We start from the raw sequence: 57,671 nt of genomic DNA on the forward strand, positions 1-57,671 counted from the left end.
ATTTTTTGGGCAATGGCCTGAGCGACACGGCCGGAAACACCAGTATCCACCTCATCAAAGACAATGGCTGTTTTCTCTTCCTTGCGGGCAAAGGCTGATTTAACAGCCAGCATAAGACGGGACAGCTCACCGCCGGAAGCAATTCTGACTAAGGGTTTAAAGTCAGAACCCGGATTGGTCGAAATATAAAATTCCACTGTTTCATTGCCTTCACGGTTAAATTTCCCTTTAGCAAACTGAACACGGAAATCTGCCTTTTCCATATACAGATCCTGCAGTTCCTGCTTAATCTCTTTTTCAAGTTCTGCAGCCAGCTGACGGCGTCTCTGACTGAGCTCTGCGGCTGCCTGAATCAGTTCCTTCTCCAGTACCTTCAGCTCTCTTTCCATGCTGTCAGAAGACTGGCTGCTGCCGGTTAAAAGACTGTACTCCTGACTGATTGCAGCAAAATAGGCCAGAACATCAGCGACACTGCCGCCATATTTACGTGTGATGGTATTGATAACATCCAGCCTAGCTTCGATTCGCTGCAGGAGGCCCGCATCAAAATCGAGATCCGCTAGCAGATCTTCCAAGTGCTTGCTGACTTCTTCCAAGATGTAATAAGCCTCAGAAATACTGCTGGATACGGCCTTATAGTCCGAATCAAATTCTTCTAAGCTTTGTAGGTTGTTCATAGCTGAACGGATATTGGACAGACTGGAAAACTCATCACTATCCAGCATAAGAGAAGCATTCGTTAAGGTATCAGCAATCTGTTTATGGTTTAACAGCTTGTCACGCTCTTTTAAGAGCTCTTGGTCTTCATCAGGCTGCAGAGCAGCCGCTTCAATCTCAGCCAGCTGAAATTCCAGCATCTCAATTCGAGCCTTGTTGTCCCGCTCACTGCGCTGTTTTTCAAGAACTTGCTTGCGCAGCTGCCGGTAGCCTTCAAAAAGCTTCTGATAACGCTGCTTCAGCGAAAAGAAATCCTGACTGCCAAAACTATCCAGCATGCTGATATGAAGGGCCGAATGCATAAGCTCTTCTTGATCGTGCTGACCGTGAATATCAACTAAATAGCGGCCGACAAGACGCAGAATCCCCAGATTAACCATCTTTCCATTAATGCGGCTGACAGAACGGCCATTGGCTAAAATCTCCCTGCGGATAATCAATTCATCTGAAATATCCAAACCATTTTCTGCTAAGACCTGGTTTAAAGCCGGATTGTCCGAAACGGCAAAAAAACCCTCAATTTCAGCTTTTTGAGCTCCCTGCCTAATGACTTCCACATTAGCGCGGCTGCCCAGCATCATATTCATAGCATCGATGATAATTGATTTTCCCGCACCGGTTTCACCAGTTAAAACAGTCATACCATTTTCAAAATTCAAGGAAATTTCTTCAATAATGGCGAAGTTTTTAATGGAAATTTCTAGAAGCATGCGTCTTCCTCTCAATCTTGCTCTGTCATCCAGTTTTCGACTTTTTGGCGGACGGTATCGGCAGCAGCAGTATCCTTAGCGATTAAAAGCAGGCTGTCATCATCGGCCAGTACACTGAAAATCAGCTCAGAAAAATCTTCCAGTAAAAAACGTTTAATCAGGCGGCTGTTCCCCGGAACAACAGTAAGGTAAAGCATATGCTCCAAACCCGATGTATGCTGAGAAACCGACAGGATAGTACTTTTTATCGGTTTAGGGGGCGGGCTGACACTCTGATGGCTATCCTGAGATATACCGTAAATGTAGGGGCCTTTTGACGAAGGAATTTTGATAATTCCAATCTCATTCATATCGCGGGAAATCGTCGCCTGAGTGAGGCGCAGACCTTCAGCAGCCAAGAGTTCCAGCAGGTCGTGCTGGGTTTCGATTTCATTGGTTAAAACAATTTTTTTAATCAGTTCTAGACGTTCACTTTTCTTCATGTTTGCTAAATTCCTTATGTGCCTGCTCTGTTACTTTTGGTATCGCTCCTGTCACCCGATTGACCGGATTTGCAGCCTTCTGCAAATAGGCTAAAAACTCGATATTCCCCTGTCCGCCCTGAATAGGAGAAAAGTCAAGGCCGGATACAGTAAAGCCGGCGGTTAAGGCAAAATCTGTGATTGTGCTTAAGACAGCACTATGCACAGCCTTGTCCTTTACGATTCCCTTTTTGCCTACTTGGCTGCGGCCGGCTTCAAACTGAGGTTTAACCAAAGCTACAACTTGGCCCCCATCTGCTAAAATGGTATGCAAGGCCGGTAAAATCAGCTTTAAGGAAATAAAACTGACATCAATAACGGCAAGACCCGGCTCTCCTTCTGTAAAATCGTCCGGCAGGGCATAGCGAAAATTATACTGTTCCATACTGCGCACGCGCGGATCCTGACGGAGCTGCCAAACCAGCTGATTGCGGCCGACATCAACAGCATAGACCAGCTGTGCACCGTTTTGCAGCAGAACATCGGTAAAGCCGCCGGTAGAGGCACCAATATCCAGAGCTATTTTATCCTTGACATCAATTGCGAAAACCTGCAGGGCTTTGGCCAATTTCAGACCGCCTCGACTGACATAAGGCATTTTTTCACCTTTACGTATTAACTGTATGTCGACCTCTATTTTTTCACCCGGTTTGTCAAAACGCTGACCGTTGTCAGCAGCCAGGACTAAACCAGCCATCACAGCACGTCTGGCCTGTTCGCGTGTATCAAACAAGCCCTGCCTATAGGCCAGAACATCCACTCTTTCTTTAGCCATCAAGCTTTAACCTCTCTATGGTTTTTAAGACTTGGCTGGCAGCAAAGCCATTCTTCTCCTCCAGATTGGAAAAAATAGTCTGTACTTCTGCCAACGTTTCCTCCAAAATTCTGTAGGACTGATCCAGCCCTAATAGACTGGGATAAGTTGCTTTTTCGGCGGCCAGATCCTTTTGGGGAGTCTTTCCGATTTCCGCAAAATCAGCCGTCACATCTAAAATATCATCACGGACTTGAAAAGCTAAGCCTGTTAGGGAACCAGCCTTGGCCAGTTTTGCCTGTACATCATTTTCCGCATCTACTATCAGACCAGCAGCGACAAAAGGAAAAGCTAGGAGCTTCCCAGTTTTATTGGCATGAACAGCTTGCAGTTCTGACAGCTTGAGCTGTCTTTTTTCACCTTTTAAATCCAGCATCTGCCCGCCGACCATACCGCAGCTTCCAGCAGCAGCTGACAGTTCATAAATCAGAGAAAGCTTGGTTTTTTCCGGTAAATCTGCGGCAGCCAGTAAACCAAAAGCATCCAGAAAAAGACTGTCACCGACCAAAATAGCTGTCGCTTCATCAAACCTCTTATGGCTGGTCAGCTGACCGCGCCGGTAATCATCATCATCCATTGCAGGTAAATCATCGTGCACCAAGCTGCCGGTATGAATCAGCTCCACACTGGCAGCAACTTGGTAGTGACTGACAGTCAAAGACAGCCCGAAGCCCTCAAGTATCTGCAGCAGTAAGATAGGCCTAATCCTCTTACCGCCGGCTTCCAGAGAATAAAGAAGAGCCTGAGATAAGTCCGGGGATACAGCCCCCTCTTGATAATAGGATTGGATAGTCTGATTGATTTTAAGAATTTTATCCATTAGGCATCCATCTCTTTTTCTGTTCCGTCAGCCTGCATGACTTTGACCAATGTTTTTTCTGCATCCTGCAGCGTTTTTTCCAGCTGTTTTGACAAACGCATACCTTCCTGAAATTCAGCAATGGCAGTTTCTAAGGGGACATCCCCATTTTCCAGTCTGCTGACAATGGATTCTAAATCCTTAAGATTTTCCTCGAAGGTTTTTTCATTTGTTTTCTCTTTATTTGACATCTCTTACCTCAACTTCTAAAAGGCCGTCCTTCAGTTCAACCTGCAGCTGATCCCCTTTTTTGACAGTTTGTACACTGACCACAAGCTGTTTATCTTTTTGAACAAGGGCATAGCCGCGTGCAATAATTCGTTTGGTGTCCAAGGACAGAAGAGCAGCCTGAGCTTTTTCAAATTTAGCTGTCTGAGCTTCATAAAGTGCGGTTGTCTTACTCATAAGCAGGCGGTTAAGCTGCACCAGCTTTTCTTGATAGCGGCTGATTTTTTCACTTAAGCCCGCAGACTGCAAGCGCTGCCTGAGCAGACGCTCTGTCTGCAAAGTTTCTTTGTATTGCTGCTGCACAGCAGCCAACATAGCAGCAGTCAGTCTGTCCAGCTGCTGCATTTGGCGGTCATAAAGACGTTCCGGCTGCCGAAAAACGACTGAATGGGCCAGTGCTGCCAATCTATCCCTCTTTTGCCCTATCTGCCTGCTGACAGCCTGATAAGCCCTCTGCCTGTTCTCCGTCAGCCAAGAAATAAGATCGGCCTTTGTGACAGGCGTTGCCAATTCAGCTGCAGCTGTCGGTGTTGCTGCCCGCTGATCCGCTGCAAAATCCGCCAAAGTCGTATCGGTTTCGTGACCGACACTGGAGATAACCGGCAGGCGGGAAGCAAAAATCGCTTCAACAACAATTTCTTCATTAAAAGCCCAAAGATCCTCAATCGATCCGCCCCCGCGGCCGACAATGAGCAAGTCTAGGTCAGAACGCTCATTAGCTGACCGGATATTAGCTGCAATCTCCTGGCTGGCTCCTTCTCCTTGCACCTTGGTAGGAAAAAGGAGAAGCTCTACGCCAGGAAAACGTCTGGACAGGGTTGTGATGATATCCCGGATAACCGCTCCGCTCGGACTGGTTACCACACCAATCTTTTTGACAAAATGCGGAAGCGGCTGTTTATGTTCTGCAGCAAAATAACCGGCCGCTGTCAGTTTTTTTCGAAGCTGCTCAAACTGGACAGCAAGAGCTCCCAGTCCATCCGGCTCTGCTTTTTCAATAATAATAGAGTAAGAACCGCCGGGTTCATAAAGCTGAACCCGTCCGATGACATTGAGCTGCATGCCTTCTTCTAAGTCAAAACCCAGCTTTTTAAACTGACTGGCCCACATAGTAGCCTGAATAACAGCCTTGTCGTCTTTTAAGGAAAAATACTGATGGACCGGCCGCTTTCGAAAATTAGAAACCTGACCGGTCAGATAAACCCGCTCTAAATAAGGATCCCTCTCAAATTTCAGCTTCAAATACTTAGTTAAAGACGATACTGATAAGTAATCTGCCATAAGTTCTTCCGGCACGGCAAAAGCAAAACACGTCATGGAAAAACAGAAACACTGATTCGACCATCCCACATCATAAACCGCTTTTTGCTGTGCCCAAAGCCTTTCTTTACATTTATAAATAGGTAAAACCATTATAGCATTTTTACAGAAAAATAGCAGAAAAGGCAGTAAGCAGCCGGCAGACAGCTCAAGATCTGCTTTATATTTTTACTGTAAGTCCTGAATTCTTAATATAAAAGCCTGATTGTCTTGTGAATGGCAATCAGGCTGAGCAGTAAAATCAAATCATTTTAGAGCCGACAAATCCGGTATTACTAATTTTTCATCGACAGCCTTTTCATAGCCTCCGGCAGTTCCTGACTGATACGGGTCGGCAGAACAACATAAGCAGTTTGACTGAGCTGATCAGCAATGGCAGAGTGCAGATATGCCGCAGCAGCTGCTGCAGCAAAGGAAGAAACAGAAAACTGAGCCGCAAAGCCGGCAATCATACCGGCCAAGGTGTCTCCCATACCTCCTGTTGCCTGATAAGGACCGCCGACAGGCAGCTCGCCGATTTGGCTGTCCGGGCCGTAAATCACTGTATGATGAGACTTAGCGACCAGTACCGTCTGAGAAGGAAAATGAGTCAGTGCTGCCCGATTTTTATCGGGGGTCTGTTTTTCAACTGCAAGACCGGACAGGCGTTCCCATTCTTTCTGATGGGGAGTCAGAATGAGCTTTTGCGGTAGGAGCTTATAATCTTCTTTTTCAGCCAGCAGATTCAGTGCCGACCCGTCAATAATTAACGTCTGCTGCGGACCAATTCCATTTAAAACCTTCTCAAGACTGCGCCGAGCCAAATAATCTTCTCCCAAACCGGGACCAATCAAGACCACATCTGCACGCAGCAGCTCCTGTTGGAACTGTTCTTCGTCTGCCGCAGCAAAGGCCATTGCCTCTGGGAGCTGACTGTGCAAGGCTGAAATCGTATTCTGATCCGTCGCAACAGAGACTAAACCAGCGCCGCTATTAACACAGGCACAGGCTGCCATGATGACAGCTCCGTTGTATGGAGGGTTTCCTCCCACCAAAAAAACACGGCCAAAAGTCCCCTTATGGCTTTTAAGGGGGCGAGGCTGAACCACTTCTTCAGCAAAAGTCCGATCAATAATCATATGACATCACACTTCTAAGCGCCGCCTGATAGGTTTGTTCCAGCAGCATGGTAATCGTCATAGGACCCACTCCCCCAGGGACAGGCGTAATCAGGCTGGCCGCTTCTGCAGCCTGTTCAAACTGAACATCACCGATAAGCTTGCCGTTTTCGCTGCGATTCATACCGACATCAATCACTACCGCTCCTTCTTTGATAAAATCCTTGGTCACAAAGTGGCCGCTACCGATGGCAACAATCAAAATATCAGCCTGCCTAGCTATGTCAGGGAGCTGTCTGGTTCTTGAATGGGTCAGCGTCACTGTTGCATTTTTATCCAAAAGGAGCTGGGCCATAGGTTTGCCGACGATGTTTGAACGGCCGACAATCACAGCGTGTTTGCCTTCCAGTTCAACCTCATACTCATGCAGCAGCTCCATAATGCCAGCCGGTGTACAAGGTACCATGCCCGGACGGCCGCTCCACAGATGACCGGTATTCATCGGGTGAAAGCCATCAACATCTTTATGCGGGTCAATAGCCAGTATAATTTTTTTATCATTAATATGCTGCGGCAGAGGAAGCTGAACCAGAATACCATGAAAAGCCGGGTCGGCATTGTAGAGATTAATTATTTCAATCAGCTCCTCTTCGCTGACTCCCTCGGACAAGCGGACTGTCTCACTGCGGAAACCTGCTTTAAGAGCAGCTTGTTCTTTATTTCGCACATAAATCTGACTGGCAGAATTGTCCCCAACCAAAATGACAACTAAACCCGGAACTAAATCGTACCTGCTTTTCATTTGTTTCACTTTTTCAGCCAAAGCAGACTGCATTTTCAAGGCTAAAGCCTTACCATCAATAATGTTTGCCATATAAACTCCATCTCATTTTTTTCTATTATATCAAAAAACAGCATCTGAAACACTCGCTTTCTGAAAAAGTATTTTAAAGCGCTCTTATCCCGTAACATTAGGCAGTTATTTCGATCTTTGTCCGGCTGCTTTTTGCATTTCCTCCTTCACCGGGCAGGAACAGTCACACTCCCCGCAAGACCCTTTCTGCTTAATATAATGCCGCAAACTCATCCATACGGCCCAAATAATCAGACCTGCAATAATCACTGTTGACATCTTTTTTCCTTTCTAAGCTACTTCTGTACCATTCCCAAATTATCAATGCTGATTATCTTTTCTTTAAACTGCCGAGGTTTTCTGCCGACAAAATACAGCAGCAAGCACAGTAAAACGAGGGCTGCCATACTCCATGCTGATAAGGGCTGGCCGTAAAAGAGAACAAGTCCAAACTGATAGATCATCAAGCTGACCGCATAAGCCAGCCCTGTTTGAAAACCGATGGCTGCAAGTGTCCATTTCAAAGCCCCCATTTCCCGTTTAATAGCCCCAATCGCAGCAAAACAAGGGGCACACAGAAGGTTAAAAGCCAAAAAGGAATAAGCGGCCAGAGAACTGTAATCGCCCTGCAGACTGTGCCAAAGCTGACGGCTCCCCTCTTCTGCTCCGGGATTATGATAGAGCACCCCAAAAGTTGCGACGACTGTTTCTTTAGCTGCAAGACCGGTTAGCGCAGCAACTGTTGCCTTCCAATTTCCAAAGCCAAGCGGGGCAAAAACCCAGGACAGAGTGTGACCCAGACCGGCTAAAATACTCTTCTCAGCAGATACAGCCTGCAGAGAAAAATTATAGGAAGAGGCAAACCATATGAAAACAGTCAGAGTGAAAATAATCGTTCCTGCACGTTTAATAAAACTTAAGGCCTTACCAAAAGCATAGTGAAAGACGGCCGTGATTTTAGGCAGATGATAAGCTGGCAGTTCCATAATAAAAGGACTGGCGTAACCGCCTAAAAGGCGTGTTTTCTTAAGGGCAATTCCCGATAAAATAATAGCTCCGAAACCCAAAAAATAGGCACTTGGTGCAATCCAAGGATTGTCTGGGAAAAAAGCACCGGCAATGAGAGCAATAATTGAGAGTTTGGCCGAACAGGGCATAAAAGTTGCTGTCATAATTGTAATGCGGCGGTCGCGTTCATTTTCAATTGTCCGGCTGGCCATAATCCCCGGAACTCCGCAGCCTGTCGCAATCAGCATAGGAATAAAAGATTTTCCGGACAGCCCGAAACGCCTGAAAATCCGATCCATAACAAAAGCAATCCGGCTCATGTAACCGATATCTTCTAAAACTCCCAGACAAATAAACAGCACAAAAATTTGGGGTAAAAAACCGAGAACGGTTCCTACACCGGCGATAATCCCATCAACAATCAAATCAGTCAGCCAAGCCTCTACATGCAAATAATCAAGAAAAGATGCTGCAGCAGCTGGAATATAGTCTCCAAATAGGACATCATTGACCCAATCCGTGCCAATTGTCCCTACTGTTTGAATAGATAAATAGTAGACCGCAAACATGGCTAACGCAAAAAGAGGCAAAGCCAGCAGACGGTTGGTCACGATTTTATCAATTCTATCAGACAGGGTCATTTTAAAATGGCTGTCCTGACTTTGAGCCATCTTGCTGACACGTTCAATAAAAGCGTAACGCTCATTAATAACAATGGTTTCTGCGTCTTCAGTAAAAATATCTTCTGTTATCCTGATAATATCGGCAATTTCGCTCTTTTGAAAGTCAGATAAGTCCAGCTCTGCCATAACCAGCTGATCACGTTCAAAAAGTTTAATAGCATAAAAACGCTGAGAAGTTTCCGGTACAGTGTTGCCCAGCACCTCAATAATTTGTGCGACAGCCGCCTCAAATTTACTATCATAGAGCGGATACTGAATTGTTTCAACACTTTCTTTAGTAGTTTGACAGGCTGTATTCAGAGCCTTAGCTGTGCCAGTATTTTTTAAAGCACTGGTAGCTACAACCGGAACTCCCATTTGATAAGACAGTTTTTCCAGATTAATCGTTTTTTTCTGCTTCTTCAGAACATCGCTCATATTAAGAGCAATAGTGACTGGGATACCCGTTTCAATCAGCTGAGTGGTCAGGTAAAGATTTCTCTCCAGATTTGTTGCGTCCACGACATTTAAAATACTGTCTGCTTGGCGGCTCAGCAGATAATCTCTGGCTACCTTTTCCTCAGGGCTGTAAGGTGACATAGAATAAATACCGGGCAAATCCTGCACACTTACCCCTTTATCGCCTTTCGCCCTGCCGCTCTTGCGCTCGACAGTAACACCCGGCCAATTTCCCACACGCTGATTTGTCCCTGTCAGCAGGTTAAACAAGCTGGTCTTACCGCTGTTGGGATTGCCAATTAACGCAATTTCAGTCATCTTGTCTCCTTATCATTTAATTTAACCACACTAATCATCTGTGCTTCTGATTTTCTCAGTGTCAGTTCATAACCTCGCAGATTAAGTTCAAGCGGATCGCCAAGCGGGGCCCGCTTTCTTAAATAAACTTTTGTATGGCGGGTCAGCCCCATATCCATCAAACGGCGTTTGGCTTCACCGATTGTATGTATATCAGCTATATAGGCAGATTCCCCAGGCTTTAACTGTGATAAGGGAAGCTCTGACTGCTTATTCTCTATTTCGGCTACATTAATTTTACTTAAAATAGAGGCATCAAAAGCAAGGCGGCTGGACTTTAACATCACTATTGCACTTGTTTTTGTTTTAGAAACCAGCTCCAGTCTGCACCCTACCTTTACCCCTAAGTTAGACAGATATCTGACACTTTTTTCAGGCAGATCAATACTAATAATTTGATAAGGAACCCTGACAGTCCCGTTTTTCAAAATCAATTGACTCATCCCCCTCCTGCAGTTTTAAAACTCAAAAAACGCCAGAAACATCAAGCGTTTTTTATTAGTCATCATAAAACTTTGCTTAAAAAGTCCCGCGTTCTCTCTTCCTGAGCTGCTTCAAAAATCGCTTCCGGTTTCCCTTCTTCAACAATGACTCCCTCGTCCATAAAGAGGACACGATCCGCAACTTCTCTGGCAAAGCCCATTTCATGGGTCACAATAGCCATTGTCATCCCCGATTTGGCTAAATCCTGCATAACAGACAGAACCTCTCCTACCATTTCCGGATCAAGAGCTGATGTGGGCTCGTCAAAAAGCAGGACATCAGGATCCATTGCTAAACTCCGCGCTATAGCAATCCGCTGCTGCTGGCCGCCGGACAAACTGGCCGGGTAGGCCCCCGCCTTATCCTGCAAACCAACTCTTGCCAGCAGTTCAAAAGCTTTTTTCTTGGCTTTGTCTCCAGCCAAGCCTTTCGTTTTAACAGGAGATAGGGTAATATTCTCAAGCACTGTCATATTTGGAAAAAGATTGAACTGCTGAAAAACCATCCCCATCTTTTCCCGCATCTTAAAAATATCATTTTTCTTATCCGTAATATCTACCCCCTCAAAGCTGATAGTCCCCTTAGTCGGCACTTCAAGAAGGTTCATAGTACGCAAAAAGGTGGATTTTCCAGATCCGGAGGGCCCGATAATCACAACGACTTCTCCCTGTTTGATATCCAGATCGATCCCTTTCAGCACTTCATTTTTGCCAAAATATTTATGAAGATTCTTAATTGAAATAAGTGTTTCTGCCATCAGTCCTTACCTCCCTTGTCCCATCCGGTTCTCCAGTCTTTTAACCAGAGCTGACATAACTGTTGTCACCATTAAATAATAAAAAGCAGCAAACAAAAGCGGACTGACAGGCAAATAGGTTGCCGTTACAACCGACTGAGCACCGTTCCATAATTCCATAACGCCGATAGTCTGTAAAAGCGAGCTATCTTTAATAATTGTAATAAACTCATTCCCCAAAGCCGGAAGGATATTTTTAAAAGCCTGCGGCAAAATAACATAGCGCATAGCATTCACCGGACGAATACCCAGCGAATAAGCGGCTTCAAGCTGACCTTTAGGCACAGCCTCAATTCCTGCCCGAACGATTTCAGAAATATAAGCTCCGCTGTTAAGAGACAGGATAATAATCCCTGGAAGCAGACGGGAGAAATCCAAATCCAGAACACCAAAGCCGATTGTCGGCACATGACTGAAATGCATCCAGGCAAAGGCAATCATAATCTGTACAACCATCGGCGTACCGCGAAAAACCCAAACATAGAAGCTGACCAGCCAATCAAATACCTTTATATTAGTGCGTTTAAGCAGGGAAACTAAGATACCGATAATTGTCCCAAAAAATACCACACAGGCCGAAATCATAACGGTCACTAAAACACCGTAATTAAAATAAGCCCAGTAGGTCGGCAAAAACGAAAAATCCATTATCTTCTCCTCTATACTGTCATTTTGTTTTATTATACCATTAATTGAATAAACATACAATCCACCAAATAATGACGGAATAAGAACTGTCCAGTTTCCAAAAAGCATTTTCTCAGATAAATGAGCAAGCAGCGCCTTATATTGACAGACTTTTTCAAACCAGAAAACCTGCTCAGACTGGTACCTTAAGAGCTGACTGCCCCCTTCTAGTCGTCTTGGCAGAGGGCGTCTGCGAAATCACAGATTTCTGGCTTACCGTCTTTTGGCTGTGAGCTTGAACGGCCTTTGTATCTTATTGAACTGAACACGCCCTAAGAGCTGTGCAAAAAAGATAAAATCTCCTAGAGTCTTAGGGACTCTTCGTCAATTTTCCTATTTTTGCTTTGCTCTTTTAACGGCCTTTGTATCTTATTGAATTGAACACGGCCTAAACGCTGCGGGAAAAAGATGTCCTGACTTAGAATCTGGCGATTCGTCAGTCAGTCCCCTATTTTCCTTTTGCGTTTTTCACGTCCTTTGTATCTTGATGAATTGAACATGGTCTAAACGCTGCGGGAAAAAGATGTCCTGACTTAGAATCTGGCGATTCGTCAGTCAGTCCCCTATTTTCCTTTTGCGTTTTTCACGTCCTTTGTATCTTGATGAATTGAACATGGTCTAAAATCCCAGTGAAAAAGGGCCGGAACAAATGCTCCGACCCTTGTTTATGGTTTAATACAATAAGTCATAAATTTCCATTGCAATAAGATCAATACTATCAAACGAGTAGGTCTCATGCGCTTCAACATCACGTAAGGTAAAAACCGGACCAGCCTCCGGCTCATTGCTGAAAGAGACTTCTGCGACAACAACACCATCGCGTTCAAAATTACGTTTAAGATTGGCACCATCAGTCGCCATTAAATCAAGACGATTGATAATTCTCACTAAATGTGATTCCATGGCTATTCTCCTATAAGTTTATTATCTATCCTTTATTATTTTAACACAAATAAGTCTAAACTCACAAGAAAAGATGTTCCTCTTTATCCTTCTTTTAAAGAATAGTACATGATAGCTTTGATTGAGTGCAGACGATTCTCTGCCTCCTGAAAAATAATGGGACTGTGCTTTTGAAAAATGTCGTCTGTAATTTCCAACTCAGCAAGGCCGTATTTTTCATAAAGACTCAAGCCAATCTCTGTTTTACGGTCGTGAAAAGCTGGCAGACAGTGCATTACAACAGTATTAGTTTTACCTGTTTTTGCAAGAAGTTCTGCATTGATCTGATAGGGCAGCAGCAAGTCAATCCGCTCCTTGAAATCAATCTCTTCTCCCATGGATACCCAAACATCTGTATAGAGCATGTCGGCTCCCTCAACAGCTTCAAGCTCATCTGTAATCTTGATGAGAGCCCCGTTATTATGCTGCTCAGCAAGCGCAACAATTTCCTTTTCCGGCTGCAGTGAAGCGGGGGCAATAATCGTAATATTGACTCCTAAAATAGCTGCTGTAACTAAAAGCGAGTGTGCTACATTGTTGCGGCCATCGCCTACATAAGCGATATGCAGACCCTCTAAAGAACCAAAGACTTCTTTTAAAGTCATAAAATCAGCAATCATCTGGGTCGGATGCCATGTATCAGTCAGACCGTTCCAAACAGGCACTCCGGCATAGCGGGCTAAAGTTTCCACATCTTCCTGCTTAAAACCACGGTACTCAATGCCATCAAACATTGAACCCAAAACCTTAGCCGTATCAGCAACAGATTCCTTACGGCCAAGCTGGATTTCATCCGAACCAAGATAAGTAACCTGCATACCTAAATCTTGTCCGGCAACAGTAAAGGCTGATCGTGTCCGTGTGCTGGTTTTCTCAAAAATAAGAGCAATATTGAGGCCTTCTAAATAATGGTGAGGGGTTTTCTCTTTTTTTAGCTGTTTGAAATGAAGGCTTAAATCAATCAGCTCCAAGAGTTCTTCTTTACTGAAATCAACCTCTTTTAAAAAAGATAGGGGGGCATTCATTGCTTTTCTCCTGTATTTTTATACATTTAATTTTACATTATTATACATTTTTTGGCAAGTTTTTTTCTGAAAAAAATTTTTTATCACTCTCATGGATAAAGTGCTAAATTTTTAAACTTTTTACTTGAATTCTTTTTATGGGGTGTTATAATATGAATATAAAGTTTGACCATCTTTGACTAAATAAGGTCAAATGAATTGAAAATGACAAGGGAGGTTATTTTATGCTCTGTCAAAATTGTAATCTAAATGAAGCAACCATTCACTTATATACAAATGTTAATGGTAAGCAAAGACAAATAGATCTTTGTCAGAACTGCTACCAAATCATGAAAACTGACCCTAATAATACGATTTTAGGCGGTCTCAGTAAACAGCCTCAGGATCAAAGCAACACTGGGAACCCATTCTTTGATGATTTCTTTGGCGATTTAAACAATTTCCGGGCCTTTAACGGCCAGCTCCCTAACACACCTCCTACACAGGCCGGGGGCGGCCGAGGCGGGGGTGGCAGTAACGGACGGCCTAACGGTCCGCAAGTTCAGCAGCCAAACGGCCTGTTAGAAGAATATGGCATCAATGTCACTGAAATTGCCCGCCGAGGCGACATTGACCCTGTTATCGGACGCGATGAAGAGATTGTCCGGCTCATTGAAATCCTCAACCGCCGCACTAAAAACAATCCTGTGCTTATCGGTGAGCCCGGGGTCGGTAAAACAGCTGTTGTTGAGGGTCTGGCTCAAAAGATTGTTGATGGTAATGTTCCGCAAAAACTAAAAAACAAGCAGGTTATCCGACTTGATGTGGTCAGCCTTGTTCAAGGAACCGGTATTCGCGGCCAATTTGAAGAACGCATGCAAAAACTTATGGAAGAGATTCGCAAGCGTCAGGATGTTATCCTCTTCATTGATGAAATTCATGAAATTGTCGGTGCCGGCTCTGCGGGTGACGGCAATATGGATGCCGGCAATATTCTCAAACCGGCTTTGGCTAGAGGAGAGCTGCAGTTAGTCGGAGCCACCACACTTAAGGAATACCGTATTATTGAAAAAGATGCTGCTCTGGAACGCCGGATGCAGCCAGTTAAGGTTGACGAACCTTCTGTTGCTGAAACCATTACTATTCTTAAGGGGATTCAGAAGAAATACGAAGACTATCACCATGTTAAGTACAGCGATGATGCTATCGAAGCAGCTGCTCTTCTTTCAAACCGTTACATCCAAGACCGCTTCTTACCGGATAAGGCCATCGACCTGCTTGATGAATCCGGGTCTAAGATGAACTTAACCTTGAATTTTGTTGATCCTAAAGAAATCGATCAGCGCCTGACTGAAGCAGAAAACCTGAAAGCACAGGCTACTCGTGATGAAGACTATGAACGGGCTGCTTATTTCCGCGATCAGATTGCCAAATATAAGGAAATGCAAAAACAAAAGGTTGATGAACAGGATGTCCCTGTTATCACTGAAAAGACGATTGAAGCCATCGTTGAACAAAAAACGAATATTCCGGTCGGGGATTTAAAAGAAAAAGAACAGTCACAGCTTATCAGTCTTGCTGATGATTTAAAAGCCCACGTTATCGGTCAGGATGATGCTGTTGAGCGAATTGCCAAGGCTATCCGCCGAAACCGGGTCGGTTTAGGAACACCTAACCGCCCTATCGGTTCTTTCCTCTTTGTTGGTCCTACCGGTGTAGGTAAGACAGAGCTCTCCAAACAGCTGGCAATAGAACTGTTTGGATCGGCAGACAGCATGATTCGTTTTGATATGTCGGAATATATGGAAAAGCATTCTGTCGCTAAACTGGTCGGAGCTCCTCCAGGCTATGTCGGCTATGAAGAAGCCGGACAGCTGACAGAACAGGTCCGCCGAAACCCTTATTCACTGATTCTGCTTGATGAAGTTGAAAAAGCGCATCCGGATGTGCTGCATACATTCCTGCAAGTCCTTGACGACGGACGCTTAACGGACGGCCAGGGCCGGACAGTCAGCTTTAAAGATACTATCATTATCATGACTTCAAATGCAGGTACCGGCCGCACTGAGGCCAATGTTGGTTTCGGAGCAGCCCGCGAAGGACGTACTAATTCTGTTTTGGGAGAGCTCAGCAATTTCTTCAGCCCTGAATTTATGAACCGTTTCGATGGTATCATTGAATTTAGAGCACTTGACAAGGATAACCTACTGCATATTGTTGATTTGATGCTCGATGATGTTAATGCTCGGCTCAGCCACAGCGGAATTCACCTTGATGTCACCGATAAAGTAAAAGAAAAGCTGGTTGATTTGGGCTATGATCCAAAAATGGGTGCTCGTCCGCTTCGCCGCACCATTCAGGAAAACATCGAAGATGCGATTACAGATTATTATTTGGAAAATCCAACCGAAAAAAATCTTAAGGCAGTTATGTCCAGCAGCGGCAAAATCGTGATTAAATCTGCCAAAAAAGTGGAAACACCAAGTGAAACTGTCTCTGCTGAATAAAAATCATTCAGTCTGACAAACGGAAAAACCCGCCCCGGATTGGGAAAAATTCTCAATCCGGGGCGGTTTTTTTCTTATATTAGCTAATGCTGACAGTAATCTAAAGAATAAGCAGTTTGAAAGGTTATAAGTCTTGCCGCACCCTTCTAGCCGTCCTAGCAGGAGACAAAATCAGACTATTTTTGCTTTGCTCTTTAAACGGGCTTTGTATCTTGGTAATTGAACACGCCCTAAGAGCTGTGCAGTGAAATCATCCAGTGGATGATTTCAGCCCGAACCTAGAAAAGGGAAGTGAGGGGACTGGAAATCTGTATCGTTACCTAGTTACCGCTAGCCGTAAACGACTGAAAGCTTTGTCGCCTTAACAGTCGACCGCACCTTTCTAGTCGTTCTGGCAGAGGTGCGTCTGCGAAATCAGAGATTTCGGACTTACCGTCATTTTTGCTTTGCTCTTTAAACGGGCTTTGTATCTTGGTGTTATTTTGTTTTTTCCAAAATCAGGACGTCTTTTGTTGATGCCGCTGTTTCTGAATAGCCTTTTTCCATATAAAGTTTAACAATAGTAGCTTCTGTTGTCGTTTCCTGATTTTCTACAGTTGAGCGCGGGGTGACAACTAAATCGACGGAAGAATCGAACTCTTGATTGTTATGATAAAAAATATCATAAAGTTCTCGGGTTCTGCGCAAATCAACGGTATAAGAGTAATGCGCCAGTATTTTCTTCTCTTCAGGCAGTGCAGCCAAAGTCTGGTGGATAGCAGTAAATTTATCCCGATTTTGCTGGTAATATAGGATATCTTTGTACCAGTTGCCTGTGTAACTGTAAAGGATTGCTGAGGAAAACAGCAAAGCTGTCAGAATAAAGGATAAAATTCGTTTGGAAACTGTGAAATGTGTCTGCTCCTTCTCCTGCCAATCAATAAAGAGACCTTCCAAAGCCAATAAAGCCATGAAGAAGACTAAAACAGTACTGCCGTAACTGTACTGAAAACCAAAATCGGTTTGATAATCATAATTTGACAGCAGGTTAATGGCTACTAGAGGCAAAAGCAGAAAATAATTCTCCCATCTCTTTTGCATTAAAGGCAAAAAGGCCAAGCCGCTAAATAAGAGGAAAAGATACTGTAATTTATGCTGGGTAAAAAAACTTGCAAAAATATAGGTAGGATTCAGAAAAATGGTTTTAAAAGCCCCCCACAGCCCGTCTTGTCCATCCAGCAGATCGAACCGACTGATTAAAACTCCGTCTCCATAATGCGTTAAAATAAAAACACAAGTTCCAAAATAAAACAAAGGAAAGAGGAGCTGCCAGAAAACAAGAAAAGGTTTGGATCCAGAAGATTGAGAAAAACGGTTCTGCCAAAGAAAATACAGGCCGACTGCAAAAACATAAATGAAGGCATCTTCTTTAATCATCAGTGTCAGCAAAACCACCAGCAGCAGCCGCCAGCGCCACTGCTTAATATTCGCATAAAGCAGCCAAAGCAGACAGGGAACCAAGAAGCAATTTTCATGCAGATGATAGGAACCGGCTGTTGTCATTGCTGGAGTCAGCACAAACAAAAGCAGAAGCAAAGGTCGGGCAAAAGCAGGTAACTGTAAATGTTTTAACAAAAAATGCAGCGGAATAACTCCTGAAAACACAACCAAGACCTGTAAAATTTCCAAAGTTTCAAGATAAGGAAACAAACTGTAAACAGGCAGCATAAGGTAATAAATGGGGGAAATATGGACAGCAAAATGTGACAGAAGTCTGTCTCTCTCCAAGGTTGTCATGGGTGTCAGGCTGCGCCGCATACTCTCAAACATCTGAGAGAAGATACCGATATCGAAGGTTGATACCGACAGGGTTTTTGCTTTATAAGCAACAACCAAACACAGATAAAAGACATAAGCCAAACCGATAAAACCGACTAAGCGGTAGAGCTGCTTTTCTTTATTGGCCAACGAAAAGAGTCCCTTTTTCAGCTTTTCTCCAGCGCTATTCAGCAAAAAATAGACACACAGGGCGTAAACACCCGCCAAAAACAGAAGCCAAAGCTGGTTGCTGTCCCATTTCTCCGCCTCAATAACAAATTGTTTAAGATCTACTGACAAGGGATGATAGAGACGGTAAAGCATCAGAGGAAAAGTCAGCAAAAGACTGGCAGGAATAATATAAGAGAGACTTTCTTTAGTTAAAAACAGCTTGAAATAGGCTGCCAGCCCCAAGAGAAAGAAGGCGCAGAAAAGCAAGGGAGAAGGGCTCTTATAAATACCTAGAACAAGATAGGCAGACATAAGTCCCGTAAAAACAAGATTGGGGTTAAATGAAGTAAAACGCATACTCAGATAGCCCTGCCCCAGACTGAAGGCTAAGATAAGCAGAAATGCTTCTGCTACAGAAAGAACCGGCAGGGGCTGCAAAAAAAGGGCATCTGCAGAAAGTAAAAACATACCGCAAACAGCATACAGCAAATAGGCATTTACCAGATACATAAGCCAAGTCATCAGCGTCTTTCTTTCAGTAAAATAATTAAACATCTAGTCTCTTCTCCATAACAATCAGCTTATTCTCAAGTCCCTTGTCGGTAAAATACCGCTTCTTCATAAAGACAAAGGGCGAAAACCCAAGCGATATTTTTCAAATCCGAAAATACTGCTTAAATAACAAGCAGATTGACCGTTTATAAAAATATTTTCTCTTTATTTTACCATTTTTCTTAGAAGTTAGCTCGTTTTCTGACATTAAATGCAGACTGTCAAAAATAGGATAAGGTCTGCAGCTGTCTAGCCAAATTTCTAACTTGTTTCAAGTCTTTCTTCCATATGAGGAGCATTTTCCTCAAATTTTTAGTATAATAAACCAAAGGGAGGAAGGCATGATGACAATTCCAATTTTTGGCGATAAAACAGAACAAGCAGATTATAAAACGCGTTATGGCGTTTATGCAGTTATCCCCAACGCAAACAAAGATGCTATCGTACTTGTTCAGGCTCCCAATGGCGCTTGGTTTTTACCGGGCGGCGAAATTGAAGCCGGTGAAAATCACAAAGAAGCTTTGGAGAGAGAACTTCTTGAAGAACTGGGTTTTACGGCAGAGATTGGGGAATATTACGGTCAGGCAGATGAGTATTTCTATTCCCGCCACCGAGACAGTTATTTTTATAATCCTGCCTATATTTATGAGATTACTCACTTCCGGCAGGCAGCAGATCCCTTAGAAGATTTTAATCAAATTGCTTGGTTTTCTATTGACGAAGCTGAAAAAAAATTAAAACGCGGCAGCCATAAATGGGGAGTTCGGCAATGGCAAAAAAAACACGGCAATTCATCAAGCTAGCATTTTTTTAAGAAAAAACATGCTATAATAGAAAAAAAGACTTGAGGAGGACGATTATGAGACTTATAAACACGACCAGCAGCCATCCGGAATTAGTAAAAAATCAATTAAAAAATACAGATGCAAAATTGGTAGAAGTCTATTCTGCCGGTAATACAGATGTCATTTTCACACAGGCTCCTAAGCATTATGAAATTTTGATTACTAATAAATACCGGGCAATCAAGGACAGCGAACTGGAAGCTATCCGAGAATTTTTCCTCAGGCGCAAAATTGATGAATCGACCGTCCTCTTTGATCAGCTAAAGACATTGCATACAGCTAATTTGATTGAGATCTCTTTCCCAACGAAATAACAGCAGGCTGCCCCTCATAATTGTCAGTCTTGAGAATATTGGGTTCACTGAAGGGCGGAGACACAAAGGATTACACTTCAAATCTGGGATATGCTTAGTATACTTAAAAAGTCTGAGACACTTAATGTGTCTCAGACTTTTTTTGAGAGGAGATAGTTTAAAAAACTTCTCCAGCAGTCTGTAGATATATATCCCCTTCTTATTTATCTGAAAAGCCCTGTGCCACAGCCTGCGGGAAGGCTTCTTCAACAATCTGCGCACATGAGTCGCAAATAAAAGCATTGTAAGACCGGTCCCTGACTGTTTCATCAACCCGCCGGCAGCGGTCGCACACTGAACCGTGGGCGTGTTCAACTGTAAATGCTGCACTTGACGAGGCAAGTCCCTCTTTTGGCGCCGGTTCTTTACTTACTGTCAGCTGTGAAACAATCAAAAGCTGTGCTAAATCGCTGTCAAGTGAATCAAGCAGAACTCTGAGTTCTTCATCGGCATAAATGGTTAAATGAGCTTCAAGAGATTTACCGATAACTTTATCATTTCGGGCTAGCTCAAGTGCTTTTTGAGCCTGTGTCCGCAGTGTCATAAAGGCTTCCCATTGTTCAAGAATAGCATCTTGATCAGGGATATGCTGAGCTTCAGGCATTTCCGATAGCTGCACGAATTCTTCCGGTTCAAATTCTAAATAAGACCAGATTTCTTCGGCTGTATGCGGAAGAATCGGTGTCAGCAGCTTGGTCATTTTGACCAAAATATCGTAGAAAACAGTCTGCATCTGCCTTCTGGCTTTGCTGTCAGCGGCTTCAATATAAACAACATCTTTGGCAAAATCCAGATAAAAGGCTGATAAGTCAACCGTTACAAAATTGACAACGGCCTTGTAGATATCCAGAAAATTATAGGCATCATAAGCTTCTCTAATACCAGCCACAAGCTGATTGAATTTAACGGTCATGTATTTGTCGACAGGACGCAAGTCAGCAAACGCTACCGTATGGAGGTCAGGATTGAAGTCGCTCGTATTAGCAAGCAGAAAACGCAGAGTGTTGCGAATTTTACGATAAGTCTCTGATACTTGCCCCAAAATATCCATTGATACCCGGACATCATTATCCGTATCAACAGAAGTCACCCAAAGGCGCAGAATTTCTGCCCCATATTGTTTGGCGACATTGTTTGGTGAAATAATATTGCCTTTTGATTTAGACATTTTTTCACCCTTGCCGTCGAGTACAAAACCTTGAGACAAGAGATTTTTATATGGGGATTGACCATTGACTGCCACTGAGGTAATCAGCGATGAATTGAACCACCCACGGTATTGATCAGACCCTTCAAGATAAAGATCTGCCGGATAGCTAAGCCCGTCTCTTGCCTGCATTACTCCGCTCCAAGAGGAACCTGAATCAAACCAAACATCCATGATATCGGTTTCCTTTGTGAACTGACCGTTAGGTGAGCCGGGATGGCTGAATCCCTCAGGCAGGAGGTCCTTGGCTTCACGTTCCCACCAAACAGCAGAACCGTGTTCTGCTACTAAATCGGCAACATGATCAGTCACTTCTTTAGTCATAATCGCTGTACCGTCTTCAGCATAGAAAATCGGCAGAGGGACACCCCAGACACGCTGACGTGAAATAACCCAGTCTCCGCGGTCGCGAATCATATTGTAAAGCCGAGTCTTCCCCCAAGATGGATGGAAATTGACCTTTTCAATCTCAGACAGAATATCCTGACGAAAATCTGATACTGATGCAAACCATTGTGGTACGGCACGCCAAATAATCGGCTTTTTCGTCCGCCAGTCAAAGGGGTAAGAGTGATTAATCACTTCGCTGGCTAAGAGGAGGTCGCCAAGTTTTTCCTTAACTGTCGGCAGAACCTTATCATAGAACTGGCCAGCAAAATCCGACCCGGCTAAATCATTCATTATACCGCGTTCATTGACAGTTACAACAACATCCAGACCATATTCTATCCCGACTTTGTAGTCATCTTCACCAAAACTTGGTGCTGTATGGACAATCCCTGTTCCGGAATCCAGTGTCACATGGTCGCCAAGAATAACCAGTTCTTCAACATCTTTATCCCAAGGGTGTTCGGTCACAATCAGCTCCAGTTCCGCTCCTTTGTAGGCTGCTAAAACCGTATACGATTCCCAAGAAAATTTGGCAGCAAGACTGTCAACCAGGGCTGAAGCCAGCACATATTTGCGTTCTGATCCTTCCGGACGTACAAGCAGGTAGTCTATATCCGCCCCAACCGTTAAACCGCGTGAAGCCGTTATGGTGAACGGTGTTGTGGTCCAGACTATAATATAAGTATCCTGATCAAGAATCCCTTTACCATCTTTTACGCGGTTGGCATAGTAAAGAGACGGCGAATCAATGTCATGATATTCGATTTCAGCTTCTGCTAAGGCAGATTCTGAGGACCAAGACCAATACACCGGTTTTGCCCCGCGATAGATATATCCCTTGTCTGCCATTGCACCAAAAACACGGATTTGCGCCGCTTCATAGTCCGGCGTCAAGGTAACATACGGATTTGTCCAATCAGCAGAAATACCCAAACGTTTAAAGTCATCACGCTGTTTATCAATCTGGCTCAGGGCATAGTCCCGGCACATCCGCAGATAATCTGCCAAATCCAGTTCTTTGCGCTTAACACCCTTTTGGGCCAGTACTTGTTCAATTGGCAAACCATGTGTATCCCAGCCCGGCACATACGGAGCAGAAAAGCCAGACATTGATTTTGAACGGACAATAATATCTTTTGAAATTTTATTTAAGGCATGACCTAGATGAATATTTCCGTTGGCATAAGGAGGGCCGTCATGAAGGTGAAAATCAGGTTTGTCAGCATTGAGCTCCTGACGTTTTTTATAAAGTTCTGCTTCTTCCCATTTTTGCTGCCAAAGCGGTTCTTTATTAGGCAGACCGGCGCGCATTGGGAAAGCTGTTTTTCCAAGGTTAAGGGTTTCTTTTAATTTCATGCTACACTCCTATAAAATCATATCAAAATAATAATGCGGGCTATCAAGAATGAAAGCCATCAGAGAAAAATCAAAAATAACAGCTATCACTCTTACGGTAATTGCAGGACGGATGGTTTAACCTAAAATGTCCTCTCAGCCGCAGCACCACAGCATTTTTTTAAACATAAAAAAGCTCCCATCTTCAAAGGACGAGAGCTCGCGGTACCACCTTATTTTAGAATCTTTTTGAATAGTTTCCATCCAAAACAAATTCCCTTTTGGCCCGTAAGGCAGGCACACCTTCTGTCTTACGACTTACCCCAAGTAAGTTTTCAGACAAAAAATCAGAAAATGATAAGCTGACAGCCCAGAGACTGCAGGGCTTACACCGTCCCCTGCTCGCTTGAAAAGTATCAGCTGTGCTTCTGTTTTTCTTTATTCCTCAATATTAAGTTTAAAGGTTTGTGTTTCGCTCAGATTGATTTCACCAGACGGGCTGTCGCTCTCGCTGGATGTATCAATAACGGCTGACTGATCAGCTGCCTGAGCTTCTGCCAGCTGCCTGTTGCCTGCATCAGCACGGCGCTGCAGCTCTTCCATTTCTTCAGGAGTGAACTGGCGTGTGGCATCAAAAACACCTGTATCATCAATGTCGGAAACATGTTCATCAAGAACCTTTTCGACCACTTCTTTAAAGGCAGCATCTGAATTTTGCAGATAAACAGCGGTAGGCTGCAGCAAATCATTCCACTCCGGTGAGTTAGCCAAACCGAGCTGACCTTCAATCGCTGCAATCAGGCGCTGATGAAAGACACGGCTCTGGCGCTTCAAATCTTCTGTTTCAACAGCAACACGTTTAGCCTCATCGGTTGCATCGCGCAAAATTTCATTAGCCTTTGATTTAGCCTCATCAATCAAGTGCTGGGCATCATAGTTGGCCTTGCTGACCACATTAGTGGCTTCATTGCTGGCAGATGCTTTGACTTTCTCAGCCGTTTCCTGTGCCAAAATAACGGACTGACTGAGGGATTCGCGCATTTCATCAAAATATGCCAGTTTTTCTTCCAATTCTTTAATCTTATTTTCCTGATCACGATTTTTACGGACCAGCTCTTCATAGTCATCAACGACGATAGAAAGGAACTCATCCACTTCTTCATCATCGTAACCGCGAAATCTCGTATTAAATGTTTTATCCTTAATTTCAAGTGCTGTAAGTGCCATTCGGGCCTCCTTATTTATGTATCATTTTAGTCACTGTCAACTTATGCTTCCCGCTTTTAGAACGACCATTCTCCTTCACAAGAGTAAAGCGCCCAAAACCTCTGACACTGACTAAATCATCAGTTTTTAAAAGATCTGAGCTTTTACCAGCTAAAGCATAATTAACCTTCACCTTATCAGCTTCAACCAATTTCAGGACTTGGCTGCGAGAAATTTTTAAGACTGCTGCAATTATCTTATCCAAACGCATACTGGATACCAAGATATCCGTTTCTTCACTTTCCTGCTGAGAGTGAATCAGATTATCAAAGCTAGTTTCTTTTAGCTTTACAGTTACTTTAGCAATTTTTGTTACATTTGTCAAAAAGTAAGCTGCCATGCTCCTGTCCACCATCAGCTGAGCCCGTCCGGGCTCCACAACAATATCACCTATGACAGTTCGCCTAATTCCCAAACGATGAAGCAGGCTTCCCATAATTTGAGCATGGGTCAGCTGATTAAATTTGCTATTATAAACGATTTCGAACAAACTGATTTGAAAGTCAAGAAAATCAAAAACATAGTAGTCCGGTGCTATAATAACCCTGGCATATTCCATAGGATAGTAATCACTGGAAACAAAACAGTTTAATTCTGTCTGTCCCACAATACTTTTGAGAATAAAAACCTGTCTGGGATCTAAAAATTCTGACAGCTGCAGACTGTAAGTATCAAGCGCTTTGGCCATCAAATCTGTAGCTTTCTCGATAAACTGGTATTCATCAGGTTTAAAATGCTGAAGTATCGCTTTATCTGTCATTATTAAATAAGAATCGAAATAATAAGCTGGCTGATTAGGTTCAGACTGATAACAGCAACCCAGACTGTAAAATCAAGCCCTGCGAACTGTAGATTCAGCTGCCGAAAGGGCTTGAGGAAGGGCTCTGAAAGCTGCCGCAAGAGCCTGCCGAGCCAAGTATTATAAGCCCCAGGAAACCATGAAAGCAAGGCATAAGCAATCAAAATATATGAATAAATACGCACCAGTCTGATAAGAACCGATATTAAAAATATAATCATTTACTAACGTCTCTTCATATCAAAATCAAAATTAGAATCCTGCCCATTGTTATGAGCAAAATTTAAAGCATCAACATCAACTTCAACATTGGAAGGTGTCAGCAAAAACATTGAACTGCCAACCTTTTGAAGGTTACCGTCGACGACCCGTCTCGCACCATCAATAAAATCAATACAGCGACGGGCCTGGGCATCCAGCATATACTGAAAATCCACCAATATACATTCTTTGCTGATCAGCAAATCAACAATTTCCTGAGCATCTTCATATTTGTGAGGATATTTCAAAACAATAGTGGTCTTGATTTCCTCTGCTTCTTGATTTTTCACCTGCCGTTCCGCACTAATCTGCCGAACCGAAGAGTCATGAGCTTCGCGGGTCGGCTGCTGCGGGCGGGCTGCAGGTCGCTGTTCTCTGCCTGCTGCCTGCTGCGGGCGAGGTCTGGCAGCAGAAGACTGCGGACGCTGGGCTTGTCTGGAAACAGGTGCTTCCTGCTCCACGGTCTCCTCAACATCGCTCACCTCATCAGTATCAAAATAAGAAATAATTTTATCAAATCTATCTCTAAGGGCCATTATTCTCTCCATTTACTCAAAGAAGGCAGTGCCAATCCGTACAAATGTTGAACCATTGCGGACAGCCAATTTAAAATCACCGCTCATCCCCATACTTAATTCTGTAAAGGGCATATTCTTTATTTTTTTATTCTGTAAAGCTATTTTCAGTTTATTTGCTTGTTCAAAGATAGTGTTAATCTCCGCATCAGAAGCCGCCTGAGGCGCCATTGTCATGAGACCGACCAGCTCTATTTTATCAAACTGAGCTATCTGTTGCAGCGCTTCTTCCACGTCATCAATCCTAAAACCATGCTTGCTCTTTTCACCGGAAATATTAACCTGCAAAAAACATTTAATCGTTTTTTCTGCCCGTTTTTGGATTTCAGATGCGAGCCTGACACTGTCCAAAGCATGAAAGTAATCGACATAATTGATGACATCCTTGACTTTGCGCCGCTGCAGGCTGCCAATCAAATGCCATGTAACACCGGTACTTTTAAGAAGTTCATATTTAGCAAGAAACTTATCAACCCGGTTTTCTCCAATATGGCTGACCCCGGTATTGATAAGCTGCTTGGTAACATCACTGTCTACATATTTTGTTACAGCAATAACAGACACACTGTCAGCCGAACGGTCAGCTGCTTGAGCAGCTGCTGCTACTTGCTGGAAAATAAGCTCTTTATTTTTTTGTAAGTTCATCTTAGCGGTTCTTAAAGAAAGGCGGTGTTTCTAATTCATCATCATCTGTTTCATCAGCAGCTGAGAAGGTCGACATATTTAATTTGCTGTCCAGTTCACCTTCTGCCGGACGTGAGATATTATCACGGCGCAAATCCCAGTTGCCAAAAGCAGATGATGGTTGAGAATTTTGATTTTGAGGCGAACGCGGCGGCATGCTCGGTGCATCAGGCATATCAAAGTTATTACGTTCAAAGTTAGATTGACTGTCCTCTACACGATTTTGAGCATACTGCGCACCAGCTGTCTGCTGAGCATTAGCCTGAGTAAAACTGCGCTGCGGACGCAAGCCAGCGACTTGATCCGATTTATCCTGACGAACGCCGGTTGCAACGACCGTAACTCGGATTTCATCTTTGAGACTGTCATCAATAGCTGTTCCCAGCCAAACATTCACACCTTGGCCGGCCGCCTGTCCGACAATTTCAGAAGCTTCCTGTGCTTCGGTCAAGGTCATATCAAGTCCGCCAGTCACATTGACAATAACATCTTCTGCACCGTCAATAGTTGTTTCCAAAAGCGGAGAATAGATAGCCTTGCGAGCCGCTTCAACAATTCTTTCATCACCGGAGCCAATTCCAATTCCCATAAGGGCATTCCCCTTATTGGCCATCACAGTTTTGACATCAGCAAAGTCAAGGTTAATCAGTCCCGGACTTGTAATCAAATCGGTAATCCCCTGTACCCCTTGGCGCAGAACATTATCAGCTTCGCTGAGAGCCTCAAGGAGAGGTGTCTTTTTGTCGACAATCTCTAAGAGGTTATTGTTAGAGATAATCAGCAGGGTATCCACTTGCTCACGTAGTTCCTGAATCCCTTCAATTGCATAGTTTCCGCGCTTATTGCCTTCAAAGCCAAAGGGCCGCGTTACAACAGCAACAGTGAGGGCACCTAAGCTTTTAGCAATACGTGCAATAATAGGAGCAGCTCCAGTTCCGGATCCGCCACCCATACCAGCGGTAATGAAGACCATATCCGCACCTGTCAGAGCCTCTGTCAGGGCTTCTTCGCTTTCTTCAGCTGCCTTGCGGCCAACCTCAGGCTGCCCTCCGGCACCCAGACCGCGGGTCAGTTTAGGGCCAAGCTGAATGACCGTTTCTGCTTTTGAGGAGCTGAGCGCCTGTACATCAGTGTTGGCTGCAATAAATTCGACACCGGCTACCCCTTCGTCAATCATTCGGTTGATGGCATTTCCGCCGCCACCGCCGACACCAATTACTTTAATAACTGCACCCTGAACTGATGCAGTGTCAAATGAAAATGTCATTTTATTTCCTCACTTTTACTTTAATCAAACATACTGCCAAAAATACCGCGGACACGTTCACTCATTTTTTGCTTTGGCTTAGCAGGCTCCTCGGGCTGTACAGGCTTTTGAAGAGGCTGCGAGTTCCGTACAGGATCCGCAGGTATTTCAGGTTCGTTAAAAGCTGGGGCTACTGGATTGCGTGAATCAACATCAATCGGTTTCCGTCTCAGCAACTCTTCACCGGCTACAGCCCGCTGCGAAATCACATCAACCTCTGTCATCCTGCCGACATATTCAACCAGACCAATCACATTGGCAAACATTGGATTGCGGATACCAACCTGATTAGGGACATGAAGTTTGACAGAAGTCCCGAAAATTTCCTGAGCTACTTCAACGATACCCGGCATAATAGCACCGCCGCCAATAAGCACAATGCCCCCAGGCAGCTCTAAAAGCCGAGCGCGTTCCAAATCCTGCTTGACATGTTCTAAAATATGTTTCACACGAGCCGAAATAATCTCTGCCAGATATCGTTCGGTTATTTCAATCGGAACATCACTTCCCACAACATCGACTTCAACTGTTTCTGTCATACTGGCTTCAGCCAGATTAGCCTGACCGAAGTTAAACTTAAGCGCTTCTGCAATTTGCAGAGACGTTTTCAGAACCTTAGAAATGTCTTTGGTGACATATTCACCGCCTTCAGGGTAAGTGTTGGTAAACTGCAGTTCCTGCTCCCTCATGGAAGCAACCGAAGTTTGACCGCCGCCCATATCAATAACGGTGGCCCCAAATTCACGTTCTCCCTCATTCAAAACAGACTTGGTCATTGAAAGCGGAGAGATGATAACATTTTCAACATTAATGCCGGCTCTCTCAACGGTCTTACGCAGATTATGAAGAATAGTGCTCGGTCCTGTATAAACAAGTCCACGCATCTCCAAACGTATTCCCATCATTCCGCGCGGATCGCGGATGCCCTGAAATCCATCAACAATAAACTCTTCCGGCACAAGTGAAATCACTTCACGTTCCGGGCTGACGTTTTTTGTCAAGGCCGACTTGATAACCGTCTCAACATCTTCATCTCTGATTTCTTTTGAATCACTGGGAACAGGTATCATACCCTGTGTCGGTTCAATTTGCAGCAGATTAGCCGGCAGGCCGACATTGATTTTATCAATGGTCATCCCCGCTTTTTCTTCCGCCTGTTCCACAGCCGTTTTTATCGCTTCAGCAGCAGCTTCAATATCTACAATGATGCCATCCCTTACGCCTGTACTGGGAACATTGCTGACACCAATAACATTCATTTCACCGGCTGCAAATTCCGCAACAAGCACTTTAATCGAGCTAGTCCCTATGTCTAATCCCGTAAAAAAGCCATTTCTAGCCATTCACTCGACCTCACTATCTTTCCAAACTTTTTCCATACTAAAACCTGTTTAAAAAACAGAATTATTCAGAAAATATTATATCATAAAAAAACGTAAAATGTGAACATTTTACGTTTTTTTGTTATATAAACTTAATCTTTCTACTGAGCGGTTTCGGCTTCAGAATCTGGCTGATCAGGAATCTCTTGGCTCTCGTTCCCCTCTTCCTGAGCCGCTTCTTCCTGTCCCTCAGTATTTTCGGCTTCACTTGCCTCAGCATTAGCGCCGTCATCATCTGAAGAAACTGGCTCATCATTTTCTGCATCTCTTGTTTCTTCAAGGGCAGCCGTCGTAGCATAAAGACCAACTTCCATATCAATAATGCTGGGTTCACTGAGTGTGCTTTTAATCTTACTGTAATAGGGCAGCTTGACCTTGATTTCAGACAGCGGCACCCTGACAATATTGCCGTCATACATGGTCAAAGACAGCAAATCAGCTGTTGCTGCTGTACTTGCAAGATCGACACTCCGAATATTGCTGATCAGTTCCTTATCCATATCGGCAAACGTTTTTACCAATGTTTGGATATCCTCTTCATTCTCTAGGTTAATGATAAGGTAATTATCGGGCAGTTCTGTGCTGTTGACGGCCGCAGCATGCTTTCCATTTTCCAAAATCGGCTGATAGCCGGCGTCAGTCTGCATATAGCCGACAACATCATACTCGGTTAACTTGATAGTGAAAATATTAGGAAATTTGTAGTTGATAACAGCTTTTTTTACCCACATATTCCCTTGTTCTATGGCCTGTTCATAAGGACCAGGCTGAAAGAGAAGTGAAAAGAAATAATCCGAATCAGCAATCCCTGATTGAGTCAAAACATCCTCTTCAAGCGCATGGGTCAGCCCTTCTACCTGAATTACTTTTTTCTTACTGTAGGGAGAAATTAAAAATAACGAAAAGAGCAGAACTGCTAAAGAAAGGACGACGACCGGACTTGCCTTGCGCCAGGCTTTCTGTTTTTTGCTCAGGCTTTTTTTCTGTTTTGGTTTAACGCGCTTTTTTTCTTTCGTTTTTTGGGAGGGCCTTTTCTTTTTTGAAGACGATTGAGCCTTCTCCTCTACTTGCTTCTCTTCTGTTTCACCCTTATTTAAATGCTGTTGAAACTGAGCTCGCTTTTCTGCCTGAAGCTTCTGCTGCAGCTTTTCTTTCTCCTCTGCTTCTTTCTTTTTTCTTTTAAGGAATTCGACGTTTCGCTTCTGCCATTCGGTCAGAACAACTTCGTCTTTTCCTTCTTTCTTCTTTTGAGCCATTTATTTTCCTTTTGTTCTCGCGGCAATATCCTGATTTAATAAATTATAGAATGCTTCCGGTGTTTTAATTTCTTTGGAGGCTGCCATTGTTTCCTGATAAACGCCTTTTCGATCAAGAAGCTGAGCAACTTCTTTCTTTAAATTAAGAAAATTTAAAGCACTTTCATCCAGCTGCCTAGCATAGCCTTTTTTTTCAAAATAGGCAGCATTTTCCAGTTGATCGCCTCGGCTGACTTCTTTTCCCAAAGGAACAATCAAATGAAGTTTTTGCATAGCCAGCAGTTCAAACAGGGTATTTGAGCCGCCGCGTGTTATGACAACATCTGCTGCAGACAGCAAAGGTTGATATAATTCAGTGACATAATCCGTTCTGTAAAGATTTTTAGTCAATACATTGAGGTTTTTATCGCCTGAGATATTAATAATATTGTAGCTGTCAGTCAGCTCGGGTGTCTGACTAATAAAATCATTGAACACCTTAGCTCCGGCAGATCCGCCGACAAAAAGAAGGGTATGCAGTTTCGGGTCAAATTGCCTCTGGATGGCTGCAAGCGCCTCAGGAGTTGCCGCCTCTTGTTTCTTAACCTTGGTCACGGCTCCAACATGTTTCACTTTAGTCAAAGACCTGTCCTGTTCAAAGGTTGTGTACATTGTTGTTGCAAATTTATAAGCAATTTTATTGGCCAGTCCCATTGACAAATCTGATTCATGGATAAAAACCGGAATTCCCAACAACCTAGCAGCAATTACAGGCGGGACAGAGACAAAACCGCCTTTAGAGAAAAGAAGCTGCGGACGAACTTTAAGCAAAATAAGCAGGGACTGCAAAATACCAAAAGCGACTTTGAAAACATCCGCCATATTCTGCCAGGAGAAGTAGCGGCGCAGCTTTCCTGTTGCAACTGCGTGAAATTGGACTGCTAAACCGGATTGTTTTATCTGCTCGTATTCAATCCCTTTTTTGTCGCCAATATAATGCACTTGCCAGCCATCTTCCAAAAACTTAGGCATCAGCAGCAAATTTAAGGTGACATGCCCCACCGTTCCGCCGCCTGTGAAAACAATTTTTTTAGCCATGAGACGTCTCCTTCAGTGCATTAAAGGCCGCAATAAATTCATCACCGCGCACTTCAAAATTTTGATACATATCCCAGCTGGCATTGGCAGGGCTAAGAAGAATAAGATCTCCCGGCTCAGCAGCAGCAAAAGCTAACTTTACAGCCGCCCTTATATCCTCTGCGTCAAGGCAGGACACTCCGGCTTTATCGGCCGCTCGTTTGAGACGGGGAGCCGATTCTCCAACGAGAATCATTTTTTTTAGTCCCTCAATATCCGGCACTAGTTCATCAAACTCGTTGCCGCGGTCAAGTCCTCCAGCAATCAGAATAACTCTGCTGTTATCAAAACCGGACAGTGCTTTCTGTGTTGCCAAAATATTGGTTGATTTACTGTCATTGTAGAACTTAACATTATTGACATCACCTAAAAACTGCAGACGGTGTTTAACACCGCGAAAACGGCTAAGACTTTGTTCGATAGCTGAATTAGCAATTCCAGACAGTTTAGCTGCCGCAATTGCTGCCAAAGCATTCTCCAAGTTATGGCTGCCAGGGACACCGACAGCATCAGCAGGCATCACAGCTTCTCCTTTAAAATAAAGCATACCGTTTTCCAGATAAGCTCCGTCAACTTTTCCTTTGGTCGAGAAAGGCACAACAGTCGCTTGCGTTTTTTCTGCATGCTCCTTAGCTAAGTCTTGATTAAAATTGAGAATCAAAAAGTCAGACGGTCCCATGTGCTTCTGAATATTCCACTTAGCAGCGGCATAATCCGCAAAAGTCCCGTGATAGTCGATGTGTGTCGGCAGTAAATTGGTTATCAGAGCAATGTGAGGATGGAAGGCCTTCGTTCCCATTAACTGAAAACTCGATAACTCCATCACCAGCAGGTCATCTGATTTAGCTGTCCTTACAACTTCACTGGCCGGAAATCCGATATTTCCGGCTAGAATCCCCTTTTTCCCGCCTGCATTCAGGATATCGGCAATCATTGTTGTTGTCGTTGTTTTACCGTTTGATCCCGTTATCCCTATAATAGCAGCCTCTGATACAAGATAAGCCAGCTCGACTTCTGTAATCACAGGAATACCTTTTTCAAGCGCTCTGACTACCATCGGATTATCATAACGGATACCCGGATTTTTTACCAACAGCTCGAAATTCTCATCCAATAGGTCCAGCGGATGGCTGCCGCATATAACCTTTATCCCCTCTTCAAGCAGGCTTTGGGCGGCAGGATTTTCAGCAAAAGCTTTCCCGTCATTGACAGTAACAATCGCACCTAATTCAGCGAGCAAACGCGCCGCTGCCTCACCAGAACGTGCCAATCCCAGCACTAATACTTTCTTGTTTGCAAACTGTCTAATTTTTTTCATTGTCGACCCAATCTATTATGTTATCTTTATTATTTTAACTTTATTTAAAAGGATTTTCAAGATTTTAGACAAGATAGTCCGGTTCCGCCAAAGAGTCGGTCCTTTGTTTTAGCCGCCTTCTTAAAAAAGGAATAATGCCTTTAGCTGCTGGCTGCAGCGCTGACAGCCGAAAGCTTTTGTTGCTATCTGCTGGACATAGTGAAACTTTAAAAAAGCGGGCAAAACAGGAATTGGAAAGACTTATTTTACCACAGTCTTACATAACAGAGAAGTCTCTTTGGTAATTAGTGCAGAAACAAGGGCTATGCAGCAGCTGGATAGAATACTTATCGAAAATTCTTGGATTTTTTCTAGCAAATAAAGGCCGAGAAACTAAGCACTCAGCCTTCTTTTAATTTTTAAAAGCTTATTTTTTAGGCCGTTTTGGTGTCAGATTCCAAATATCCCTAAGGGCAAAGTAGGCTAAAAGAACCATTCCTACGGTTACAAAAATTTCAGGAGGAAACTGAATAATTTTGACAAAGCTCATAACAGCCAAGGTCAAAAGCAAAACAACCAAGGCTGCTAAACCAATCATATTCAGTGTATTTCTTATCGTTTTTGGTGCCATAAAAAAATAGTATAAAACAACCAAAATGGCAATAATCAGATAAAACATGACGCCTCCTCAGTTTTTCCCTACACTGTCCCCGGTTCTTATTCTTCCGCCGATTTTTTCTTTTTTGCGGCCTTAGCCCGTTGGTTTTTATCTAAAATCTGTTTGCGCAGCCGAATAGACTGCGGCGTGACTTCCATATATTCATCATCGTTGAGGAATTCAAGAGATTCTTCAAGTGTCAGTATCCGCGGAGTTTTTATAACAGCTGTTTGATCCTTAGTCGCTGAACGGACATTAGTCATTTGTTTTGCTTTGGTAATATTGACTGTCAAATCATTTTCACGTGAATTTTCACCAATAATCATTCCTTCATAGACTTCGGTTCCGGGATTAACAAAGATGGTTCCGCGTTCTTCGACCGACATAATGGCATAAGTCGTCGCCTTGCCAGTGTCAATCGACACTAATGCTCCGCGGTGGCGGCCGCCAATTTCAGCTTTAATGACTGGCAAATACTGATCAAAGGTGTGGTTCATGATACCATACCCGCGTGTCATAGATAAAAATTCAGTCGGATAGCCGATCAAACCGCGTGCCGGAGCTAAGAAAATCAGCCGGGTCTGACCATTACCGGTTGACTGCATATCCAGCATTTCTCCCTTGCGTTCTGAAAGAGACTGAATGACTGCTCCCTGATATTCTTCCGGCGTGTCAATCTGAACGCGTTCGAAGGGTTCCATTTTCACACCGTCAATTTCTTTGACAATCACCTCCGGCCGGGAAACCTGCAGCTCATAGCCTTCACGGCGCATTGTTTCAATAAGAATGGACAGATGAAGCTCTCCGCGGCCGGAAACAATCCACTTGTCCGGTGAATCAGTCGCCTCAACACGAAGTGAGACATCTGTTTGCAGTTCAGCTAAAAGACGTTCTTCTACTTTACGGGAAGTCACATATTTCCCTTCACGGCCGGCAAAGGGAGAATTATTGGATAGAAAAGTCATCTGAAGAGTCGGCTCATCAATATGCAGAACAGGCAGAGGATCAACCGCATCTGAAGGCGTAATAGTTTCACCGACAAAGATGTCCTCCATACCCGAAACAGCAATCAAATCACCAGCCTTAGCTTCCTGAATATCCCGCCGTTCCAAACCAAAGAAGCCAAACAGCTTAGTCACCCGAAAATTTTTCTGTGTTCCGTCAAGTTTTGAGAGCGTCACCTGATCACCGACTTTTACTGTTCCCCGAAAGACACGGCCGATTCCGATACGTCCGACAAAGTCATTGTAATCCAGCAGAGAAACCTGAAACTGAAGCGGCTCTTCAGAATTATCCAGGGGGGCAGGAATGCGCTCAATGATGGTATCAAAAATCGGCGCCATCGTGTGTTCCTGACTGGCAGGGTCATCTGAAAGCGATGACGTGCCATTTACAGCTGATGCATAAACAACCGGGAAGTCCAATTGGTCATCATCTGCCCCCAGTTCAATGAAAAGTTCCAGCACTTCATCAACCACTTCTGCCGGGCGGGCAGACGGTTTATCAATTTTATTGACAACAACAATCGGAGTTAAATTTTGTTCCAAAGCTTTTTTCAGTACGAAACGTGTCTGCGGCATCGTTCCTTCATAAGCATCAACAACAAGAACAACCCCGTCAACCATTTTCATAATACGCTCAACTTCGCCGCCGAAATCAGCATGCCCAGGAGTATCCATAATGTTGATGCGCACACCATTATAAGCCACAGCTGTATTTTTAGCTAAAATAGTGATTCCGCGCTCTTTCTCCAGATCATTGGAATCCATAGCCCTTTCCTGCAGCTCTTTATGCTCATCGAGTGTATGGGATTGTTTCAGCAATTCATCAACAAGTGTCGTTTTCCCATGGTCAACATGGGCAATAATAGCAATATTGCGAATATCGTCTCTTAATTTTGTCATGATTTCATAAAATACACAAGCCTTAAAAGCCGATTTACTGTAAAGTTGGTTCTGCTCTCTGCAAAATAAGAGGAGTCCTTCTTTTATAAAACAACTTATAGACCGTGCCGGCCCTTCCTTTTTGCATGTAAATTATTCTTAACTTATGAATTATATCATAAAATCGGCTAAAAAACAGAAGAAAGATAATTGTAAATGTTTTCAAGTCAATGATAGCCCAAATAATAGAAACACTAACCTGATTCATTTTCAGATTAGTGTTTAGCGCTTTACTGACTATAAGTTGTTTTGAAAAATCTGCTTATCAATATTTTTTGTCTTAAGCGTGTCCTTATCACTCCCGCTTCGTCTTTGCACCATTTACTGTTTCTCTCCCAAAATTCCTGTCTCAGCTAGTTCCCTTTAGTTTTTCCAGTCCAGTAATCGAAGCCATCCTGTAAGACATACAAATCAGTATAACCTGCTTTTTTGAGCATCGTCAGCACACGTGGCAGAGCCGAACTTCTGCTGGCATCATAAAGTAAAATCGGTTTATCTTTCCGCAGAGCCGAAAGCGATGTTTGAAACTGAACAGCTGGCAGGTTTCGGGCTCCCAAAATATGCTTGCTGCGAAAGGCAGCAGGCTCACGAATATCAACAAGCTGAGCGCCATGTATTAATTCCTCAAATTCCGCATTACCTATAAATTTAGCAGCTCTGCGCACCCGAAAATAATTCCAGGCAACCCAGCCCAGCACCAGCACCAAAACAATGATGATAAAAATCCAAGAATTCATCAAATCTCCTTTAAAATAAGATACAAAGCCCGTCAAAAGAGCAAAGCAAAAATAGGAGCCTGACCGATGAGTCACTAAAGACTCAAGGGAAGGCTGTCTTTTTTGCACAGCTCTTAGGGCGTGTTCAATTAACAAGATACAAAGCCCATTTAAAAATCCGTATGAAAATAGGGGATGGCAAGTGATGCTGGCATCACGCTGACAGCCATCTTTTTCACTAGGATTTTAGGGCGTGTTCAATTCCATCAAGATACAAAGCCCGTTAAAAACGCAAAAGGAAAATAGGGGACTGACCGATGAGTCACTAAAGACTCAAGGGAGGGCTGTCTTTTTCCCGCAGCGTTTAGGGCGTGTTCAATTTCATCAAGATACAAAGCCCGTTAAAAGAGCAAAGCAAAAATAGGAGCCTGACCGATGAGTCACTAAAGACTCAAGGGAGGGCTGTCTTTTTCCCGCAGCGTTTAGGGCGTGTTCAATTTCATCAAGATACAAAGCCCGTTAAAAGAGCAAAGCAAAAATAGGAGCCTGACCGATGAGTCACTAAAGACTCAAGGGAAGGCTGTCTTTTTCCCGCAGCGTTTAGGGCGTGTTCAATTCATCTAGATACAAAGCCCGTTAAAAGCGCAAATGGAAAATAGGGGACTGACTGACGAATCACAAGATTCTAAGTCAGGACATCTTTTTCCCGCAGCGTTTAGGGCGTGTTCAATTCATCTAGATACAAAGCCCGTTAAAAGCGCAAATGGAAAATAGGGGACTGACTGACGAATCACAAGATTCTAAGTCAGGACATCTTTTTCCCGCAGCGTTTAGGGCGTGTTCAATTCATCTAGATACAAAGCCCGTTAAAAGAGCAAAGCAAAAATGACGGTAAGCCAGAAATCTTTGATTTCGTCTGCGCACCCCTGCCAGAACGACTAGAAAGGTGCAGTCGACTGTTAAGGCGACAAAGCTTTCAGACGTTTACGGCTGGCGGTAAGCCAGAAATCTTTGATTTCGTCTGCGCACCCCTGCCAAGACGACTAGGGAGTGGGACAGAACCCCAGACCACAAAGTTCCTTGTCCCACCCCCGCAAAGCCTAGTAGGCAATTTAAAGCTTTGAAAAAGCGAATAAAGTGCCACTAGACGACTAGCGTCTTGCACATAAGGCTATATCAAACATCAAGGCCTATTTTAAAAATCGGCCTTCAGACGTTTACGGCTAGCTGACAGTAAGACAAAATCTCAGACTATAAAGTTCCCTCACTCTCCCATTTCCAAGTTCGGGCTGACATCATCCAGTGGATGATGTCACTCCACAGCTCTTAGGGCGTGTTTAACCGGCTGCAAACTGATTAGCCAGACTGGCTGCACCTATAATACCAGCGTCATTGCCGAGTTCTGCAATCTTGATTGCTGTAGTTTTTTTCACCTGAGGAAAAGCAAACTTAAGAAAGTAGGTTTCAACTCGGCTGCGTAAAAATTCACCAGCAGCTGAAACACCGCCGCCAATAACAATTGAATCAGGATTTAAGATATTAGCAATATTTGCCGCAGCCAACCCCAGATAAAAAGCCACTTTTTCAACAACCGAATCTGCAAAATAATCCCCGTCTGCAGCTGCTTCAAAAATAGCTTTGCTGGAGACATCATCTCCATTATCAATAGCCGCTTTAACAGCTGAATCCCCTTCATAGCCTTCTGCCATATGGCGGGCAAGCCGTACTACACCGGTTGCAGAAGCCACTGTTTCCAAGCAGCCTTTATTGCCGCAGGTGCAGTCAAAACCATTCTCTGGCTCAACGATAATATGACCAATCTCTCCACCTGCTCCGGCTGCTCCATGGATAAGGTTACCATCAGCAATAACACCACCGCCAACGCCAGTTCCAAGCGTCACAAAAACAACATCTGGATTATTGGCACCGGCACCAACCCAGCGTTCGCCCAGTGCAGCAACATTGGCGTCATTATCAATCGCAAAAGGAATACCCAGCTCGCTTTCAATAACTGAACCAACTTCCTGTTTGGCAGCCCAATTCAGGTTAAAAGCACCAGTAACTGTTTTTTCAGAACGGTCAACGGCTCCCGGCGAACCCATACCAATACCTATAAAATCAGACTTAGTCATACCGTAAAGGGATAAGCGGTGCTTAAGAGAAGCCACGATATCCGGAACAATATGCCTGCCATCCTCTAAAATATTAGTATTAATCGCCCATTTTTCCTGAATCTGCCCATCCTGAGTTAAAATACCGAACTTGATAGTTGTTCCGCCAAGATCAATTCCCAAAAGTTTCTGACTCATTTGTTTCTTTCCTTTTCTTTTTCTGACTCCAATCTGTGCTCACGCCGTAAAATCAGCTCGGCCTGCAGATAATCGTCTTTTTCAAGCAGACCATTATCATAAAGCTTGCCTAATTCAATTTTCATGACTTCAATATCATACAGACGCTTGCCGATATAAACATAGATATTAAAATTTTTTAACAGCTTTTGCACATCATAAAGTGTTTTCATACCAAAATTTTAGCAAAAAAAAAGCCGGTTTTCAAGACAGATAAAGTGCTTTATTATCTAAAAAATCAGACTTTTTTATTATAGCCGTCCATGATTAAGACAGACGGTAGTTTTTGCTGAAAATCTGGTAATCAGCTTCCAGCCCGTGTTCAGAAATAACGACTCCATGGAGCGCTCCACCGTAAGCAGCACCTCCGTCAATATTAAGTTTATTGTTACGGTACCACAAATGGGTTTGACTGGCATTCTGATGAAGATAAGGAAGCGGTGTGTGGCCAAAAACAATCAGCTTGTCCAGTGAAGTCTCTTTTGCAAAAAATTCTTCGCGCGACCAGATAAAATCGTATCTGGAACTTTGGCGCCAGTCTGCTAAGTCAAGATTAACTCCGGCGTGCACACAAAGGCAAACGTCATGTTCGTAATACAAAGGGAGCTGTCTCAAAAAATCCAGCAAATCGGGATAATCTGTCTCAAACAGCTGAGCAATCTCCTGCGGAGACTTTTCTGTTAAAATGCCTTCATGGAAGAAACTTTCTATCGTTGTGCGTCCCCCATTTAACAGGTAAAGGCCGATTTCTTTTTTGGGAGCAGCCAGCCAATTCAGCAGCATATCTTCATGATTGCCGCTGACACAGACTGCCCCTGCTGTCTGCACCAGCTGATGCACTTTTAAAAAACAGTTTTTGGCATCTGGACCGCGGTCGCCTAAGTCTCCAAGAAAAACCAGCTGCTCCTCTTCCGGATTCCAATGGCGGAGCAAATCTTCAAGCATATCATATTCCCCATGCACATCGCCTACAGCAAATACTTTTTCTTTCACAAAAAAACCTCCCCTCTTTTTTACAGTATTTCCTACTACTAGTATACTACAAGGGGAGATAATCTTCAGTTATTTAGCGGATTTCATTAGTCTTTTGCTGCCAGACCGCGTTCAGCCTGCAGCATCCAAACGGTTTTATCAGCATCAGCCTGTGCGGCTGTGAAAAGATCGTTAGTTGGAGCATCAGCTTCTTCGTCAGTCACATCAAGTCCAACTTGATAAAGGTTAGAAAGGTAAGTGTAGACTTCTGCCAGCCTAGCCAAATGATCATCCATTTTTTTATCGAATGATCCCTTGCTTTCTTCCAACTTGGAGTGATCAGCAAACTCCTTTAATGTAGAATAGGGAGCGCCGCCAATTGTAATCAGGCGTTCACTCATTTCATCGAGATGATTGTTGAGACTGTCCATGAGTTCGTCCATTTTAGGATGTAAGTAATAAAAGCCCGATCCCCGCATATACCAATGGACTTGGTGGACAATTGAAGCAGCAACAGATAAGTCTGCTACAGCTTGATTCAGCACCGCTTTTGTTTTTTCATTACCGGCTGCTCCTTGCCCTGAAATATTGTGAGTAATTGACGCATAAAGACTTTGGGTTACTGTTTGAGTCATAGTAGTTACCTCCGCTTATTTAGAATGATTATTATTTCTATACTTCTATTTTAGAACTATTATAGATAAAAAACAAGTTATTTGTTTTATTTCTTTCATTACGAATATAAAAGTATGGAAACTTTTTTGTACTTCTTTTTAGGTGCCAGTACAGCTTCATTTTTAGGGCTGATTATTGAACGCTTCCCTAGCGAATCCATCATTGCCCCCAGAAGCCGCTGCAACAGCTGCGGCCGGATATTAGCAGTCAGAGATTTAATTCCCCTTGCTTCTCAGATATGTAACCGATTTCGCTGTCGTTTCTGTGAAAGCAAAATCCCGATTTGGTACGGCCTTTTTGAGGCAGGCATCGGTATCCTCTTTGCTCTCTGGAGCAAGGGAGTGCTGACATCAGAACAGCTCCTGCTCCTTATTTTCAGCTGCACACTCAGTCTTTATGACCTCAAAGAGCAGGCTTACCCACTGCTAATCTGGTTCTGCTTCACCCTGCCGCTTCTGCTTTTTCACAGTCCCAGCGAACTGACAATAATTTTCCTGCTTATTGCAATAGCAGCTAGTTTCATCAGTCTGCGGATAGGCAGCGGTGATTTTTTATATTTAGCTACCTTAACCCTGAACACCGATGGACAAAAAATCTTGTGGATTATTCAGCTGGCCAGCCTTTCTGCTATCTTCTTTATCCTCTTTTTTCACAAAAGAAGGAAAGCAATACCTTTTATTCCCTTCTTATCTGCGGCTTATCTTCTGCTGACAGTATGGGAACTGCTCAGTTAAAAAGGTTCAAAATCCTTCTGAAACACAAATTCAGCTTAAAGCACTGCTAATGAACCCTGTTGTTAAAAACAGCCTGACGGATAAATCGGCTAAGTTCTGCTTCCTGCCCTTGATGAAGGGCCTCCACGACTTTACTTCCGACAATAACGCCATCCGAAACTCGGTTAAAACGCTCAATATCTGCCAGAGTTGAGACGCCAAAACCGGTAAGAACAGGGATATCAGCTATGTCATGAAGGCTACTAAGATGTTCATCCAAATTGTCCTGATAGCCTTGGACTCTGCCTGTCACACCATTTACAGCAACAGCATAGATAAAGCCTTCGGCATGTTTGGTTAGTTCTATTTGACGCTCAACCCCTGTTGTCAGAGAAACAAGAGGGATTAAAGCTATATCCGTGTTTTCAAGGTAAGGAAGAATGAAGTCTTCATGCTCATGCGGCAAATCCGGGACGATAAGGCCTTTAACAGATGTCGATTCCAAATCAGCAATAAATTTTTCAATACCATATTGAAAAACCGGATTGAAATAAGTCATGATAAGCAGAGGAACCGGGCTTTCTTTTTCTTGCAGCTTCTTAATCACAGCTCTTAAACTTGTTCCCCTCCCTAAGCTCCGCTGTCCAGCTGCTTCAATAACCGGTCCGTCAGCAACTGGATCAGACCAGGGGATACCTACTTCAATAGCTGAAGCTCCGCTTGCAGCCAGCAAATCAATAGTCTCAAAAAGTCCGTCAAGCCCTCGCTTGTGGTCGCCAGCCATAATATAGGGTACAAAAAGTCCCTGACCATTTGCTTGAATAGTCTGCAGATGCTTTGTCAGTGTTTTTATCATGCGTTTTCTCCTTCTGCTACAGTTTTTTCCAGCCGTTTTTTGACCTGTGAGACATCTTTGTCTCCGCGACCTGAAAGGCAGACAATGATTGATTTATCCGGACCGAGTTCTTTAGCAACTTTTTGGGTAAGGGCAATCGCATGACTGGATTCCAGAGCGGGAATAATCCCTTCTAAGCGTGATAAAAGCTGAAAGGCTTCCAAAGCCTCTTCATCTGTCACGGCTGCATAACTTGCCCGCCCTATTTCATTAAAATAAGAATGTTCAGGACCAACACCTGGATAATCAAGGCCAGCTGAAATGGAAAAAGCTTCCATAATTTGACCATGTTCATCCTGCAGTACATCCATAAGAGCACCATGCAAAACACCAGGGCGTCCTTTAGCAAAAGTAGCAGCATGCTGGTCTGTATCAAGACCTAGGCCCGCAGCCTCTGCCCCATACATTGCCACAGTCTCGTCGTTAACGAAAGGATAAAACAAACCGATAGCGTTTGATCCGCCTCCAACACAGGCTAGAACAGCATCCGGCAGCTGACCGTCAGTTAGCGCTGCAAATTGCTTTTTAGCTTCTCTGCCGATGACAGACTGTAAATCACGGACGATTTCTGGAAAGGGAGCAGGACCCAGAGCAGAACCCATTATATAATGCGTGTCGGTAATATGGCTAACCCAGCTGCGCAGTGCAGCGTTAACAGCGTCTTTAAGAACGCGCGACCCGTCTTTTACAGCATGAACCTTAGCCCCCAGCAATTCCATGCGAAAAACGTTAAGCGCCTGCCGCTTAACATCCTCTTCTCCCATATAAATCGTGCATTCCATATCGAAAAGCGCTGCTGCCGTAGCAGTTGCTACCCCATGCTGACCTGCTCCGGTCTCAGCAATGATTTTTTTCTTGCCCATCCGTTTAGCCAGCAGGACTTGTCCCAAGGCATTGTTGATTTTATGAGCACCGGTATGATTAAGGTCTTCTCGTTTGAGATAGATTTTGGCTCCGCCGATATGCCTGCTTAAACGTTCTGCGTAATATAGCGGCGTTTCGCGGCCTACATAATTTTTTAAAAGAGCTGTCAGTTCGCTCTGAAAAGCGGGGTCCTTCTTGGCCTCACGGTATGCTTGGTCCAACTCAATAACTGCAGTCATCAATGTTTCAGGAATAAACTGGCCGCCAAAATTCCCATAAAAACCTTTTTTATTTGGTTGCTTATATGTCATGCTTTTACCCTTTCTACAAATAATCTGATTTTTTCTGCATCTTTTCGGCCATTGCTTTCAACACCGCTGGAAACATCTACAGCAAAAGGATGAAATAGACGAATGGCTTGGCTGACATTGTCGGCAGTCAGCCCTCCTGCAATGAAAAATGGACTGCTAAATGTTTTATTTTGCAGTTTTGTCCAATCAAAAGTCTGACCGGAACCGGCAACAGGGGCATCTAAAAGCAGATAGTCTGATTGTCCGGCAGGAACTGTCAGCTCATCTTTTACCTGCAGCGCCCTAATGACAGGAACAGAGAGCGTTTTGCTGCTCATGTCCTTAAAATCTCCGTGGATCTGTACCATATCAAGCGGTACAGCCTTGATATACTCTTCCAGCATCTCATAGCTTGGACTGACAAAAACACCGACTTTTTTCACCTTTTCCGGAACCAGCTGAGCCAAGCTTTGAGCCTGCTTCAGACTGACTTGACGACGGCTGGCCGCAAAGACAAAACCGATATAATCACTTCCAGCCTCCACAGCACTGACAACCTCATCGGGGGCAGAAAGACCGCAAATTTTAACTTTTGTCAATTTTGAACTCCTTTATCTTTTCCGCCGGATTATCAGCCTGCATGAGAGCTGTCCCGACTAAAATGCCATTAAAATAGGGTGCTAGAGCTCTTGCATCTTCCTTTGTGAAAATAGCTGATTCAGAAATATAAACACAGTCATCTTTAAAATGTGCTGACAGCGATAAGCTAGTATTAATATCAGTTGTAAAAGTAAATAAATTGCGATTATTAACACCGATAATCTGCGCCTTAAGCTGGTGAGCGACCGCCAGTTCAGAAAGATTATGGGTTTCTACTAAAACTTCAAGACCAATCCCATAAGCAAATTCATAAAGCTCTTTAAGGCGGTGTTCCGGCAAAGCGGCAACAATCAATAAAATAACAGTTGCTCCGGCATTGCGGGCTCGGACTATCTGTTTTTCATCGATGATAAAGTCTTTAGCTAAGGTCGGAATGGTTACATGATTTGAAACATCAGCCAAATAGCTGAGCCGTCCTTTAAAAAAAACACTATCTGTCAATACCGAAATCATAGCGGCACCAGCTTCTTCATATTGTCTGGCCTGAGTAAGGATATCAACATCTAAATTAATATCTCCCATACTGGGACTGGCTTTTTTGATCTCAGCAATAATCTGCAGCTGCCGTTGATGGGTGCTGAAATAATCAAAAACTTTATAAGTCCTGCGCAAAGGCTTGAGTTCTTCCATGCTGAGCTGGTCCACTTCCAGCCTTTTTTGGGATAAAATTTTTGCTAAAAACTCTTCAGTCATATCTGCACCTCCTGTAACTGCCGCAGTTTTTCCAGAGCCTGCCCTCCAGCAAGAAGCTGCCGAGCCAATACTACTCCCTCCTTAATAGAACCCGTTTTCCCGTTAGCATAGAAAGCTAAACCGGCATTAAGAACACTGGTCTCCAAGTAAGGACTGGCTTCATTTTTCAAAACACTCAGCAAAATTCGGGCATTTTCATGAGCATCTCCCCCTTTTATAGCTTCGGGCTCAACTCTCTCCATCTGCAAATCCTTATAAGTAAAAGTATGTTGACTTATTTCTCCGTCATCAAGCAGCGTATAAGTATTAGTCCCGTAAAGAGCAGCTTCATCCATATTGTCAGGGCCTGTAATGACAACAGCCCGCCTGCGTCCCAAATTAGACATAGCCTGAGCAGCTATCTTTTGGAGTTCGGGGCGGTACAAGCCCATCAGCTGTGTTTCCAAATCAAGCGGATTAGCCAAGGGTCCAACTAGGTTCATAATGGTTGGAACACCGAGTTCCTGGCGGGCCGGACCGATATAGCGCATAGCCGGATGCATTGTCTGGGCAAAGATAAAAGCTAATCCCACCTGCTTTAAGGCATTTGCCAACACAGCCGGTTCGGCAGCAACGTTTATTCCCAAAGCTTCAAGCACATCAGCTGAGCCGGACTTAGAAGAAATCGAGCGGTTCCCGGCCTTAGCCACCCGAATTCCTGCAGCAGCTAAAATAAAGGAAACGGTTGTTGAGATATTAAAACTATAAGACTGATCTCCTCCTGTACCACAGTTGCACATTGCATCATCAAAAGTTTGCGGAAGCTCTCTGCTATGTTTCTTAAGCGCTCTGACAATTCCTGTTATTTCAGAATCTGTCTCACCCTTAATTTTTAGTCCCAATAGAAAGGCAGCAATTTGCGCTTGGGAAATGTTCCCTGCCAGTATCTGCTCAAAAATCTGCTGTACTTGCTCTTCGCTTAAATTTTTTCTTTCAGCCAACTGTTCAAAAATAACTTTCATCAATCCCACACTCCTTCACCAAGATACAAAGGCCGTTTAAAAATCCGTATGAAAATAGGGGATGACAAGTGATGCTGGCATCACGCTGACAACCATCTTTTTCACTAAGATTTTAGGCCGTGTTCAGTTCACCAAGATACAAAGGCCGTGAAAAACGCAAAAGGAAAATAGGGGACTGACTGACGAATCGCCAGATTCTAAGTCAGGACATCTTTTTCCCGCAGCGTTTAGGCCGTGTTCAGTTCACCAAGATACAAAGGCCGTTTGAAGTACAAAAAAGGGCAGTGGCTCCAGTAGATCTTAGGATTAGAAATCAGATTTCCTTCTTGCGCTTCTTTTTTGGCTGTTGTCTGTATCTTTTATAGCGCTGTCTGCCTATTTTAAGACTCAATTTTACTCATTCGCCTGCTTCATATTGGGAGCCATACGGTCTTGTGTCTGTTTTATAAAATTCTCAATCATTTTTAGGCCGGACGGTGTCCCAATGCTTTCCGGATGAAACTGCAGACCGTAAACAGGCAGCTTGTTATGCTGAATCGCCATCACTTCCTGATCATCTTTGCTGTATGCTGTTACTGTAAAGACAGCCGGTATACGGTCTGCCACAATAGAATGGTAGCGCATAACAGAAATTGGTTCAGCAATATCTGTAAAAATAGCAGATTTTTTATCAACTTCCAACAAACTTTGTTTGCCGTGCATGACCTGCCTTGCTAAACTCAGTTTTCCGCCAAAGCATTCTATAATAGCTTGGTGTCCCAAACAAATGCCTAAAATTGGTTTTTGCTCAGCAAAATGTGCTATTAAATTTTTTGTTTCCCCTGCTTCGCAAGGCCAACCCGGTCCGGGAGAAAAAACCAGGCTGCTGGCCTTCTGAGCTTCTTCATATAAATCATCTGCATCATTGCGCAAGACTTTGACAGAACTAAAGGTACCAATATACTGAGCCAAATTGTAAGTAAAAGAATCATAATTATCAATCAATAAAATCATTGCCTATCTCCTAGTGCTGTCATTGCTTTGGCCTTATTTACCGTTTCATCAAATTCTTTTTCAGGTATACTGTCATAGACAATCCCTGCGCCCGCCTGTACATAAGCCTTATAATTTTTGATAACCATGGTGCGAATAGCAATAGCAAAGTCCATATCGCCGCTTGCCGATAAATAGCCGATAGCTCCGGCATAAATCCCGCGTTTTTCCTTTTCCAGCTCATAGATGCGCTGCATAGCACGAATTTTAGGAGCGCCTGATACAGTGCCTGCCGGTAAAGTTGATTTAAGCGCATCGACAGCTGTCAGATCTGACAGAAGCCGTCCCTTTACGACACTGGTCAAATGCATGACATATCGGAAATAATCAACTTCCATATACTTGCTGAGACGAACAGATCCGATTTGCGAAATCCGCCCCAAATCATTACGTCCGAGGTCAACCAGCATGCGGTGCTCTGCTGTTTCTTTCGCATCAGCCAGTAAATCCTCGCTAAGTTTCTGGTCTTCTTCGTCATCGCGGCCGCGCGGCCTCGTTCCGGCGATTGGGTTAGTTGTTACAAGATGATCCTTGACCGAAACCAGACTTTCCGGGCTTGCACCGATAATCTGATAACTTCCAAAATCGTAAAAATAAAGGTAGTTAGACGGATTGGTCACACGTAAATTTCTGTAGTAGTCCAAAGGATCGCCATGAAAATCACTGGAAAAGCGCTGACTCAGCACACATTGAAACATGTCACCCTGACGGATAAGATCCTTAGCTTTTTTTACCATATTCTCAAATGTTTTACGTTCAAGATGAGCTTTAAACTGTAATTTATGCAGCTCTTGAGGTGAAAATTCATTCACAGCCTGCTGCTGTAAATCAGCTATCGTTTTTCCTAAGGCGTGACGCATACTATCATGGCTGCGATGGGAATAGATATTGTCTTCCACCACATGAATCACTTCTTTTTTATGGTCAAAAATTAAGTAAGATTCATAAACAAAGAAATGCATGTCCGGCGTCCCGATACTGTCTTTAGGTATTGAACCGATATCTTCGTAAAGAGAAATCATATCATAAGCCATAAAACCGATAGCTCCGCCTGTAAAAGGCAGATAAGCAGGTGTCTTCTGTACTGTTAACTGGCTTAAAAAATCAAGCGGATCTTGTTCCACAATACTATCATTCAGATAAAGTTTTCCACCTTCATATCTAACTTCATAGACCGGATTATAGGCTATGATAGAAAAACGAGCATTTGTTTTCTCCCGCGGAATACTCTCCAGAATAACTTTATGTTCTCCTTTTAATCGCATATAAGCTAAAATAGGAGTAAGGATATCAGCATTTAAAATCTTTTGCATAAACACCTCTTTTTCAATCATTGTATGCTGCTGACATGCTGCAGCATTTGACCGTTCTACTGCCGGCTGCTATCTCAAATAAAAAAACCTCACACAGAAAAATCTGTGTGAGGGCGTTTTCAGTCAGTGCAACGCGGTACCACCTCAATTTACGAAAACAAAAATTCGCAATCTCACTCTCCTCCAACAAGGAGCTGCACGGTAAGGAGTGCCTGCCTGAAGAACATGTTTTATCTTCAACAATATACCATCAGCCCAATTTCATAAAGATCTGCTGCCCGTTCACAGTTCCCACGGACTCCCTGAAAGCACATCCTCATTACTTTTCTGATTGCTAATTATTATACTCTCATTTCCGGAAATGTCAAGTGTTTTTTGCAAATATTCTAAAAATTACAAAACCTTCAGCTTTAATGGCTTCTTTAAAACCAAAAAGGCTGTTCAGACAAATTAAAAAAAGTCAGCACAAGAGTTCTGACCTTTCTTATTAATTTTCTTTAAATGTCATAGGCCTGATGATAGCGCTGATATCCCTTTTAAGTCATTAACAATAAAGGCCTTGACTCTTTCTCCTTCTGCTTATTCTGCTGTCAGCTTCAGAAACAGCTCCTGCCGTTCCGGCAGAATAAGCTTTTCAAGATGGTTAAACAGTAGCAAGAGCCAGTTAAACGCCAGCAAGAAGGCCGATATTTCAAATGCAGTCAAAGATAAATAACCAATAAACTGAAAGGCTACTTCTAAAGCAACTAAAACTGCACCGATAAGGTAAGAAGTGGTAATAAAATCGCGCGTTACCTGCGGTACCAGCCAAGGAACGCTAATAATCAAAAGAATGACAATATAAATCAAATAACCGGCAAAACGTGTATGCAGATAATGCCAATCTCCATCGTTGGGAAAATAGCCGACAGCGCCTAAATCAACTGCTAAAAGCGTCAGTAAAAGCCGCAGTGCTGTCATTTTCCAGTCTTTTCCGTAATGATGGCCGAGAGCAACAAAAAGGTAATCAACTAAAGCAATTAAAACAAGAGCGGACAGCATCAAAGTCATATTAAACTGCCAGCTGTTTTGAGCTGCTTTTGTTCCCAGAAAACTTAGATTAACCTGCCACCAATGTCTGGAGCTGTTAGTAGCCATGGATAATAAAACACCCGTCATCATAATAGCTGTAAATACTGTAGTCAGCCAAGTCGCTCTGATTTGCTCAGCCAGCTGAGACCATAAAAGGGTAATTGTATAGATCATTACCCCTAAAATAACAGCAGAAGTCAGCTGATCAAAGGAAGCATCTCTGAAAAGCTGGCCCAGCAGCCAGGAAAACCCTAAGAGGACAACAAATAAAATAGTGGAAAAAGCAAGAATAACAACTGGCAGCATTCGCCAAAAAATCCGGCTTTTAAGACCGGCCAGAAAGGCTTTGCGGTTGGCAATAAAATTGACTGTAAAAAAAACAGTCGCTAAAAAACCGCCTCCCACAAGCAAAAAACTGGAGATAGAAAATTCACCATTCAAGGGGACTTGTTTTAGTCCTAATAGGGCAGTCAAGACTAAAAAAATCAGCACTGCAAGAATACTAAAGACAATTAAAACCCAGTTAGGCAGGAGCGGCTGACGTTTCACAGACTGTTTTTTGATAAACAATTCCTTGGAATCCCATTCAGCCTTCACTTCTTCTTTATCATCAAGCTGCAGCTGTTCTGCAATTTCCAAGGGCAATTCTAATTTGTAATGCGTCTCATTTTGCTTCATAGTCCTTATTATAATACCTCTTGGCAGGATATGTAAAGCTAATAAGACAAAGAAGTCTAAGCCAATCAAAATTTTTTAGAAAAATTTACTAAAAACCAGAGTCATATAAGAATGAGCACCTTTTTATCTATATCCACTCTTTTTCCTGAGCAATTTTGAGAGCTTCAAATCGGTTGCCTGCCCCCAGTTTATTGAAAATATTGGAAGTGTAGTTGCGTACCGTCCCATCTGAAAGATAGAGCGCCAGAGAAATCTCCCTGCTGGTTCTCCCTTTGGCAATCAGCCTCAGAATCTTTTGTTCCTGAACACTGAGCGGGTTATCATCTGATATAATATTTTCAATCAATTCTGGAGAGTATTCTTTATCTCCATCTAAAACAGTGTGAATAGTCTTCATCAGCTGAGAAATCGAACGGTCTTTGAGAACATAAGCATCAACTCCAGCCTTTACAGCCCGCTGAAAATAACCGATTCGCTTAAATGTCGTGACAATAATAATCTTCGTATCACTGTTGGCACGCGCCCATTCTAAAACATCTAAACCACTCTTTTTGGGCATCTCTATATCCAAAATCGCTGCATCCACGGTTTCTTCCTGCAAAACAGCGATTGCTTCTAACCCATCCGCCGCCTGAAAAACACGGTCAACATCGTCTTCCATAAGCAGCAGCTGACAGAGAGCATCCCGCAGCATAGACTGATCCTCTGCAACTAATAAATTCATTTCAGTGTCTCCTCTCTTTTAGGCAATCCTTGACCCCTTCCCTTTACTTATAAGGCATACCAAATTTTTCAGCTGTTTTTCTGTAAACTGATAATAGGTAAAAGCCATAAATCAATGTCGCACAAGCGCCGCCGATACCAGCTACAGACCACAGCACATACCAGCGCATATCAGACACAAAGGCGAGATAGATTGCTGATAAAGCAGATAGAATCGGGAAAGGTGCTACAAAATAATCAATAGTTCTGTTCATAATTTTCGCCTGCGGAATAAAGTGCAAACCGATTATCAGTGTTACTGTTGGAAAAATAAATGAGTGCAAGCCAAAATATGCCAAAATCAGTCCGGACATCCAAACACCAGTATAAGTCACAGCACTTAAGAGCCCCATCTGCTTTTTAATCCTCTGGCCTTCCAAACTTTCAAAAACCTCAAAACGGTTGGCATGCTTTATATTCCTTAAACTCATGCAAGCAATATAAACACTGCAGACAGCTGCTAAAGCAAATATAAGCCATCCAATCAGACCCCAAGCTATACCAAAAAACAAAGAATAAATCAGTGTAAAAAAGGCCATTAAGAAACCATAAGGGGCAATGCTTTGCGCCGCTTCCCCATAAAACTTTTGCTGCTCTTTTTCCATAAATTTCCTCTCTAACTATAGCTCAGTCAAAAATTCTTATACAGCTGTTCAGGCTAAACAAAACTTTACTCTAGATAAAGCATTCACTAAACACTTTGACGTATAGGTTCACAGCTTTGAATCTGATTCTGCTAAGCTGACTCTGATAACTGTCGGACTGCGGCGTGAGACAATCTCAGCCTTACCACTTACTAACTGCAGACGTTCCTTGATAGACTGAAGTTCCTGTCCTGTTAACTGCTTGAAACCACAGCCATCATCGCTCACTTCAATCACAATTCTGTCCTGATGTGTTTTTAGTTTAATATGGCAGTTCTGAGCTCGTTTGGCATGTTTGACAACATTAGTTGTCAATTCACGCAGAATCATTGTAGCACTGGACTGGACAACAGGCGTCAGTGTTTTTAAATCCAGCTGCTGATCTACTGTCAGCTTAATATCTGAAAAACTAAACATTTCAGAAATAGCAGCCAATTCTTCCTCTATTGTACGGTATTTAAGATTGTCTACCAGACTGCGGACCTCTTTCATCGCATCTTTACTGATTTGATGAAGCTCAGTCAGTTCTTTGCGGACCGATTCCATCTTAGTCTGGTCTAATTGTTTCAGCGCCAGCTCTGTCTTGAGCGTCATCATGGCAAAGGTATGCCCCAGTGTATCATGCAAGTCGCGTCCAATACGATTACGCTCATTTTCGGCAGCCAAAAGATTAATATACTGATTTTGTCTGTAAACTTCGGCTTGAAGATCGCTTTCAAAACGGATTCGATTCTGGGAATAATGTAAGATAAGGATAAAGGCTGGGATTACTATAACCACAATCTGACCGATAGGGCTTGTAACTCGAAAAAAACAATAGAGGCTGACTCCAATGGTTTCAATTAGGAAGCTAATGCTCCGGTAACTTTTGACGCTGTCACGAAAACGCCAAATCAAAAGATTGCTTTGAAAAAAGAGATACCACATCATTGACGGTTCAACCAAACAGGTCATTAAGACAATATAAGCCATCGTACAAAACCAAAGAGCCGCAATTGTCTTTCGATAGATACCCTTGATATGAATCAATGCGATATAGGCAAGAGCAAAAACAAAGGTAAGAGGAACCGTCCACAAGGGATAGTTAAACCAGAAAATACCGCCCAGTGGATAAACCAGAAAGATAAGGGCTGCATAAAAAAGAATATCATTTTTCTGATAACCATTAAACATCAGTTCACCTCAAGACGCTTTCCAATTACCAAAGCAAGCAGAAGGACTCCTCCTGCGTAGCCCAGCAGTACCAGCTGAGATGCCAAAGAGAAATTTCCGTCAAAATAAGACAGCAAAAGATGATTAAGATGATAGGTCGGAGTCATTTTAGCCAATTCTTGCATAAAAGCCGGAAAACTTGTAATCGGCATCCAAAGTCCCCCCAGCACCGCTGATCCCATATAAACAATATTAGCAACAACCGATAAGGTCTGAGTCGATTTAATATGCGCAAAAAGAGCACCGAAAGGCATAAAACAAATAGCACCGGTAAACAGTAGACCTGCTGAGATTAACCAATCCATCACAGGCATATTAACACCCTTAACAAAATGCCCAACCGCAAAAACAATCATAATGGCCAAAACGAAATGAACCAGCACAGCAAAAATTTTGCTGAAATAATACTGCCACATAGGAACCGGGCTGTGCTGAATCATTTTGAAGCGATGGCCTGCCTTATCTTCCTGAAAAGCAAAAGGCAGAGAATAAAAAGCAAAACTCAGGCTTGAAAAAGCCGTCATCTGCAGCATGTAGCGCTGAGTCAATAGGGCAGTCATTCCCTCAGGCATACTGTCATCGCTGGCCCAGATAGTGCTAAAAAGCAAAAAGAAAGCAACTGGCAAACCGATTCCCATAAACAGATTAGACAAAGAACGTTTATTAATCAGATATTCCTGATATAAAAGAGCTTTAAAAGTTTTCATATCAATCCTCCTCACAACAAGATACAAAACCAGTTAAAAAATCCGTATGAAAAAGGCGGTGGCAAGTGATGCTGGCATCACGCTGACAGCCATCTTTTTCACTAGGATTTTAGGCCGTGTTCAATTCCAACAAGATACAAAGACCGTTAAGAAGGCAAAGAGAAAATAGGAGCCTAACCGCCTAGTCACTAAAGATTCAAGGAAAAGCTATCTTTTTTGCAAAGAGCTTAAGCCTAAGTCATAAGACAGTAGAAATGCAGAATGAGCTGCCAGAGACTAAGCAACCGTTTTAAGAATAGACCGAGTTTCTCTTCTCTGCTTCATTTTCAAAAATACTGTCAAGTAAGGTACGGTTTGTCATCTCAATATCATCAACAGAACAGCCTGCCTGCTGCAAAAGATCCCAAATAAGCTGCGGCTGCTTGGTCGTAAACGAGATAACATCTGTTTTTTTCACTAAATCCCAGATAGGCTGATCTTTAACGAGAGAAAGATAGACAGCAGGCAGGGTAAAAATTTTTTCTTTTTCCTCAGTCCGCATCAAATGAGGTGTTGTATCACGCAGCAATTCCCCCTCGTGCAGTACTAAAATACGGTCGGCCGTGTGTTCTACTTCTTCGATATAATGACTGGAGTAAATAATTGTTTTTCCATCTTTTTTTAACTTGTCCACAATTTCCCAAAAATATTTCCGAGTCCCTGTATCCATACCAGCTGTCGGTTCATCTAAAAAAATGATATCCGGCTGCCCTACAAGCACTTGAACAAAAGCCAGTAAACGGCGCTGCCCGCCCGATAACTTGTCAGCAAATTGATTTTTTTGCGAATCCGTGAAATTCAGTAAATCAAAAACAGCCTGATCAGACAGCGGATTAGTGTAAATGGCTCTTTGAAAACTCAGCAACTCAGCGACCTTCATTTTTTGTTCAGTCAAATTGTCCTGAAACAAAACAGCCACTCTTTCCTTTAATTCCTGAGCCCGTGCAGGCTTGTTTAATATGGAAATACTGCCTTCAGTCGGGAGATAGTCCCCTAGAAGGCAGGTCAGCAAAACGGTCTTCCCAGAGCCATTCGGGCCGATTAGCGCTAAACATTCTCCTTGCTGAACAGTAAATGAAATATCCTTAAGCACCTGTTTGCTCTTAAATTTTTTAGACAGGTGAGACACCTCAATAACCGTAACCATACAACTCCTCCTCGTAAGATACACAGGTCGTTAAAAATGCAAAAGGAAAATGGCGGTAAGCCAGAAATCTTTGATTTCGTAGGCGCACCCCTGCCAGAACGACTAGGAAGGTGCGGCAGGCTGTAAAGACTGCAAAGCTTTCAGACGTTTACGGCTGACGGTAAGCCAGAAATCTTTGATTTCGCAGACGCCCCCCTGCCAGAACGACTAGGGAGTGGGACAGAACCCCAGACCACAAAGTTCCTTGTCCCACCCCCGCAAGGCCTAGTAGGCAATTTAAATAAAGTGCCAGTAGGCTACTGCGTCTTGCACATAAGACTATAACAAACATTAAGGCCTATTTTTAAAATCGTCCTTCAGACGTCTACGGCTGCCTTGCTGTGAAGGCAGTTCTATATTTGATTATGCTTTTTCCCGCAGCGTTTATGCTATGTTCAATTCACAAGATACAAAGCCCGTTTAAAAGAGCAAAGCAAAAATAGGAGCCTGACCGATGAGTCACTAAAGACTCAAGGGAGGGCTGTCTTTTTTGCACAGCTCTTAGGGCGTGTTCAGTTCAAGATAGAAAGGCCATATCAAAACAAAGTAACAAATCAGATTTGTGCAGCAGCTTTCATTTCAGTTCCTGCTTTGCTTTAATGTTATTATATCCTAATTCTGATAGAAGTGTTAGCCCTTTATGTCATGACAGCAAATGACATTTGTCATTTTTTACTGCCGAAATCTGCTTTTCTCACTGATTTGCTACTTGAAATACTGCACTTAGTACAGCAAGGCAGCCGACAAGCAGGCAAATTAGCGCTGTTAATCTGCGGTCTTTCTTTTCTTTTTTCCCCAAAAAAAGCAAGTATATCCCTGTTATTATGACAAGCAAAATTCCAAGAATTAAGTTCAAAAAACGGAGTGAAGCAGAAATACTTTCCAACCCATTGTCTACTAGATTTTCTATTTTATTTTCCATTAAACAACCTCCATAGTATTGACTTTTTGCACTAAAAAGATTAGGAAAACAGTACTAATTATCAGCATAAAAAAGGTTAAAAATATAATGATTGTACTATTAGGAGTTAGATTAAAAACAAGATTACAGAAGATGGACGAAAGTATGACAGCACTAATAATGGCTGTCGGTATTGATTTTTTAGGAAAAGCAATACTACAGGCAATCAGGCCAATACTGCTGGCATTTAAAGCTTGCAAAACAGTTACCACCGCAATATCTGTAATGATAGACGCTATTACTTCTCCGATCAGCAAATGAAAACTGTTTTCAATAATAGCAAATAAGGAAAACATTAAAAAACTGCTGGTAATCATTGCAAAAAAAGTAAAACTGCTGACCAAACTGAAAGCATTAGTGCTGGCAGCTTTACAAACAGTTTCAAATCTTAAGTTCCTAATATTTCCAGTTTTAAATGGATATACTCTATTTAAGAGCGATAGAGAGTTTCAACTTAGTTAGGCTTTAGGAATAAATTTTGATTTGCAAGTTAGTGAAAAAATCATTTTCTTCGAAGTCACACTACGTCTCCTTTTGTTTTTCTTCTTTTTTGCACTAAAGGCTTGCCATTGAAAAAATTTTTTGATATACTTAACCAGTTAATAATTAACTAGTTAAGTATCTTAGGAGGTTTTTTATGGAAAGATCAAAAAAACGGTTAGCACTAGTCAGCTTAATCTTAACAGCCCATTTGGTTTTAGGAGCTTGCCAGGCAAGTCAGGAATCAAAAGAAGAACCCTTGTCTCAAGACAAAACAGCGAAGCAGGAGCTTAAACAATCTGAAGAGATTACAGTGGTTGCCGAAATTCTGGAAGATGGTTATGTGATGGTACATGGGAATCATTATCATGTGGAGAAAAAAGCCATCCCTTATAATGCCAAATTTCTTTCGGATACGTTAGCACCATCCGATTACCAATTGAAGAAAAAGAACATCATCACTAAACTGGAAAAAGGCTATATTGTCAAAATTGATGAAGACTTTTGCTATTACCCTACTGATAAAGAGCATAAAGCAAATATCATCAGCATTAAAGAAGCTCGAAAACGAACCAAATACCTCAAGCTTGAAGAGCATCACGGTAAAAAGAATAAGAAAAACAAGAAGCGGAAAAATAAGAAAAAAGGCTATGTTGAAGGGATTGATAAACCAACGAGTGATGGTTTTCTTTTGACCGATGAGAGCCAAATTACAGCTAAGACGGACTCCGGAATAATAGTTGAGCATAATGGGCACAGCCACTTCTTTTTCTACTCAGATTTGGTGGGCAGCAGATGGGCTTATTTGATTCCCAAAAATTACAAACAAGTCCCAAGCCAAGGGACCGCAGGACGGTCTTCTTCTTTTCAGAATGGAGCTCATGATCATTATACCTTTAACCCCAGCGACATTGTCGCCGAAGATGCCAATGGCTATATCGTAAGGCATGGGGACCACTACCACTATATCCCAAAAAGCAGCCTGACGGGTTATTTTCAGACCAGCCAGACCCTGCGGCAAACATTGAGACAAGCTGGGGCACCTATTCTGTCTCTCCCGCAAGGCAGACAAGCTGGCTACTTGCCTCCTTTAACCAATCCTCTGCTATCCAATGGTTCAATTGGACAGTCAGTGCCTCCATTCCCCTCTCAGCCTCTGGGAAGACGGGCAGGTATCGATTACCCAACAACTGATGGCTTTATCTTTAGGGGGAACGGTATTGTCGGACGGACAGATTTGGGACTCTTGGTTGAACATCAAGGGCATACTCACCTCGTCACCTACGAGAGTCTAAAAGGAACGAAATGGGAAGCTCTGATTGAGAAAAAAACTAAACCAAGTCAACCGAACAACGAGCCCAAAAAGCCGGAACTTCCGCCCCAGACAAAACCTGATCAAGAATCAGATTTGGAAGCAAAACGGGCTTATCTGGCAAAAAGCCTTAACCTGCCATTATCAAACATTCGTGTAGCAGATACGGATAATGGGAAAGTCTTTATTTACCCTCATGGCGACCATGAACACGCCATTGCTGTTGATAAAATTTCACTTAATGAGCCTATCGAAGATCCGCATGCTCATCAAGCGATTGGTATAGCAACGCTGAAAAGTTTAGGTTTTGATGATGACATTATTGAAGATATCTTACATGCTCAAGCAGACACAGACTTCCCCGGGCAAGAGACCGATCCTGACAAAATGAAAGAATGGCTTAAAACAGTCAAGTACCTCAATATCGGACAGCGGCCAAACCCTCTTGAACGAAAAGGCTTGGATTTGATGCCTAATATTGAGATCTTAGGTATTGGTTTTACCCCTATTAAAGACGTTCGTCCCCTCTATCAGTTTAAAAAGCTGAAACATCTATGGATGACACAGACCGGCATTAGCAATTATGATTTTTTGAAAAATTTACCGACTTTAGAAGGAATAGACATTTCACAAAATAATGTCTCAGATCTCTCATTTCTAAAACAATACCCGCAGTTAAAATCGGTATCCGCAGCCGGCAATCATATAAACGATATCAGTGTTTTGGCAGAACTGCCGCATTTAGAGTCGCTCAATCTTGACTATAATCATATCACTGATCTCAGTCCTTTAAGAGGACTGTCCAAACTTCAAGCCGTCAGTTTAGAGCACAATCAGATTTCCGATTTATCCGCTCTCAGCGGTAAGAAAGATTTAAAACGTCTCTTTGTGTCGCACAACCCTAAAATTAACCTTAATACACTGAAAGCCCAATCACTGGAAGAATTAACAGCCAGTCATAATGAATGGACAGATTTGACTTTTATTAAACAGCTTCCTTCTTTGAAAAATTTGAACGTAGAACACAATAAACTGCGTTCACTGGCAGGTTTAGAAGAGGCTCTCTCTTTAGAAAAATTATCTGCTGCCAATAACCAAATTAAAGAAATCGGTTTATCAAAAGATCAGGCCAGTCTGCTTTCGCTTAATCTTGCTCACAATCAGCTGAAGAATTTAACAGGTATCAATCATTTAAAAGTCTTAGAAGATGTAGACGCTTCTCACAATCTT

Annotated in this window: 54 protein-coding genes and 1 pseudogene (2 of these 55 running past the window's edge); 5 read left to right on the plus strand and 50 right to left on the minus strand. The window is 43.1% G+C overall.

Annotated elements, in window-relative coordinates; all coding sequences use genetic code 11:
- The 15 genes from recN to argF all read right to left on the minus strand — a co-directional run.
- Window positions 1-1,427, minus strand: partial view of a DNA repair protein RecN gene (gene recN, locus A0O21_RS06610; protein WP_067063257.1) — the 5' portion only. Its footprint begins 232 nt before the window's first position; the window shows 1,427 of its 1,659 coding nt (coding positions 1-1,427); its start codon is at window positions 1,425-1,427; its stop codon lies off the left edge, out of view.
- A gap of 11 nt (window positions 1,428-1,438) precedes the next feature.
- Window positions 1,439-1,909, minus strand: coding sequence for an arginine repressor (locus A0O21_RS06615; RefSeq protein WP_067063260.1), 471 nt, complete (start codon window positions 1,907-1,909; stop codon window positions 1,439-1,441).
- Complete coding sequence (locus A0O21_RS06620; protein WP_067063264.1) at window positions 1,896-2,723, minus strand: TlyA family RNA methyltransferase; 828 nt, start codon at window positions 2,721-2,723, stop codon at window positions 1,896-1,898. Before A0O21_RS06620 ends, A0O21_RS06615 begins: the two co-directional genes overlap by 14 nt.
- Window positions 2,716-3,582: a polyprenyl synthetase family protein gene (locus tag A0O21_RS06625; protein WP_067063268.1), complete on the minus strand. Its 867-nt coding sequence runs from the start codon at window positions 3,580-3,582 to the stop codon at window positions 2,716-2,718. The genes A0O21_RS06620 and A0O21_RS06625 overlap by 8 nt, the downstream gene beginning before the upstream one ends.
- A complete protein-coding gene (locus tag A0O21_RS06630) occupies window positions 3,582-3,812 on the minus strand; it encodes an exodeoxyribonuclease VII small subunit (protein WP_067063271.1) in 231 nt (76 codons plus the stop codon). Before A0O21_RS06630 ends, A0O21_RS06625 begins: the two co-directional genes overlap by 1 nt.
- A complete protein-coding gene (xseA, locus tag A0O21_RS06635) occupies window positions 3,802-5,130 on the minus strand; it encodes an exodeoxyribonuclease VII large subunit (RefSeq protein WP_067065201.1) in 1,329 nt (442 codons plus the stop codon). The genes A0O21_RS06630 and xseA overlap by 11 nt, the downstream gene beginning before the upstream one ends.
- A gap of 314 nt (window positions 5,131-5,444) precedes the next feature.
- Window positions 5,445-6,287: an NAD(P)H-hydrate dehydratase gene (locus A0O21_RS06640; protein ID WP_067063275.1), complete on the minus strand. Its 843-nt coding sequence runs from the start codon at window positions 6,285-6,287 to the stop codon at window positions 5,445-5,447.
- Complete coding sequence (locus tag A0O21_RS06645; protein ID WP_067063277.1) at window positions 6,277-7,140, minus strand: bifunctional methylenetetrahydrofolate dehydrogenase/methenyltetrahydrofolate cyclohydrolase; 864 nt, start codon at window positions 7,138-7,140, stop codon at window positions 6,277-6,279. Before A0O21_RS06645 ends, A0O21_RS06640 begins: the two co-directional genes overlap by 11 nt.
- A gap of 105 nt (window positions 7,141-7,245) precedes the next feature.
- Complete coding sequence (locus tag A0O21_RS10650; RefSeq protein WP_082854428.1) at window positions 7,246-7,398, minus strand: FeoB-associated Cys-rich membrane protein; 153 nt, start codon at window positions 7,396-7,398, stop codon at window positions 7,246-7,248.
- 17 nt (window positions 7,399-7,415) lie between these two features.
- Window positions 7,416-9,566, minus strand: a complete 2,151-nt coding sequence (gene feoB, locus A0O21_RS06650) for a ferrous iron transport protein B (protein WP_067063279.1) — start codon at window positions 9,564-9,566, stop codon at window positions 7,416-7,418.
- The gene (locus A0O21_RS06655) at window positions 9,563-10,048 is read right to left on the minus strand and encodes a FeoA family protein (RefSeq protein ID WP_418346437.1); all 486 of its coding nucleotides are present in this window, start codon (window positions 10,046-10,048) and stop codon (window positions 9,563-9,565) included. The genes feoB and A0O21_RS06655 overlap by 4 nt, the downstream gene beginning before the upstream one ends.
- A 62-nt stretch (window positions 10,049-10,110) precedes the next feature.
- A complete protein-coding gene (locus tag A0O21_RS06660) occupies window positions 10,111-10,845 on the minus strand; it encodes an amino acid ABC transporter ATP-binding protein (RefSeq protein WP_067063282.1) in 735 nt (244 codons plus the stop codon).
- A gap of 6 nt (window positions 10,846-10,851) precedes the next feature.
- On the minus strand, window positions 10,852-11,532 hold the full coding sequence (locus A0O21_RS06665; protein WP_067063286.1) for an amino acid ABC transporter permease: 681 nt from the start codon (window positions 11,530-11,532) through the stop codon (window positions 10,852-10,854).
- Window positions 11,533-12,243: 711 nt separating this feature from the next.
- Window positions 12,244-12,474, minus strand: a complete 231-nt coding sequence (locus A0O21_RS06670) for a YkuJ family protein (protein WP_067063289.1) — start codon at window positions 12,472-12,474, stop codon at window positions 12,244-12,246.
- 83 nt (window positions 12,475-12,557) lie between these two features.
- Entirely contained in the window at window positions 12,558-13,538 is a 981-nt protein-coding gene (argF, locus tag A0O21_RS06675; RefSeq protein WP_067063294.1) for an ornithine carbamoyltransferase, read from the minus strand.
- A 224-nt stretch (window positions 13,539-13,762) separates the two neighbouring features.
- On the opposite strand from argF, the gene A0O21_RS06680 reads away from it, so the two are divergent.
- Complete coding sequence (locus A0O21_RS06680; RefSeq protein ID WP_067063297.1) at window positions 13,763-16,024, plus strand: ATP-dependent Clp protease ATP-binding subunit; 2,262 nt, start codon at window positions 13,763-13,765, stop codon at window positions 16,022-16,024.
- Window positions 16,025-16,501: 477 nt separating this feature from the next.
- Here A0O21_RS06680 and A0O21_RS06685 read toward each other — a convergent pair whose 3' ends face one another.
- A complete protein-coding gene (locus A0O21_RS06685) occupies window positions 16,502-18,547 on the minus strand; it encodes a DUF2079 domain-containing protein (protein WP_067063301.1) in 2,046 nt (681 codons plus the stop codon).
- 338 nt (window positions 18,548-18,885) lie between these two features.
- Between A0O21_RS06685 and A0O21_RS06690 the strand changes: the two genes are divergently transcribed.
- Together A0O21_RS06690 and A0O21_RS06695 are read left to right on the plus strand one after the other, a co-directional pair.
- Entirely contained in the window at window positions 18,886-19,347 is a 462-nt protein-coding gene (locus tag A0O21_RS06690; RefSeq protein WP_067063306.1) for an NUDIX domain-containing protein, read from the plus strand.
- 56 nt (window positions 19,348-19,403) lie between these two features.
- Window positions 19,404-19,703 (plus strand): DUF1827 family protein, encoded by a 300-nt coding sequence (locus A0O21_RS06695; RefSeq protein ID WP_067063310.1) that lies wholly within the window; start codon window positions 19,404-19,406, stop codon window positions 19,701-19,703.
- 199 nt (window positions 19,704-19,902) lie between these two features.
- Here A0O21_RS06695 and ileS read toward each other — a convergent pair whose 3' ends face one another.
- From ileS to A0O21_RS06785, 19 genes and pseudogenes are all read right to left on the minus strand, one after another.
- Complete coding sequence (ileS, locus tag A0O21_RS06700) at window positions 19,903-22,695, minus strand: isoleucine--tRNA ligase (RefSeq protein WP_067063313.1); 2,793 nt, start codon at window positions 22,693-22,695, stop codon at window positions 19,903-19,905.
- A gap of 417 nt (window positions 22,696-23,112) precedes the next feature.
- The gene (locus A0O21_RS06705) at window positions 23,113-23,901 is read right to left on the minus strand and encodes a DivIVA domain-containing protein (protein ID WP_067063317.1); all 789 of its coding nucleotides are present in this window, start codon (window positions 23,899-23,901) and stop codon (window positions 23,113-23,115) included.
- Between the two features lie 10 nt (window positions 23,902-23,911).
- Complete coding sequence (locus A0O21_RS06710; protein ID WP_173644642.1) at window positions 23,912-24,703, minus strand: YlmH family RNA-binding protein; 792 nt, start codon at window positions 24,701-24,703, stop codon at window positions 23,912-23,914.
- Window positions 24,703-24,957, minus strand: a complete 255-nt coding sequence (locus A0O21_RS06715; protein ID WP_067065207.1) for a YggT family protein — start codon at window positions 24,955-24,957, stop codon at window positions 24,703-24,705. The genes A0O21_RS06710 and A0O21_RS06715 overlap by 1 nt, the downstream gene beginning before the upstream one ends.
- 6 nt (window positions 24,958-24,963) lie before the next feature.
- Complete coding sequence (locus tag A0O21_RS06720) at window positions 24,964-25,536, minus strand: cell division protein SepF (RefSeq protein ID WP_067063325.1); 573 nt, start codon at window positions 25,534-25,536, stop codon at window positions 24,964-24,966.
- 12 nt (window positions 25,537-25,548) lie between these two features.
- The gene (locus tag A0O21_RS06725; protein WP_067063330.1) at window positions 25,549-26,220 is read right to left on the minus strand and encodes a YggS family pyridoxal phosphate-dependent enzyme; all 672 of its coding nucleotides are present in this window, start codon (window positions 26,218-26,220) and stop codon (window positions 25,549-25,551) included.
- 1 nt (window position 26,221) lies between these two features.
- Window positions 26,222-27,526 (minus strand): cell division protein FtsZ, encoded by a 1,305-nt coding sequence (gene ftsZ / locus A0O21_RS06730; RefSeq protein WP_067063335.1) that lies wholly within the window; start codon window positions 27,524-27,526, stop codon window positions 26,222-26,224.
- Between the two features lie 20 nt (window positions 27,527-27,546).
- Complete coding sequence (locus A0O21_RS11150) at window positions 27,547-27,741, minus strand: cell division protein FtsA C-terminal domain-containing protein (protein WP_418346441.1); 195 nt, start codon at window positions 27,739-27,741, stop codon at window positions 27,547-27,549.
- Window positions 27,714-28,908, minus strand: a pseudogene (ftsA, locus tag A0O21_RS06735) (cell division protein FtsA); the annotation flags it as partial. The pseudogene ftsA and the gene A0O21_RS11150, both read right to left, overlap by 28 nt.
- 140 nt (window positions 28,909-29,048) lie before the next feature.
- Window positions 29,049-30,203, minus strand: coding sequence for a cell division protein FtsQ/DivIB (locus A0O21_RS06740; RefSeq protein ID WP_067063342.1), 1,155 nt, complete (start codon window positions 30,201-30,203; stop codon window positions 29,049-29,051).
- Window positions 30,204-31,280: a UDP-N-acetylglucosamine--N-acetylmuramyl-(pentapeptide) pyrophosphoryl-undecaprenol N-acetylglucosamine transferase gene (locus A0O21_RS06745; RefSeq protein ID WP_067063347.1), complete on the minus strand. Its 1,077-nt coding sequence runs from the start codon at window positions 31,278-31,280 to the stop codon at window positions 30,204-30,206.
- On the minus strand, window positions 31,273-32,637 hold the full coding sequence (gene murD / locus A0O21_RS06750; protein ID WP_067063350.1) for a UDP-N-acetylmuramoyl-L-alanine--D-glutamate ligase: 1,365 nt from the start codon (window positions 32,635-32,637) through the stop codon (window positions 31,273-31,275). The genes A0O21_RS06745 and murD overlap by 8 nt, the downstream gene beginning before the upstream one ends.
- 406 nt (window positions 32,638-33,043) lie before the next feature.
- The gene (locus A0O21_RS06755; protein ID WP_067063354.1) at window positions 33,044-33,295 is read right to left on the minus strand and encodes a DUF3165 family protein; all 252 of its coding nucleotides are present in this window, start codon (window positions 33,293-33,295) and stop codon (window positions 33,044-33,046) included.
- Window positions 33,296-33,333: 38 nt separating this feature from the next.
- Window positions 33,334-35,178, minus strand: a complete 1,845-nt coding sequence (gene typA / locus A0O21_RS06760) for a translational GTPase TypA (RefSeq protein WP_067063357.1) — start codon at window positions 35,176-35,178, stop codon at window positions 33,334-33,336.
- A 392-nt stretch (window positions 35,179-35,570) separates the two neighbouring features.
- Window positions 35,571-35,954 carry a rhodanese-like domain-containing protein gene (locus A0O21_RS06765; RefSeq protein WP_067063360.1) on the minus strand — a complete coding sequence of 128 codons (384 nt, stop codon included), beginning with the start codon at window positions 35,952-35,954 and terminating at the stop codon, window positions 35,571-35,573.
- A 1,316-nt stretch (window positions 35,955-37,270) separates the two neighbouring features.
- On the minus strand, window positions 37,271-38,242 hold the full coding sequence (locus A0O21_RS06770) for an ROK family glucokinase (protein ID WP_067063362.1): 972 nt from the start codon (window positions 38,240-38,242) through the stop codon (window positions 37,271-37,273).
- Window positions 38,239-38,454, minus strand: coding sequence for a YqgQ family protein (locus A0O21_RS06775; protein WP_067063364.1), 216 nt, complete (start codon window positions 38,452-38,454; stop codon window positions 38,239-38,241). Before A0O21_RS06775 ends, A0O21_RS06770 begins: the two co-directional genes overlap by 4 nt.
- A 94-nt stretch (window positions 38,455-38,548) precedes the next feature.
- Window positions 38,549-39,274, minus strand: a complete 726-nt coding sequence (locus A0O21_RS06780) for a metallophosphoesterase (protein WP_067063366.1) — start codon at window positions 39,272-39,274, stop codon at window positions 38,549-38,551.
- Window positions 39,275-39,360: 86 nt separating this feature from the next.
- Window positions 39,361-39,888 carry a Dps family protein gene (locus A0O21_RS06785; protein WP_067063370.1) on the minus strand — a complete coding sequence of 176 codons (528 nt, stop codon included), beginning with the start codon at window positions 39,886-39,888 and terminating at the stop codon, window positions 39,361-39,363.
- 114 nt (window positions 39,889-40,002) lie between these two features.
- Between A0O21_RS06785 and A0O21_RS06790 the strand changes: the two genes are divergently transcribed.
- A complete protein-coding gene (locus tag A0O21_RS06790) occupies window positions 40,003-40,662 on the plus strand; it encodes a prepilin peptidase (protein WP_067063374.1) in 660 nt (219 codons plus the stop codon).
- 46 nt (window positions 40,663-40,708) lie between these two features.
- Here the strand turns inward: A0O21_RS06790 and trpA are convergent, their stop codons facing one another.
- From trpA to A0O21_RS06865, 15 genes are all read right to left on the minus strand, one after another.
- On the minus strand, window positions 40,709-41,497 hold the full coding sequence (trpA, locus tag A0O21_RS06795) for a tryptophan synthase subunit alpha (protein ID WP_067063378.1): 789 nt from the start codon (window positions 41,495-41,497) through the stop codon (window positions 40,709-40,711).
- Window positions 41,494-42,711 carry a tryptophan synthase subunit beta gene (gene trpB, locus A0O21_RS06800; RefSeq protein ID WP_067063381.1) on the minus strand — a complete coding sequence of 406 codons (1,218 nt, stop codon included), beginning with the start codon at window positions 42,709-42,711 and terminating at the stop codon, window positions 41,494-41,496. Before trpB ends, trpA begins: the two co-directional genes overlap by 4 nt.
- Entirely contained in the window at window positions 42,708-43,289 is a 582-nt protein-coding gene (locus A0O21_RS06805) for a phosphoribosylanthranilate isomerase (RefSeq protein WP_067063383.1), read from the minus strand. The genes trpB and A0O21_RS06805 overlap by 4 nt, the downstream gene beginning before the upstream one ends.
- Window positions 43,276-44,043 (minus strand): indole-3-glycerol phosphate synthase TrpC, encoded by a 768-nt coding sequence (gene trpC, locus A0O21_RS06810; protein ID WP_067063385.1) that lies wholly within the window; start codon window positions 44,041-44,043, stop codon window positions 43,276-43,278. Before trpC ends, A0O21_RS06805 begins: the two co-directional genes overlap by 14 nt.
- Window positions 44,040-45,044 (minus strand): anthranilate phosphoribosyltransferase, encoded by a 1,005-nt coding sequence (gene trpD / locus A0O21_RS06815; protein WP_067063387.1) that lies wholly within the window; start codon window positions 45,042-45,044, stop codon window positions 44,040-44,042. The genes trpC and trpD overlap by 4 nt, the downstream gene beginning before the upstream one ends.
- A gap of 393 nt (window positions 45,045-45,437) precedes the next feature.
- Window positions 45,438-46,037 carry an aminodeoxychorismate/anthranilate synthase component II gene (locus A0O21_RS06820; RefSeq protein ID WP_067063390.1) on the minus strand — a complete coding sequence of 200 codons (600 nt, stop codon included), beginning with the start codon at window positions 46,035-46,037 and terminating at the stop codon, window positions 45,438-45,440.
- A complete protein-coding gene (trpE, locus tag A0O21_RS06825; protein WP_067065209.1) occupies window positions 46,034-47,389 on the minus strand; it encodes an anthranilate synthase component I in 1,356 nt (451 codons plus the stop codon). The genes A0O21_RS06820 and trpE overlap by 4 nt, the downstream gene beginning before the upstream one ends.
- A 579-nt stretch (window positions 47,390-47,968) precedes the next feature.
- The gene (locus A0O21_RS06830; RefSeq protein ID WP_067063393.1) at window positions 47,969-49,138 is read right to left on the minus strand and encodes a permease; all 1,170 of its coding nucleotides are present in this window, start codon (window positions 49,136-49,138) and stop codon (window positions 47,969-47,971) included.
- 127 nt (window positions 49,139-49,265) lie between these two features.
- Window positions 49,266-49,862, minus strand: coding sequence for a response regulator transcription factor (locus tag A0O21_RS06835; protein ID WP_067063397.1), 597 nt, complete (start codon window positions 49,860-49,862; stop codon window positions 49,266-49,268).
- A 43-nt stretch (window positions 49,863-49,905) separates the two neighbouring features.
- Window positions 49,906-50,505 carry a hypothetical protein gene (locus A0O21_RS06840; RefSeq protein WP_067063400.1) on the minus strand — a complete coding sequence of 200 codons (600 nt, stop codon included), beginning with the start codon at window positions 50,503-50,505 and terminating at the stop codon, window positions 49,906-49,908.
- Window positions 50,506-50,613: 108 nt separating this feature from the next.
- Window positions 50,614-51,717 (minus strand): sensor histidine kinase, encoded by a 1,104-nt coding sequence (locus A0O21_RS06845; protein WP_067063403.1) that lies wholly within the window; start codon window positions 51,715-51,717, stop codon window positions 50,614-50,616.
- The gene (locus A0O21_RS06850) at window positions 51,717-52,463 is read right to left on the minus strand and encodes an ABC transporter permease (RefSeq protein WP_067063407.1); all 747 of its coding nucleotides are present in this window, start codon (window positions 52,461-52,463) and stop codon (window positions 51,717-51,719) included. The genes A0O21_RS06845 and A0O21_RS06850 overlap by 1 nt, the downstream gene beginning before the upstream one ends.
- A gap of 289 nt (window positions 52,464-52,752) precedes the next feature.
- The gene (locus A0O21_RS06855) at window positions 52,753-53,649 is read right to left on the minus strand and encodes an ABC transporter ATP-binding protein (protein WP_067063410.1); all 897 of its coding nucleotides are present in this window, start codon (window positions 53,647-53,649) and stop codon (window positions 52,753-52,755) included.
- Between the two features lie 733 nt (window positions 53,650-54,382).
- Window positions 54,383-54,610, minus strand: a complete 228-nt coding sequence (locus A0O21_RS06860; RefSeq protein ID WP_067063414.1) for a hypothetical protein — start codon at window positions 54,608-54,610, stop codon at window positions 54,383-54,385.
- The gene (locus A0O21_RS06865; protein WP_067063417.1) at window positions 54,610-54,945 is read right to left on the minus strand and encodes a hypothetical protein; all 336 of its coding nucleotides are present in this window, start codon (window positions 54,943-54,945) and stop codon (window positions 54,610-54,612) included. Before A0O21_RS06865 ends, A0O21_RS06860 begins: the two co-directional genes overlap by 1 nt.
- 341 nt (window positions 54,946-55,286) lie before the next feature.
- On the opposite strand from A0O21_RS06865, the gene A0O21_RS06870 reads away from it, so the two are divergent.
- A protein-coding gene (locus tag A0O21_RS06870; protein WP_067063421.1) for a pneumococcal-type histidine triad protein crosses the window boundary here: on the plus strand, window positions 55,287-57,671 show its 5' portion. 507 nt of this gene lie beyond the right edge of the window; only the first 2,385 of its 2,892 coding nucleotides appear in the window; it begins with the start codon at window positions 55,287-55,289; its stop codon lies beyond the right edge, outside the window.

The sequence above is a fragment of the Streptococcus pantholopis genome (assembly GCF_001642085.1).
Classification (GTDB): domain Bacteria; phylum Bacillota; class Bacilli; order Lactobacillales; family Streptococcaceae; genus Streptococcus; species Streptococcus pantholopis.

Bases quoted from the DNA above. Each gene is read 5' to 3' on its own strand.
- A0O21_RS06615 (WP_067063260.1), bottom strand. From the start codon at position 1,909: ATGAAGAAAAGTGAACGTCTAGAACTGATTAAAAAAATTGTTTTAACC.
- A0O21_RS06620 (WP_067063264.1), bottom strand. From the start codon at position 2,723: ATGGCTAAAGAAAGAGTGGATGTTCTGGCCTATAGGCAGGGCTTGTTT.
- A0O21_RS06625 (WP_067063268.1), bottom strand. From the start codon at position 3,582: ATGGATAAAATTCTTAAAATCAATCAGACTATCCAATCCTATTATCAA.
- A0O21_RS06630 (WP_067063271.1), bottom strand. From the start codon at position 3,812: ATGTCAAATAAAGAGAAAACAAATGAAAAAACCTTCGAGGAAAATCTT.
- xseA (WP_067065201.1), bottom strand. From the start codon at position 5,130: ATGGCAGATTACTTATCAGTATCGTCTTTAACTAAGTATTTGAAGCTG.
- A0O21_RS06640 (WP_067063275.1), bottom strand. From the start codon at position 6,287: ATGATTATTGATCGGACTTTTGCTGAAGAAGTGGTTCAGCCTCGCCCC.
- A0O21_RS06645 (WP_067063277.1), bottom strand. From the start codon at position 7,140: ATGGCAAACATTATTGATGGTAAGGCTTTAGCCTTGAAAATGCAGTCT.
- A0O21_RS10650 (WP_082854428.1), bottom strand. From the start codon at position 7,398: ATGTCAACAGTGATTATTGCAGGTCTGATTATTTGGGCCGTATGGATG.
- feoB (WP_067063279.1), bottom strand. From the start codon at position 9,566: ATGACTGAAATTGCGTTAATTGGCAATCCCAACAGCGGTAAGACCAGC.
- A0O21_RS06655 (WP_418346437.1), bottom strand. From the start codon at position 10,048: ATGAGTCAATTGATTTTGAAAAACGGGACTGTCAGGGTTCCTTATCAA.
- A0O21_RS06660 (WP_067063282.1), bottom strand. From the start codon at position 10,845: ATGGCAGAAACACTTATTTCAATTAAGAATCTTCATAAATATTTTGGC.
- A0O21_RS06665 (WP_067063286.1), bottom strand. From the start codon at position 11,532: ATGGATTTTTCGTTTTTGCCGACCTACTGGGCTTATTTTAATTACGGT.
- A0O21_RS06670 (WP_067063289.1), bottom strand. From the start codon at position 12,474: ATGGAATCACATTTAGTGAGAATTATCAATCGTCTTGATTTAATGGCG.
- argF (WP_067063294.1), bottom strand. From the start codon at position 13,538: ATGAATGCCCCCCTATCTTTTTTAAAAGAGGTTGATTTCAGTAAAGAA.
- A0O21_RS06680 (WP_067063297.1), top strand. From the start codon at position 13,763: ATGCTCTGTCAAAATTGTAATCTAAATGAAGCAACCATTCACTTATAT.
- A0O21_RS06685 (WP_067063301.1), bottom strand. From the start codon at position 18,547: ATGTTTAATTATTTTACTGAAAGAAAGACGCTGATGACTTGGCTTATG.
- A0O21_RS06690 (WP_067063306.1), top strand. From the start codon at position 18,886: ATGATGACAATTCCAATTTTTGGCGATAAAACAGAACAAGCAGATTAT.
- A0O21_RS06695 (WP_067063310.1), top strand. From the start codon at position 19,404: ATGAGACTTATAAACACGACCAGCAGCCATCCGGAATTAGTAAAAAAT.
- ileS (WP_067063313.1), bottom strand. From the start codon at position 22,695: ATGAAATTAAAAGAAACCCTTAACCTTGGAAAAACAGCTTTCCCAATG.
- A0O21_RS06705 (WP_067063317.1), bottom strand. From the start codon at position 23,901: ATGGCACTTACAGCACTTGAAATTAAGGATAAAACATTTAATACGAGA.
- A0O21_RS06720 (WP_067063325.1), bottom strand. From the start codon at position 25,536: ATGGCCCTTAGAGATAGATTTGATAAAATTATTTCTTATTTTGATACT.
- A0O21_RS06725 (WP_067063330.1), bottom strand. From the start codon at position 26,220: ATGAACTTACAAAAAAATAAAGAGCTTATTTTCCAGCAAGTAGCAGCA.
- ftsZ (WP_067063335.1), bottom strand. From the start codon at position 27,526: ATGACATTTTCATTTGACACTGCATCAGTTCAGGGTGCAGTTATTAAA.
- A0O21_RS06740 (WP_067063342.1), bottom strand. From the start codon at position 30,203: ATGGCTCAAAAGAAGAAAGAAGGAAAAGACGAAGTTGTTCTGACCGAA.
- A0O21_RS06745 (WP_067063347.1), bottom strand. From the start codon at position 31,280: ATGGCTAAAAAAATTGTTTTCACAGGCGGCGGAACGGTGGGGCATGTC.
- murD (WP_067063350.1), bottom strand. From the start codon at position 32,637: ATGAAAAAAATTAGACAGTTTGCAAACAAGAAAGTATTAGTGCTGGGA.
- A0O21_RS06755 (WP_067063354.1), bottom strand. From the start codon at position 33,295: ATGTTTTATCTGATTATTGCCATTTTGGTTGTTTTATACTATTTTTTT.
- typA (WP_067063357.1), bottom strand. From the start codon at position 35,178: ATGACAAAATTAAGAGACGATATTCGCAATATTGCTATTATTGCCCAT.
- A0O21_RS06765 (WP_067063360.1), bottom strand. From the start codon at position 35,954: ATGAATTCTTGGATTTTTATCATCATTGTTTTGGTGCTGGTGCTGGGC.
- A0O21_RS06770 (WP_067063362.1), bottom strand. From the start codon at position 38,242: ATGAGTCAGAAACTTTTGGGAATTGATCTTGGCGGAACAACTATCAAG.
- A0O21_RS06775 (WP_067063364.1), bottom strand. From the start codon at position 38,454: ATGAAAACACTTTATGATGTGCAAAAGCTGTTAAAAAATTTTAATATC.
- A0O21_RS06785 (WP_067063370.1), bottom strand. From the start codon at position 39,888: ATGACTCAAACAGTAACCCAAAGTCTTTATGCGTCAATTACTCACAAT.
- A0O21_RS06790 (WP_067063374.1), top strand. From the start codon at position 40,003: ATGGAAACTTTTTTGTACTTCTTTTTAGGTGCCAGTACAGCTTCATTT.
- trpA (WP_067063378.1), bottom strand. From the start codon at position 41,497: ATGATAAAAACACTGACAAAGCATCTGCAGACTATTCAAGCAAATGGT.
- trpB (WP_067063381.1), bottom strand. From the start codon at position 42,711: ATGACATATAAGCAACCAAATAAAAAAGGTTTTTATGGGAATTTTGGC.
- trpC (WP_067063385.1), bottom strand. From the start codon at position 44,043: ATGACTGAAGAGTTTTTAGCAAAAATTTTATCCCAAAAAAGGCTGGAA.
- trpD (WP_067063387.1), bottom strand. From the start codon at position 45,044: ATGAAAGTTATTTTTGAACAGTTGGCTGAAAGAAAAAATTTAAGCGAA.
- A0O21_RS06820 (WP_067063390.1), bottom strand. From the start codon at position 46,037: ATGATTTTATTGATTGATAATTATGATTCTTTTACTTACAATTTGGCT.
- trpE (WP_067065209.1), bottom strand. From the start codon at position 47,389: ATGCAAAAGATTTTAAATGCTGATATCCTTACTCCTATTTTAGCTTAT.
- A0O21_RS06830 (WP_067063393.1), bottom strand. From the start codon at position 49,138: ATGAAGCAAAATGAGACGCATTACAAATTAGAATTGCCCTTGGAAATT.
- A0O21_RS06835 (WP_067063397.1), bottom strand. From the start codon at position 49,862: ATGAATTTATTAGTTGCAGAGGATCAGTCTATGCTGCGGGATGCTCTC.
- A0O21_RS06840 (WP_067063400.1), bottom strand. From the start codon at position 50,505: ATGGAAAAAGAGCAGCAAAAGTTTTATGGGGAAGCGGCGCAAAGCATT.
- A0O21_RS06845 (WP_067063403.1), bottom strand. From the start codon at position 51,717: ATGTTTAATGGTTATCAGAAAAATGATATTCTTTTTTATGCAGCCCTT.
- A0O21_RS06850 (WP_067063407.1), bottom strand. From the start codon at position 52,463: ATGAAAACTTTTAAAGCTCTTTTATATCAGGAATATCTGATTAATAAA.
- A0O21_RS06855 (WP_067063410.1), bottom strand. From the start codon at position 53,649: ATGGTTACGGTTATTGAGGTGTCTCACCTGTCTAAAAAATTTAAGAGC.
- A0O21_RS06860 (WP_067063414.1), bottom strand. From the start codon at position 54,610: ATGGAAAATAAAATAGAAAATCTAGTAGACAATGGGTTGGAAAGTATT.
- A0O21_RS06865 (WP_067063417.1), bottom strand. From the start codon at position 54,945: ATGTTTTCCTTATTTGCTATTATTGAAAACAGTTTTCATTTGCTGATC.